This window comes from Vibrio barjaei (genome assembly GCF_001639065.2).
In the GTDB taxonomy this organism is placed as follows: domain Bacteria; phylum Pseudomonadota; class Gammaproteobacteria; order Enterobacterales; family Vibrionaceae; genus Vibrio; species Vibrio barjaei.
In genome coordinates, this window is record NZ_LQXO02000003.1 from 57,672 (window position 1) to 115,342 (window position 57,671).

General features: G+C 44.9%; 49 protein-coding genes (1 of these 49 only partly in view). 27 read left to right on the plus strand and 22 right to left on the minus strand.

Translation table 11 applies throughout. The features are described 5' to 3' along the window. Positions 1–71: 71 nt before the first annotated feature. On the minus strand, positions 72–1,484 hold the full coding sequence (gene pykF / locus AWH66_RS00310) for a pyruvate kinase PykF (protein ID WP_038225057.1): 1,413 nt from the start codon (positions 1,482–1,484) through the stop codon (positions 72–74). Positions 1,485–2,018: 534 nt separating this feature from the next. Here pykF and AWH66_RS00315 point away from each other — a divergent pair. Next, complete coding sequence (locus tag AWH66_RS00315; RefSeq protein ID WP_063606629.1) at positions 2,019–2,684, plus strand: HAD-IA family hydrolase; 666 nt, start codon at positions 2,019–2,021, stop codon at positions 2,682–2,684. 19 nt (positions 2,685–2,703) lie between these two features. On the opposite strand, the gene AWH66_RS00320 is transcribed toward AWH66_RS00315, so the two are convergent. The 3 genes from AWH66_RS00320 to rpiB all read right to left on the minus strand — a co-directional run bounded on the left by AWH66_RS00320 (position 2,704) and on the right by rpiB (position 4,722). Beyond that, positions 2,704–3,453 carry a metalloregulator ArsR/SmtB family transcription factor gene (locus AWH66_RS00320; protein WP_063606628.1) on the minus strand — a complete coding sequence of 250 codons (750 nt, stop codon included), beginning with the start codon at positions 3,451–3,453 and terminating at the stop codon, positions 2,704–2,706. 146 nt (positions 3,454–3,599) lie between these two features. Next, complete coding sequence (rpe, locus tag AWH66_RS00325; protein ID WP_006075705.1) at positions 3,600–4,277, minus strand: ribulose-phosphate 3-epimerase; 678 nt, start codon at positions 4,275–4,277, stop codon at positions 3,600–3,602. After that, positions 4,270–4,722, minus strand: a complete 453-nt coding sequence (rpiB, locus tag AWH66_RS00330; protein ID WP_063606627.1) for a ribose 5-phosphate isomerase B — start codon at positions 4,720–4,722, stop codon at positions 4,270–4,272. Before rpiB ends, rpe begins: the two co-directional genes overlap by 8 nt. A gap of 214 nt (positions 4,723–4,936) precedes the next feature. Here rpiB and AWH66_RS00335 point away from each other — a divergent pair, with 214 nt between their 5' ends. The 9 genes from AWH66_RS00335 (at position 4,937) to arsB (ending at position 13,832) form a co-directional block, all read left to right on the plus strand. After that, complete coding sequence (locus AWH66_RS00335) at positions 4,937–6,373, plus strand: sucrose-specific PTS transporter subunit IIBC (protein ID WP_240495577.1); 1,437 nt, start codon at positions 4,937–4,939, stop codon at positions 6,371–6,373. A 47-nt stretch (positions 6,374–6,420) separates the two neighbouring features. Then, positions 6,421–7,830, plus strand: a complete 1,410-nt coding sequence (locus tag AWH66_RS00340; protein WP_063606625.1) for a glycoside hydrolase family 32 protein — start codon at positions 6,421–6,423, stop codon at positions 7,828–7,830. An 83-nt stretch (positions 7,831–7,913) separates the two neighbouring features. After that, the gene (locus AWH66_RS00345; RefSeq protein WP_240495580.1) at positions 7,914–8,774 is read left to right on the plus strand and encodes an SIS domain-containing protein; all 861 of its coding nucleotides are present in this window, start codon (positions 7,914–7,916) and stop codon (positions 8,772–8,774) included. Positions 8,775–8,955: 181 nt separating this feature from the next. Then, positions 8,956–9,279: an ArsR/SmtB family transcription factor gene (locus tag AWH66_RS00350; RefSeq protein ID WP_062459922.1), complete on the plus strand. Its 324-nt coding sequence runs from the start codon at positions 8,956–8,958 to the stop codon at positions 9,277–9,279. Between the two features lie 53 nt (positions 9,280–9,332). Beyond that, complete coding sequence (locus tag AWH66_RS00355; protein WP_063606624.1) at positions 9,333–10,337, plus strand: ArsJ-associated glyceraldehyde-3-phosphate dehydrogenase; 1,005 nt, start codon at positions 9,333–9,335, stop codon at positions 10,335–10,337. A gap of 2 nt (positions 10,338–10,339) precedes the next feature. Further along, a complete protein-coding gene (locus AWH66_RS00360) occupies positions 10,340–10,834 on the plus strand; it encodes a cyclin-dependent kinase inhibitor 3 family protein (protein ID WP_063606666.1) in 495 nt (164 codons plus the stop codon). Between the two features lie 187 nt (positions 10,835–11,021). After that, positions 11,022–12,242, plus strand: a complete 1,221-nt coding sequence (gene arsJ / locus AWH66_RS00365) for an organoarsenical effux MFS transporter ArsJ (protein WP_063606623.1) — start codon at positions 11,022–11,024, stop codon at positions 12,240–12,242. Positions 12,243–12,373: 131 nt separating this feature from the next. Beyond that, positions 12,374–12,682: an ArsR/SmtB family transcription factor gene (locus tag AWH66_RS00370; RefSeq protein WP_063606665.1), complete on the plus strand. Its 309-nt coding sequence runs from the start codon at positions 12,374–12,376 to the stop codon at positions 12,680–12,682. Positions 12,683–12,782: 100 nt separating this feature from the next. Beyond that, a complete protein-coding gene (gene arsB / locus AWH66_RS00375; protein WP_240495578.1) occupies positions 12,783–13,832 on the plus strand; it encodes an ACR3 family arsenite efflux transporter in 1,050 nt (349 codons plus the stop codon). Between the two features lie 43 nt (positions 13,833–13,875). Here arsB and AWH66_RS00380 read toward each other — a convergent pair whose 3' ends face one another. From AWH66_RS00380 to AWH66_RS00390, 3 genes are all read right to left on the minus strand, one after another. Next, on the minus strand, positions 13,876–14,724 hold the full coding sequence (locus AWH66_RS00380; protein WP_063606622.1) for a GGDEF domain-containing protein: 849 nt from the start codon (positions 14,722–14,724) through the stop codon (positions 13,876–13,878). A gap of 221 nt (positions 14,725–14,945) precedes the next feature. Next, on the minus strand, positions 14,946–16,715 hold the full coding sequence (locus AWH66_RS00385; RefSeq protein ID WP_063606621.1) for a lysophospholipid acyltransferase family protein: 1,770 nt from the start codon (positions 16,713–16,715) through the stop codon (positions 14,946–14,948). 188 nt (positions 16,716–16,903) lie between these two features. Continuing rightward, positions 16,904–19,036, minus strand: a complete 2,133-nt coding sequence (locus AWH66_RS00390) for a TonB-dependent siderophore receptor (protein ID WP_063606620.1) — start codon at positions 19,034–19,036, stop codon at positions 16,904–16,906. 220 nt (positions 19,037–19,256) lie between these two features. On the opposite strand from AWH66_RS00390, the gene AWH66_RS00395 reads away from it, so the two are divergent. From AWH66_RS00395 to rpoS, 9 genes are all read left to right on the plus strand, one after another. Then, entirely contained in the window at positions 19,257–19,910 is a 654-nt protein-coding gene (locus AWH66_RS00395; RefSeq protein ID WP_063606619.1) for a PilZ domain-containing protein, read from the plus strand. Between the two features lie 116 nt (positions 19,911–20,026). Beyond that, positions 20,027–20,308 carry a cell division protein FtsB gene (ftsB, locus tag AWH66_RS00400; RefSeq protein WP_006072631.1) on the plus strand — a complete coding sequence of 94 codons (282 nt, stop codon included), beginning with the start codon at positions 20,027–20,029 and terminating at the stop codon, positions 20,306–20,308. After that, positions 20,305–21,015: a 2-C-methyl-D-erythritol 4-phosphate cytidylyltransferase gene (gene ispD, locus AWH66_RS00405; protein WP_063606618.1), complete on the plus strand. Its 711-nt coding sequence runs from the start codon at positions 20,305–20,307 to the stop codon at positions 21,013–21,015. The genes ftsB and ispD overlap by 4 nt, the downstream gene beginning before the upstream one ends. After that, entirely contained in the window at positions 21,012–21,491 is a 480-nt protein-coding gene (ispF, locus tag AWH66_RS00410) for a 2-C-methyl-D-erythritol 2,4-cyclodiphosphate synthase (RefSeq protein ID WP_006072635.1), read from the plus strand. The genes ispD and ispF overlap by 4 nt, the downstream gene beginning before the upstream one ends. 12 nt (positions 21,492–21,503) lie before the next feature. Beyond that, positions 21,504–22,481, plus strand: coding sequence for a tRNA pseudouridine(13) synthase TruD (truD, locus tag AWH66_RS00415; protein ID WP_063606617.1), 978 nt, complete (start codon positions 21,504–21,506; stop codon positions 22,479–22,481). A 4-nt stretch (positions 22,482–22,485) separates the two neighbouring features. Then, positions 22,486–23,250, plus strand: a complete 765-nt coding sequence (surE, locus tag AWH66_RS00420) for a 5'/3'-nucleotidase SurE (protein WP_063606616.1) — start codon at positions 22,486–22,488, stop codon at positions 23,248–23,250. 4 nt (positions 23,251–23,254) lie between these two features. Continuing rightward, positions 23,255–23,878 carry a protein-L-isoaspartate(D-aspartate) O-methyltransferase gene (locus AWH66_RS00425; RefSeq protein ID WP_063606615.1) on the plus strand — a complete coding sequence of 208 codons (624 nt, stop codon included), beginning with the start codon at positions 23,255–23,257 and terminating at the stop codon, positions 23,876–23,878. Then, entirely contained in the window at positions 23,879–24,835 is a 957-nt protein-coding gene (gene nlpD, locus AWH66_RS00430) for a murein hydrolase activator NlpD (RefSeq protein WP_063606614.1), read from the plus strand. Positions 24,836–24,950: 115 nt separating this feature from the next. Then, a complete protein-coding gene (rpoS, locus tag AWH66_RS00435) occupies positions 24,951–25,928 on the plus strand; it encodes an RNA polymerase sigma factor RpoS (RefSeq protein ID WP_063606613.1) in 978 nt (325 codons plus the stop codon). Between the two features lie 77 nt (positions 25,929–26,005). On the opposite strand, the gene AWH66_RS00440 is transcribed toward rpoS, so the two are convergent. From AWH66_RS00440 to AWH66_RS00450, 3 genes are all read right to left on the minus strand, one after another. Continuing rightward, the gene (locus tag AWH66_RS00440) at positions 26,006–26,617 is read right to left on the minus strand and encodes a TIGR04211 family SH3 domain-containing protein (protein ID WP_063606612.1); all 612 of its coding nucleotides are present in this window, start codon (positions 26,615–26,617) and stop codon (positions 26,006–26,008) included. A gap of 221 nt (positions 26,618–26,838) precedes the next feature. Beyond that, a complete protein-coding gene (locus AWH66_RS00445) occupies positions 26,839–28,101 on the minus strand; it encodes an inorganic phosphate transporter (protein WP_063606611.1) in 1,263 nt (420 codons plus the stop codon). A gap of 124 nt (positions 28,102–28,225) precedes the next feature. After that, on the minus strand, positions 28,226–28,906 hold the full coding sequence (locus tag AWH66_RS00450; protein WP_063606610.1) for a TIGR00153 family protein: 681 nt from the start codon (positions 28,904–28,906) through the stop codon (positions 28,226–28,228). A 205-nt stretch (positions 28,907–29,111) separates the two neighbouring features. Between AWH66_RS00450 and AWH66_RS00455 the strand changes: the two genes are divergently transcribed. Further along, the gene (locus AWH66_RS00455) at positions 29,112–30,629 is read left to right on the plus strand and encodes a CYTH and CHAD domain-containing protein (protein WP_063606609.1); all 1,518 of its coding nucleotides are present in this window, start codon (positions 29,112–29,114) and stop codon (positions 30,627–30,629) included. Between the two features lie 46 nt (positions 30,630–30,675). On the opposite strand, the gene AWH66_RS00460 is transcribed toward AWH66_RS00455, so the two are convergent. Continuing rightward, complete coding sequence (locus AWH66_RS00460; protein WP_038224029.1) at positions 30,676–31,443, minus strand: potassium channel family protein; 768 nt, start codon at positions 31,441–31,443, stop codon at positions 30,676–30,678. Between the two features lie 134 nt (positions 31,444–31,577). Here AWH66_RS00460 and AWH66_RS00465 point away from each other — a divergent pair, with 134 nt between their 5' ends. Beyond that, positions 31,578–32,834: a methyl-accepting chemotaxis protein gene (locus AWH66_RS00465; RefSeq protein WP_063606608.1), complete on the plus strand. Its 1,257-nt coding sequence runs from the start codon at positions 31,578–31,580 to the stop codon at positions 32,832–32,834. Positions 32,835–32,924: 90 nt separating this feature from the next. Here the strand turns inward: AWH66_RS00465 and panC are convergent, their stop codons facing one another. From panC to sfsA, 7 genes are all read right to left on the minus strand, one after another. Then, positions 32,925–33,812, minus strand: a complete 888-nt coding sequence (gene panC, locus AWH66_RS00470) for a pantoate--beta-alanine ligase (protein ID WP_063606607.1) — start codon at positions 33,810–33,812, stop codon at positions 32,925–32,927. Between the two features lie 8 nt (positions 33,813–33,820). Next, a complete protein-coding gene (gene panB / locus AWH66_RS00475) occupies positions 33,821–34,615 on the minus strand; it encodes a 3-methyl-2-oxobutanoate hydroxymethyltransferase (protein ID WP_063606606.1) in 795 nt (264 codons plus the stop codon). Positions 34,616–34,639: 24 nt separating this feature from the next. After that, positions 34,640–35,125, minus strand: coding sequence for a 2-amino-4-hydroxy-6-hydroxymethyldihydropteridine diphosphokinase (gene folK / locus AWH66_RS00480; protein WP_063606605.1), 486 nt, complete (start codon positions 35,123–35,125; stop codon positions 34,640–34,642). Beyond that, complete coding sequence (gene pcnB / locus AWH66_RS00485) at positions 35,125–36,474, minus strand: polynucleotide adenylyltransferase PcnB (RefSeq protein WP_063606604.1); 1,350 nt, start codon at positions 36,472–36,474, stop codon at positions 35,125–35,127. Before pcnB ends, folK begins: the two co-directional genes overlap by 1 nt. Positions 36,475–36,561: 87 nt before the next feature. Next, positions 36,562–37,449, minus strand: coding sequence for a tRNA glutamyl-Q(34) synthetase GluQRS (gene gluQRS, locus AWH66_RS00490; protein ID WP_063606603.1), 888 nt, complete (start codon positions 37,447–37,449; stop codon positions 36,562–36,564). Positions 37,450–37,515: 66 nt separating this feature from the next. Continuing rightward, positions 37,516–37,962: an RNA polymerase-binding protein DksA gene (gene dksA, locus AWH66_RS00495; RefSeq protein WP_006072667.1), complete on the minus strand. Its 447-nt coding sequence runs from the start codon at positions 37,960–37,962 to the stop codon at positions 37,516–37,518. Positions 37,963–38,093: 131 nt separating this feature from the next. Next, complete coding sequence (gene sfsA / locus AWH66_RS00500) at positions 38,094–38,807, minus strand: DNA/RNA nuclease SfsA (RefSeq protein WP_063606663.1); 714 nt, start codon at positions 38,805–38,807, stop codon at positions 38,094–38,096. 56 nt (positions 38,808–38,863) lie between these two features. Here sfsA and hrpB point away from each other — a divergent pair, with 56 nt between their 5' ends. The 4 genes from hrpB to acnB all read left to right on the plus strand — a co-directional run bounded on the left by hrpB (position 38,864) and on the right by acnB (position 49,016). After that, positions 38,864–41,329, plus strand: a complete 2,466-nt coding sequence (gene hrpB, locus AWH66_RS00505) for an ATP-dependent helicase HrpB (RefSeq protein WP_063606602.1) — start codon at positions 38,864–38,866, stop codon at positions 41,327–41,329. Beyond that, entirely contained in the window at positions 41,326–43,716 is a 2,391-nt protein-coding gene (mrcB, locus tag AWH66_RS00510) for a penicillin-binding protein 1B (protein WP_063606601.1), read from the plus strand. Before hrpB ends, mrcB begins: the two co-directional genes overlap by 4 nt. Before the next feature lie 81 nt (positions 43,717–43,797). Further along, positions 43,798–46,116, plus strand: coding sequence for a patatin-like phospholipase family protein (locus AWH66_RS00515; RefSeq protein WP_063606600.1), 2,319 nt, complete (start codon positions 43,798–43,800; stop codon positions 46,114–46,116). A 302-nt stretch (positions 46,117–46,418) separates the two neighbouring features. Beyond that, entirely contained in the window at positions 46,419–49,016 is a 2,598-nt protein-coding gene (gene acnB / locus AWH66_RS00520) for a bifunctional aconitate hydratase 2/2-methylisocitrate dehydratase (protein WP_063606599.1), read from the plus strand. 99 nt (positions 49,017–49,115) lie between these two features. Here acnB and AWH66_RS00525 read toward each other — a convergent pair whose 3' ends face one another. From AWH66_RS00525 to hemL, 4 genes are all read right to left on the minus strand, one after another. Then, positions 49,116–52,502: a response regulator gene (locus AWH66_RS00525; RefSeq protein ID WP_063606598.1), complete on the minus strand. Its 3,387-nt coding sequence runs from the start codon at positions 52,500–52,502 to the stop codon at positions 49,116–49,118. 233 nt (positions 52,503–52,735) lie between these two features. Next, on the minus strand, positions 52,736–53,758 hold the full coding sequence (gene rsmC / locus AWH66_RS00530) for a 16S rRNA (guanine(1207)-N(2))-methyltransferase RsmC (protein ID WP_063606597.1): 1,023 nt from the start codon (positions 53,756–53,758) through the stop codon (positions 52,736–52,738). Positions 53,759–53,824: 66 nt separating this feature from the next. Next, entirely contained in the window at positions 53,825–54,898 is a 1,074-nt protein-coding gene (locus AWH66_RS00535; protein ID WP_083399917.1) for an AI-2E family transporter, read from the minus strand. A gap of 339 nt (positions 54,899–55,237) precedes the next feature. Continuing rightward, positions 55,238–56,530: a glutamate-1-semialdehyde 2,1-aminomutase gene (gene hemL / locus AWH66_RS00540; RefSeq protein WP_063606595.1), complete on the minus strand. Its 1,293-nt coding sequence runs from the start codon at positions 56,528–56,530 to the stop codon at positions 55,238–55,240. 302 nt (positions 56,531–56,832) lie between these two features. On the opposite strand from hemL, the gene erpA reads away from it, so the two are divergent. Next, entirely contained in the window at positions 56,833–57,174 is a 342-nt protein-coding gene (gene erpA / locus AWH66_RS00545) for an iron-sulfur cluster insertion protein ErpA (protein ID WP_006072684.1), read from the plus strand. A 253-nt stretch (positions 57,175–57,427) separates the two neighbouring features. After that, a protein-coding gene (locus tag AWH66_RS00550; protein ID WP_063606594.1) for an efflux RND transporter periplasmic adaptor subunit crosses the window boundary here: on the plus strand, positions 57,428–57,671 show its beginning. It continues 872 nt past the right edge of the window; 244 of the gene's 1,116 nt are visible here — the first part of the coding sequence; the start codon lies at positions 57,428–57,430; the stop codon falls past the right edge of the window.

The following is a 57,671-nucleotide window of genomic DNA, read 5'->3' on the forward strand; positions in this document are numbered from 1 at the left end:
GGGCAAGATAATTATAAAAAAAAGAGAGCGTAAGCCCTCTTTTTATAGATGTTCTGAATGTACTGTAAGAATTATAGTACGTGAACAGAAGCTGTGTTAGTTGTGCCTGAAGCTACTAGAGCACCAGAAACCATCACTACGATGTCGCCTTTCTTACCAAAACCAGACTCTAGAGCGTACTCTTTACCGTTTTTGTAGAATTCATCAGTGCTGTCGATTGAATCAACAAGAACTGGGCGAACACCCTTAGTAAGAACTAGCTGTGCAGCAGTTTTAGCATTAGTTGTAAGAGCAACGATGCTTGCTGTTGGGAAGTACTTACGTACTGAACGTGCAGACTTACCGCCTTCAGTAGCAACGATGATAAGTGGAGCTGCTAGCTTCTCAGCTGTGTCTACTGCACCTTTACATACTGCTTCTGTGATACGTAGGCGTGGGCTGTCTAGACGAGAACCTAGCTCAGCTTTTAGTGCGCCGTCAGTACGGTTAGCGATTTGCGCCATGATAGTTACCGCTTCAACAGGGTATTTACCTTTAGCTGTCTCACCTGAAAGCATTACTGCATCAGTACCGTCCATGATTGCGTTCGCAACGTCACCCGCTTCAGCACGAGTTGGACGTGGGTTGTTGATCATAGAGTCAAGCATTTGAGTTGCAGTGATAACAGTCTTACGAGCACGGTTACACTTCTCAATCATCATTTTCTGAGCGAAGATTACTTCTTCAGCTGGGATTTCAACACCAAGGTCACCACGAGCAACCATGATACCGTCAGAAAGCTCTAGGATCTCGTCGAAGTTATCTACACCTTCTTGGTTTTCGATCTTAGAAATGATGTGGATGTTCTCGCCGCCGTTCGCGTTTAGAACGTCACGGATTTCTTTAACGTCAGAAGCTTTACGGATGAATGAAGCTGCAACGAAGTCAACGCCTTGCTCACAACCAAATTTTAGGTCGTTCTTATCTTTTTCAGATAGAGCTGGAAGCTGAACTGAAACGCCTGGTAGGTTAACACCTTTGTTTTCGCCTAGAGCACCGTTGTTAAGAACTTTACACTTAACTTCAGTTTCAGTAGTAGAGATAACTTCCATCTCGATTAGACCGTCGTCTACTAGGATAGTGTTACCAGCAGAAAGGTCTTGTGCAAAACCAGCGTAAGTAACAGCAACAGTGTCTTTGTTACCAACAACAGAGATATCTGTTGTGAAAGTGAATTCTTGACCAGCTACTAGATCAACGTCATTGCCGCCTTCTAGTTTGATAGTACGAATTTCTGGACCTTTAGTGTCTAGAAGAATTGCAAGTTGCTTACCAACGTTTGCCATAACTTCACGGAAGTTAGCAATACGAGTGCCGTGCTCTTCGTAGTCACCGTGAGAGAAGTTAAGACGCATAACGTTCATGCCTGCGTTTACTAGTTCAGTTAGCTTCTCTACTGATTCAGTTTTAGGGCCAATCGTACATACGATTTTGGTCTTTTTCATGGAAGATACTCTCCGGGTAAATATTATTACAATTTGAAAGTTAGTATTAGTCTCTCTAGAAGGCTAGGGATGCCCATAAATAATTCACATGAGCTATCAAATGTCTTGCCTATTTTGCTTCTTCTAGAAATGAAAGTCTTTCAACAAGTTTAGTCATTTTATGACCAACTGAAGCGCTTTCTAGGTCACTTTTTTTGAGCTAATCCACTATATTTCAGTAAGATTGCAAAAAAATAACCGTTAATTCTGTAATTTTTTTTCTTTTCGGGCACGAATTCTACCACCGAATTGATCAGATTTCACTGTGCATAACTTGTTTTAGAGCAAGGTTTCGGCGCTTAGTATTTAATTTTTGGATCAAAATAAATAATCCGGATGAATAGGCACCATTTGGTAACTTTTTTTCAAAATAGTAGTCCATACGGTACAAACGTTTCGTCCATTGAAGCCAATAAACCCTGATGATATTGTGTGCTTTTTATGGCTATTTGTTGTTCAAAGGCAACAGACTGAAATCAGGTGGTGAAACAAAATATGACATCAAACCGAATCAAATGCGTGATTTTTGATTGTGATGGGACACTGATCGATAGTGAACGCTTGTGTTTGCAAGCTATTGTAGAAGTGCTAAGTAGTATTGGCGTCGAGGTAAACTACGATGATGTCAAAGATCAGTTCCAAGGCGTGAAACTGGAAAAGATCTTCGGGGCACTGGTCGATGATAACTCCAAGCTTGCTAATGACGGTTTAACTGAGCTTATTAGCCACTATCGACTGCGTTGTAAGGAGCTGTTTGCTGAACAATTAACGGTTATCGATGGTGTCTATGAAGTATTGGATGAGCTGAAGGCGAATAATATTGCGGTATGTATCGCATCAAACGCTCCCCATGAAAAGATGGCGTTTACGTTGCCACTGACTAAACTAGACCAGCACTTTGAAGGCACAGTCTTTAGTGCTTTGGACGCCAATGCATGGAAGCCCGACCCCAAACTATTGCACTACGTGATGGACAAAATGCAAGTAAGCCCAGAAGAGTGTTTATTCATAGATGATTCTTTAGTCGGCATTCAAGCTGGCGTCGAAGCTAATGTAACCACGTTGTACTTTTCCCATGCGGAACCGCATAAAGAGCTCACAATCAACAGCGCATATTTGCATTACATTACTGAAATGCGCCAATTGCTGACGTTTGTTTGATGATTAGAAAATGGGCCGACTAATTATGCTTCTCAGGGCGGGTGGCCGATTGGTTGAGTAGCTGATTAGCCGCCACTAATGCAGCTCTCATACTGACCACAGATGCGTCTAGAATGTCGATTGCCCAAAGTGGTAGTTTGCCGGAAATGGAGTAAAACGCCCATTGACCTTTCCTTCGATCTGAAACGATCCCGCAATTTCTGAGTACTGCGAGCGCTCGAGAAATCTTAGGCTGTGATTCTTGTAACGCGTCACACAGTTCCCCAACACTTAATTCAACCTCTGTAAAGATCAATAAAGTGATCATAAGGCGAGTCTGATCGCCTAAGCACTTATGCAGTACTAGAGGATCAAAATCTAAATCGTTGGTTGGTTGATGAACGGTAACAAACAAGTCGATCCGCTTTTGCAGGTCATATAAAGACGCCTCGAAGGAGATATCAGAGAGAGACGTTGGCGCTGGAAGATCCCAATAAATACTCTCTTCAGTGTTCTCGAATACGCCGCATTCACGCTGTGCTGAAGAGCAGAGCGTAATTACATAGTCAAAATGCGTATCTTTAAACTCGTCGATGGACTTTGAATACAGATCATCGGCAGGAAAATCTGCATTGTTCAATGTCGCTATCGTTCTTGCGTCAACCTGACTAGGACTGCTCCCTGCACTATAGGCTTGATAAAGCTCAGCATAATCGCGATTTATAATCGCTTCCGCTAGTTGCGAACGTGCTGAATTGCCTCGGCAGACAAAGAGAATCTTTTTAGTCATGGTTTCCTCAAGAGATTGAGCATCACGGTGTGGTTGCAGGCAATATTATGAGAGTTATTTGCAGTTAAAGAAAGACCTTTCATCATTGAAAGGTCTTATCAAGCCATAGGTGAGTTTTATAGCAGGAGCGCTATTAAAGTAGGGGGTTAAGCTGCAGTGGCTAGCTTGCCATCTGCAATTGCTCTCAAGTTATCCATGGTTTCCGCATAACTAGTGGGCTTACCAAATAAGCCAGCAGTACCAAGGATAAAGTACTCGATTTTATCCTTAAGCAAATCGATGACCTCTGGGCTGATGGCACCATCAATAGCCAGCTTAGTATCGGTACCTTGCTTGTTGATCATGTCAATAATGCGATCAATTCGATTGAAAGCATTGGCAATGAACTTCTGCCCGGCAAATCCTGGGTTAACTGACATCACCAAAATTACGTCTGTGACATCGAGTACATCTTCAATCACACTGAGAGGTGTGCCTGGATTGATAGCCAGTCCTGATTTAATGCCTTTCGCTTGAATATTACCAAGCGTACGATGTAGGTGCGGTGGCGCCTCCGCATGAACATACATTAGGCTTGCACCGAGATCAGCAAACATATCAATGTATTGATCTGGATTAGACAACATTAGGTGTACATCGTATTCAATATCGGTTGTATTGCGGATAGCCTTAATATCTTCTGGACCTAATGCGAAGTTAGGAACAAAGTGTCCATCCATTACATCAATATGAAGCATATCTACTTTGGCTTTCTCTAACTCCGCCAACTCTTGAGGCAGTTTAGAGAAATCCACACACATCATTGAAGGACAAAACTTAGCCATGAGTGAGCTCCTTTTCGATATCTGCAATTTGGTCAATACGATTCTGGTGACGGCCACCTTCAAACTCACCTTCTAACCAACGGTCTACAATCATTTTAGCGAGCTCAATTCCTACGACGCGAGAGCCGAACGAAAGAATGTTGGTGTTGTTATGCTCGCGAGAAAGCTGAGCGGTGTATGGGTCGCTGCAAACCACTGCGCGAATACCTGGAACTTTGTTAGCAGCTAGCGAAATGCCAACACCTGTTCCGCAGATCAAAATGCCGCGCTCGGCTTGACCTGAAATTACTGAGTGTGCAACCGCTTTGCCGTATTGAGGGTAGTCAGTTCGCTCAGCAGATTGAGCACCTAAGTCGATCACTTGATGACCTTTTTGCTCTAAGTGACTAATAACGAGAGCTTTGTGTTCGAAACCTACGTGGTCACAACCGATAGAAATGATCATGTTTGTCTGTACCTTAACCGATAAATATGGATTTGATTTTACGATAAAATTCACATCTGTAAATATTTAATTTTCGCCAAAATCTCGATTGCAATATAAGTGAATGAAAAATAACAATTAAAAAGTTCACAATAAAATTCATTATCGTGTAAATTTCATGAATTAATTTATTTTGTGATAAAGATCGTCGTCTAGCACGTAAAGGGGTGATAGATTGAAAAGCAATTACTCAATAAACAAATCACAGGATGAAATGATGTCTTATTCGTTGATTGCAGAAGAGTTGGTTAACTCGCTAGGCGGTGAACAAAACATAGTATCGGTCGCGCACTGTGCAACACGTTTACGTGTGATGGTGGCAGATGAAACCAAAATCGATAAAGAGAGGATTGAAGATACAGACAAGGTAAAGGGCGCGTTCTTTAACAGTGGCCAGTACCAAATTATCTTCGGAACAGGAACGGTTAACCGTGTATTTGAGGCGGTTCAGAATCTCGATTTGTCAACGTCTTCAAAGTCAGAAATTAAACAAGCAGCAAACCAACAAGGTACAGCGCTACAACGAGCAATTCGCACATTCAGTGATGTGTTCGTCCCACTGATACCAGCCTTGGTAGCAACAGGGTTGTTTATGGGGCTTCGTGGACTTGTGACGCGACCTGAAGTGTTGGCTATCTTTGGTCTAACGCCGGATTCTATTCCTGCAAACTTTATCCTTTATACTCAAATTCTTACGGATACGGCGTTTATCTTCTTACCTGCAATGGTGGCTTGGTCGGCAAGCCGCGTATTCGGCGGGACACCATTGATAGGTTTGGTGCTTGGTCTGATGTTGGTTTCCCCTGCATTACCTAATGCGTGGGCGGTTGGCTTCGGTGAAGCGAATCCATTGATGTTCTTTGGCTTTATTCCAGTCGTTGGCTACCAAGGTTCGGTTATTCCAGCATTTATCGCAGGTTTCTTAACCGCGAAGTTGGAACGCCGTATTCGCTCAATCATGCCAGAGGCGTTTGATTTGGTCATGACCCCATTCCTAACGCTGCTTATTATGAGTGCTGTTGCGCTTCTTGCTGTAGGTCCATTGTTCCACATCGTTGAAGTGACCATGGTAGAGGCGACTAAGTACTTGCTTGACCTACCATTTGGCTTAAGTGGTCTGATTATCGGCTTCGTGTGGGATTTGATTGTTATCACTGGTGTTCACCACGTGTTTAACCTGTTAGAAATCCAGCTACTAGCGAACGAAGGCAGTAACGTTTTCAACGCACTTATTACTGGTGCCATCTCAGCTCAAGGTGCAGCGTGTCTAGCGGTTGGTATGAAGACGCAAAGTAAGAAGCTTAAAGCGCTGTGTTTCCCATCAACGGTATCTGCTTTCCTAGGTATTATTGAACCAGCAATCTTTGGTGTGAACCTTCGTTACTATCGTCCATTTGTATTCGCTCTAGTCGGTGGTGCTGCTGGTGGGTTTGTAGCACAAATTCTTGGGCTAGCGGCGAGCGGTATGGCGGTAACCGTTATACCAGGCACGTTACTTTATCTAGATGGTCAGATTCTCTCTTACTTACTCGTTCACGCGGTAAGTTGTGGTGTGGCGTTCTCGTTGACTTACACCATGGGTTTCTCTGACAAGATGCTTGAAAAGAAATAAGTGATTTAATGATAAGCCTCCCTCAATGGGGAGGCTTTGGAGTTTTTATGACAGATACTCAATATTTCCTGCAAACCATCCAATCTTTGCTCAATGCTCCCAAACAGGGAGAGCATGACCCATATCGTCCAGTGTGGCACTTCGCTCCACGTGTTGGTTTATTGAATGACCCCAACGGCTTATCGTTTTTTAATGGTGAATACCATCTGTTCTATCAGTGGAACCCACTCAAATGTGAACATGGTGCAAAGGCCTGGGGGCTAGCAACGTCCCCAGACCTTATTCATTGGCAGCATAAACCCCTAGCTTTGGCACCGACTGAAGACTATGAGACCTCGGGTTGTTACTCCGGTTCTGCTATTGAAGTCGATGGTAAGCTTGAGCTGTTTTACACCGGTAATGTCAAATACCCACAAGGTGGTCGAACTGCCTATCAGTGTCGAGCACAGCTAGATGAGCAGGGCATGGTCATTAAGCTTGGGCCGGTATTGTCATTGCCTGAAGGTTATAGCGGTCATGTTCGAGATCCTAAAGTTTGGAAACGTGGTAAGCATTATTACATGGTGCTTGGAGCAGAAGATCTGCAACAGCGTGGTGTTGTGATTTTATATCGATCTACTGACCTGCATCAGTGGGAGAAATGTGGTGACATTTACGGCACTGACATCAATGGCAAGCAAGATGCTAACTTTATGCTGGAGTGTCCAGATCTCTTCGCTCTTGATGGGCGCGATGTCATGATTACTTGTCCAAAGACTTGGATAGATATCGAGGGCAAAGCGACAGAAACATTTGATGTTGAGGTCACTTTGGGTGAGCTCGATTACCACCAAGCGATTTACAACGCTACTGGCAGCCGTTTGATGGACCACGGGTTCGATTTCTATGCGCCACAGACTTTCGAAGATAATAAGGGACGTCGTATTTTGTTTGGTTGGATGGGTAAACCGGATGAGTTTGAACCTTATCAACCAACTATTGAATATGGTTGGATTCACCAAATGACCTGCCCGCGCAGATTAACCATTCTCAACGGTGAGCTGTTACAACAACCCGTTGAAGAATTGGCGACGTTGCGCCGCAATCCACTATCAGGCACCTGCCTATCCACCTCTTTGGTTGGCTTAAGTGCCGAATTGTTGCTGCAAGATATTGACGGAGCCACTATCGCGATTGAGCTATCCGATGATTTATCACTGTTAGTCACGCCTTCGAACATCACAACTCGACGTAAGAACCTTAAAACAGGTTTATGGGAAGTTAAAGCATGGCAGGGGAAAGTCTCTTCGTTGCAGCTGATGCGTGACCACTCATGTGTTGAAGTCTTTATCAATGACGGAAAGGCAGTAATGACCAGTCGATTCTTTGGACAAGCAAATAGCAGTGAGCTGCAATGTGGTTTCCGATTTGAAAGTGATAAAGCAGTCAACTATCAGCATTGGACATTAGAGATTTAGTGATTCAAGTGCACACTCGTCGCTGACAGGTGCAGAAAATCCAGTAGTTTTAGGGTTATAATGAAGGAAATACTTTGAGAGCTGTGTTGAAAGTTGTGAACTCGAATCAGGTAATCCCCAATATACGCATGATGATGCCGTCGCTGACTAAGACGGAACAATCGATAGCGGAAAACTTTTTGCAGCCGCATTTTTTGCAAAAATCGACCTCGATCAATGAGGTTGCAGGGCGATTAAGTGTCTCTCCGGCACTGATTGTCAAAGTGTCGAAGAAGTTGGGTTTTAGCGGCTTTAAACAGCTGAAAGAGTCGTTGTATGCACAGAGCGAAACTCAGTCCTATGCGCCAAGTGAGCGTTTGTTGCCTGATGATAGCGCTGAGAAGATTGTGTCAAAGGTACTGCAAAACTCCATAAATGCCCTAACTGAGATCCTCAATTTCGTGGATGTAGGGATGGTCGATGCTGCTGCTGAGGCCCTGCTAAAGGCTCGCAATATTGAGCTTTTTGCAGTGGGTGGTTCAAGCATTATTTGTGAAGATTTTCAGCATAAGCTGCTACGTATTGGTATTAAATCATCGGTGCCTAAAGATCGTCACTTAATGCTAATGTCAGCGAGCATTATGACAGACCAAGACGTTGTGTTGGTGGTCTCTCATTCTGGCCAGACGGTTGATCTCATGGATGCTGTGCGTCAGGCAAAACAGTCTGGTGCGACCGTGATTTCTATTACCAATAACTATCACGCAGAGCTGTCATCCTTGTCGGATATCCCACTTTATGCGCCAGCATCACCTGAGCCTGTGCTTGGCAAAAACGGCACTGCGCGTTTGGTTAAATTGGCGATGATCGACAGTTTGTATGCCACCATGGCAAGCAAAATGCCATCTCTAGCGGAAGAGAGTTTGAGCAAAACCATCAGAGCAGTAGAACGATTGCATCGCTAAGCTTCTGTTAAATAAGTAGTTTGTTCTGCCATTTGAGCCCATCGACCGTAAGAAGTTGATGGGCTTTTCTATGTTTCCCAAGATATTCAACTATGAAGGTTTTATGACAGCTTAAAAAGATTCTTGACTCTTAATATATAAAAATTAATATATACGCATATCCATATATGAGTATTTAGGTATGCTTCCGCATGAGTTTTTCAAATTGATGTCTGATGAAACACGTATCCGAACCTTGCTGTGGGTATCTGCGAATGAATCGGTCTGTGTGAATAGTCTTGTTGAGGCATTGGGAGAGAGCCAACCAAAAGTCTCAAGACATTTGGCAATGTTAAGGCAAGCTGGTGTACTAAAAGATACTCGTAAAGGGCAGCATGTTTTTTACAGCTTGGCGGAAGGGCTGCCAGGCTGGTTATACAGAACCTTGAAAGGGCTTGAGCAATCGAACTGCTTGCAAAGCGCTTATCAACTAAACTTTAACGAACTTGTGCCACCTTCTAAGTAGGTATCAGGCGTTAGTTCATCACCGAATGTATTAAGTAATTAAGAGATTGAGTTATGGCTATTAAAGTAGGTATTAACGGATTTGGTCGAATTGGTCGTTTGGCTCTGCGTGCTGCTTTCGATTGGCAAGAATTAGAATTTGTGTTGATCAACGATGTCGCAGGCGATGCAACCACACTAGGTCATCTGCTTGAATTCGATTCAGTTCAAGGTACCTGGCATCATGGTGTTACAGTCGAAGGTAATGAGCTTGTTATCGATGGTAAGCGCATTAAAACCACGCAAGAGCGCGATATCGACGCGATCGATTGGTCTGACTGTGATGTGGTGATTGAAGCAACGGGTGTGCACCGCAAAACTGAATTCTTGAATAAATACTTAGATCAAGGCGTTAAGCGTGTTGTGGTTTCTGCGCCAGTGAAAGAAGCCGGTATTGCTAATATTGTCGTCGGTGTTAACGACGATATTTTCGACGCTGAAGCACATCGTATTGTTACAGCAGCATCGTGCACGACTAACTGTATTGCACCAGTTGTGAAAGTGATTCACGAAAAATTGGGTATTGAGCAGTCATCGTTTACTACGATTCATGATTTGACTAATACGCAAACTATCCTAGATGCACCACACAAAGATCTACGTCGTGCTCGCGCTTGTGGCATGAGCCTTATTCCGACAACGACAGGCAGTGCAACCGCTATCGTTGAGATTTTCCCAGAGCTGAAGGGCAAGATTAATGGCCACGCTGTTCGTGTCCCGTTAGCGAATGCATCTTTGACTGACATTATCTTTGACGTCAAACGTGACACCACTGCAGAAGAGGTGAACACGCTACTGAAAGAAGCGTCAGAGGGTGAGCTGAAGGGAATTCTTGGCTTTGAAGAACGACCATTGGTGTCCATCGATTATAAAGGTGACCAGCGTTCAACGATTGTCGATGCACAATCTACAATGGTGGTAGGCTCTCGTATGGTGAAAATCTATGCGTGGTATGACAATGAAATGGGCTATGCAACACGCACAGCAGAATTGGTTCGTAAAGTCGGTCTAGTGGGGTAATGATGATGCATCCAACATGGGAACTGAATGTAGATAATGCGGCGCTAGTGTTAACGCCTTGTCCTGGAACTAAAGATGTATCTCTGGATGATTCATTAGCGCAACTTAAAGCTCAAGGTGTGACTGTGATTGTGACGGCTCTTGATAATCACGAGATGGCGGAAGCAGGAGTTGCAGAACTTGGTGCAAAAGCAAGAGCGCTAGGGATCAAATGGTTTCAAACTGCGATTGAAGATGATCGCGCGCCAAGTGTTGAATTTGCAGATGATTGGAAAGCAATTTCGCCAGAATTACATCAAGCGGTTAAGGCGGGTGAAAAGGTTGCAATGCACTGCATGGGTGGTTCCGGACGTACTGGTCTTCTAGCGGCCAATTTGCTGCTAGAAAAAGGTTGGGATCTTGAGACGATTCGCCGTGAAGTGCAGGCATTACGTCCAGGCGCTTTTACCAAACAGCCACAAATTGATTATGTAGAGAAGTTAGCGGCGACGTTCTAATTGTCGCCCATTTAACTTTCATCACAATTACAGTGTGTCTGTAAAAGCGGGAGTCTCGTTTAGGTAGGTACTCACGTTGAGTAGACCCCTGCCTTCGCAGGGGTGACGATGCTTTACTGAGTGACTTTGTTTTACTGAGTTACTCAACTTTACACGAGTAATTAAACCCTACTCAGGCAGAAGAATTATGTTGTCTAACCTTAGCAAAAGCGTTCGCCAGTATATGCTGGTCACTTTTAACTACTGGAATTTCACTATTACTGATGGTGCGCTACGCATGTTGGTGGTGCTGTATTTCCATGATCTAGGTTATAGCACCTTAGCTATTGCTTCTCTGTTTTTGTTCTATGAGTTTTTTGGTGTGGTCACTAACTTAATTGGTGGCTGGCTTGGGGCTCGCTTGGGGCTAAATCGAACCATGAATATCGGTCTTGGGATGCAGATTTTCGCCTTGTTGATGCTGGCCGTGCCGAGTGTCTGGCTAACCATTCCTTGGGTGATGGCTGCACAAGCGCTATCTGGAATTGCCAAAGACCTGAATAAAATGAGTGCAAAGAGCGCCATTAAGACGTTAGTGCCTGATGAACAGCAAGGTGCACTCTACAAGTGGGTGGCGATTCTTACTGGCTCTAAGAATGCCCTGAAAGGGGCCGGCTTCTTTATCGGTGGTCTGCTGCTCTCTGTACTTGGTTTCCAATATGCCGTTGCTGCCATGGCAGCTGTGCTTAGTTTGGTGTTTATCGGCAGTGTACTTAGCCTAGAAAGTGATATGGGTAAAGCAAAGGCGAAGCCCAAGTTTAAGCAGATTTTCTCTAAATCAGAGAGCATCAATATTCTGTCTGCAGCACGTATGTTTCTATTTGGCGCTCGCGATGTGTGGTTTGTCGTGGCACTTCCTATTTACCTTGGTTCGGTGTTCGGTTGGGATCATACATTAGTCGGTGGGTTTCTGGCTACGTGGGTAATTGCCTATGGCTTTGTTCAAGGTATTGCCCCCAAAATTACGGGTAAATCCCAAGGGAAAGTACCCGATGGCAGTGCAGCAATGTGGTGGGCATTAGCGCTTGCAGCCGTGACTGGCATAATCGCTTATTGTGTTCAAATGCAGTGGTACCCACAGGCTGTGATTGTGTTTGGATTATTGATTTTCGGCGCTATCTTTGCAGTAAACTCCTCGCTTCATAGCTATCTGATTGTCAGCTATGCCAAAGGTGATGGAGTTTCCATGGATGTAGGCTTTTACTACATGGCTAATGCGATGGGACGTTTAATTGGCACTGTGTTGTCTGGCTGGGTATTCCAAGTTGCTGGTCTTGCAGCATGTATGTGGGTTTCTTTTGCCTTCCTTGTGCTGACGACCATCATTTCGATCCGCTTGCCTGGTGCACCGAAAGCGATCGCTCAGTAAGTCATAAAATATCCACTTTAAAGAGTTAATCGTCAAAAGACGATTGACTCCTTTTTATGTCAGGCGTATATTTATCGTCAAAATACGATAGAGGGTAGAATGTGACGAATTGTACAGTTGATAATACTGAAATGTTTATTGCATCAGATGAGCAACTGGCTCAAGAGAAAAAGCTGGCGGCACAAGCTAAGGCATTGTCCCATCCTGCTCGTATTCGTATCTTACGAATTTTGTCAGACCTAGAACGAGCTGGTGGTTGTTTAAACAGCGATCTGGTTTCTCAATTAGGTCTCGCTCAATCAACGGTATCTGAGCATTTACGTATACTTAAAGTCGCCGGTTTTATTAGTGCTGAGCCGATGCCACCGAAAGTGTGTTATCGAATCCAGAGAGACGCACTCAGTGGCTTTGCTCGACTAACACAGTCAGCCTTTGATTAGGTAAAGCTTCTACCATTCTTTGATTATTGAGTCGGCATTGCCGACTTTTATCACTATAACTTAATCGTTATTCGACGATTGACGATATTGGAGAGTTAACATGTCCGAGTTAGCTATGGAACAACCGAAAAAACTGGGCTTCCTTGATCGCTTTCTTACTTTATGGATCTTTTTAGCGATGGGAATTGGAGTAGTTCTAGGGGTTGCATTTCCAAGCCAGATTGAGAGCTTGAATGAGTCAATGACGGTTGGTAGCACTAATATCCCCCTAGCCATTGGTTTGATACTGATGATGTACCCGCCATTGGCAAAAGTGAACTACGGTTTGATGGGCAATGTGCTTCAAGACAAAAAGGCCGTGACACTCTCATTGGTTATGAACTGGTTGGTTGGCCCAATTCTTATGTTTGTGCTGGCGCTGACATTTCTGGGTGATGAGCCCAGCTTAATGACGGGTGTCATCTTAATTGGTCTAGCACGCTGTATTGCTATGGTACTGGTATGGAATGACATTGGTGGTGGCAACAAAGAATACGGCGCAGCCTTGGTCGCATTGAATAGCGTATTCCAAATTATCACGTATAGCTTCCTTGCCTGGTTGTTCATTACGGTATTGCTGCCAAAATTTGGTTTCCAAGGGCAGGTCGTGGATATCTCAATGGGCGATATCGCTGAAAGTGTGATGATTTATCTAGGCATTCCTTTCCTAGCGGGCTTTTTAAGTCGCAAGATCTTAGTCGCGAAGAAAGGAGAGCAATGGTACAACGAGACTTTTATTCCTAAGGTTTCACCGATGACATTAATCGCACTACTGGCTACCATCGTACTGATGTTCAGCCTCAAAGGTGAGATGATCGTTGAATTGCCAATGCAAGTGGTACGTGTGGCAATTCCACTTACTATTTACTTCTTCATGATGTTCTTTGTGAGTTTCTTTGTTGCTAAGAAAATGGGGGTTCCTTTTGATAAGAATGCCTCTATTGCTTACACCGCGACGGGCAATAACTTTGAACTGGCTATTGCTGTGGCAATTGCTGTATTTGGTTTGAATTCGCCGGAAGCGTTTGCAGGGGTTATTGGTCCTCTGATTGAGGTGCCAGTGCTGATCGCCTTAGTGAACTTCACGTTGAAAATGAAAAAACGCTACTAGAGCCAAAAGTAAAAGTGAAAAGCTGAGCATTGGCTCAGCTTTTTTATAATAGGACTTTAGGCTTTTTTGCGCGTTTATCGTGTTTACTTTGGTACATGGCAAGGTCGGCTTTCTTCAAAGTGATTCGTAAACTGGATTGAAATGCCGAATAGCCAATACTGTGGCAAAGCTCAGGATAGGCTTGGAAATCATCAATAAATAACCGATGCAGTTTGCCTATGGCTTGCTTTAATGTGTCTTCATTTTCATAGTGCGTTAAAACGACAAACTCATCCCCCCCATATCGAACAATCACATCTTTATCAGAGAAGCTCTGTCGTAAGCAACGCGCGAACCTAAGTAGAACCAAATCGCCTTCACTATGACCCAAGCTATCGTTAATTTGCTTAAAGTTATCGAGATCAATAACGACGCAGAATCCTTTTTTCCAGCGAATCGAACTGAGATAAGTCAGATTTCGCAGTTTGGTTAATGGATCGGTATACGCTTTCTTTTCGAAGAACTTTGCTTCTTGATGCAGTTCAGAAACATCGAAGCTGGTGGTATAGATGAAAGACTCGCCTTCAATATCGACTTTAAACTTCAGCACATTGTAGTAGAAAGTAGAATGTAAGCTTTGAAACTTAACGATTTTTGGAATGCATTGGCCGGACTCAATATAATCGATACTCGCGTCATGACACTCTTGAAGCATATTGGCTACATTTTCAGGAACCACTTGAGCTAGTGCGGTTGCCGTCATCCCTATTGGGTTGACGTCGGTATACTGGCGTAGCCAGACATTAAATTTATCATTGATGTAGACGTATTCGTGGGACGAATTTCTAATCGACAGAAACCCCGGGAAATGGCGAAATAATTCATTCGCTTGGTGATATGTCAAATCTGTCACTGCTAAATCTCACTCAAGTAAGCCCGATCTTCCTACAGCTGAAAAGCGGTCGATGTCGTTATCGTTTTTTCAGCCGTTTCTAGCATGCTCTTAGTATAAGAACTGTGATGCGTATCCTCTTGTTGATAGTTCTTGGAAAAGAATGACTTAGTTCTCATTGATGAGACGGTTTGACAGAGGGTAAAGCAGCCGAAGCTGCTTTGAAGAAGGTAACGAAAGCACTAAATGGACAAAGCATTGTGCTTAAAGAGGTACTGTTTAGCGTGTTCAGAGCCCATATAGCGAGCTAAGGATTTGTGAGGTACCGAGGTGAGATCGACAACGATCAAACCATCCAATGCGTCATTGAAATTGGGGTCGACGTTAAAACAGACCAACTTGCCGTTTAAGTTTAGGTATTGCCTTAACAAGACTGGTACGCTTTTTCCAGTGTCCAATCTTGAGATAACGCGCGATAACAGTTGAACATCTGCCAGAGCGCTCAATGATTGAGGACACCATTGTTTATGGCGACTTTGTTTAGGGGGATTAGACGCGCTTACATATCGCGCACTGTCATTATCGTAGTGATGCAAAGTCATTGTGTCGGTGAGGAGCTGGCGAGCGATGTCGCTATAGTTATTGCTAATACTCACCGGACCAAATAGATGGGTGTAGCTAGGGTGTCGGTGCACAAACTCCGCAATGCCTTTCCATAGTAGCAGTAGGGCGCTCATACTCTTTTGGTATTCTTCCGCGATAACGCTGCGTCCCATTTCAATGGATTTACCCATTGTATTTAAGAAAGAGTGCTCGAAGTTAAACAGGGTGCGAGAATATAAAGCGCGTATATCCCCTTGCTTAATGAGCTCGTCAACGAGTCCTAGACGATAAGCGCCGACCAATTTTTGGTTTTCTTTGTCCCAAACAAATAAGTGTTGATAGAGCTGATCGAACTGATCGATGTCTAAAGATTGCCCCGTTCCTTCTCCAACTTGTCGAAAGTTAATTTCCCGCATTCGTCCAATTTCTCGCATCACCGAAGGAATGTGGTCCATGGTGGTACAGTAAACCTCAAACTCACCGCTAGTAAGAAGTAAGTGCTCTTGAGGAAGGAGTTCGATGTCCTCAAGCAGTTCGCTGAGGTGAGTTTCTGATGCAATGGGTTGCTCACGTTGATAAGGAGAAAGCGAGCTATGGTTTCTTTCGGGATGTTGCTGATTGAGCAAATAGGTATTAAGGCGCAGATAACTAACAAGCTGCTGGCTGTCTAGCGAACTCACTTCTTTGAACTTGATTTTGTTACCAATTGAAATTCCGATGGCTGTGTTCTTTTTATTGAGAAGCTCGCGACCTAACATGGCCGTTCTTAGCATCGGGTGGACCTTTCCTGCCAAGTAGAAGTGTTTGGAGTTAACGCCGCCGATATGCACTGGTACAGTGGTTGCCTGATTTCTTTTGATAAGGGTACTAACGGAGCGGCTCCATTGCTTATCCTCCAGTTGAAGTGATTTTCTGTCAACCAGTTGGGACACTTCGCCCGCAGGAAACACAAGCAGAAGGCCGCCAAGCTCTAAATGTTGGTTGGCTTGTCGCAATGCTCTGGAGTTTGATCGATGTGCATTGGTTCCGTTGAACACATCGACGCCGATAAATAAAGGCTCCAGCTCTGGGACCAGTTTAAGAAATTCATTGGCAAGAATCTTCACGTCCTTGCGAATCTGCAGTAGCACTTCGGCCAAGATAACGCCTTCGACACAACCTAGGGGATGATTCGCTACGATGATGGTTGCTCCAGTTTTAGGTATCGTCTCACTGCTGCCTGCTTCTATGCGATAATCGATACCCAAGATATCCAAAGTGAAACGTAAGAAAGACTCGGTATCACAATTAGCTGGACGTTGAGCGTATAATCGGTCTAAAACTGACAGGCCAGTAGCCCACTCAGTAACGTTTTCGGCTAGGCCTAGTGGAGACCTGCGCGGCAGACGAAAAGGACTGGTAGTTTCCATGACAACCTCTGAACATAAGCCAAATTGATGTGGTTAAAATGCTATGAGGTTGATATGTCAAAATGGCGAACAACAGATGGAAGATGGATGACGTGTTGATGTCAAAATCGTGACATCGAATTAGAGGGAAATGAGACCGTGAGAAGAAAAAGCCCAGCGATGAGGTCGCTGGGCTCGATTTAGTTAGCTTAGAATGTTGCGTTCACGGACAGTTTGAAGCGGCGTTCATTTCCGAAATGAACATCGTTGATAACGCCTGTCGAGCTACCTGATTTAGTGATATATTCGCCACCACCACCTGTGCCAGCAACATACTCTTTATCAAAGAGGTTTTCGATATTGAATCGGAAATCCCATACGACATAATCGCTCTTAATTTTGTGTGATGCTCCGGCATCAAATCGCACGTAACCATCCAGTTTGACGGTGTTAGCATTATCAGCCCAGCGCTCACCTTGATAGAACATACCAAGGTTAAATGCCGTCGAGTCTGTCATCGCATAGCGAGTCCATGCAGAGCCACTCCACTCTGGAACGTTGGCTGGACGTTTATCTTGGTATTTATCATGTTTGTCGAAGTTTGCATTTAAGTACATACCGGTTGCCATCACAAACCATTTATCGGCGATTTGACCTTGTGCACCAGCTTCCACACCTTTATGACGCTGAGTTCCATTTTGTGTAGTGATACCGTTTTCTGTGATACTGATGTTTTCCTTCTCAATGTCGAAGAGGGCTCCAGTAAGCAGTAGGCGATTATCCATCAGCTCCCATTTTGTGCCTAACTCGTATTGACGACTTTTCTCAGGTTCGCGCTCTGTCACTGAGTTGTCATCGTTAACCACGTTTGAGACTGGATTGAAGCTCTCCGAGTAGTTAGCATAAATGCTACCGTTATAACTTGGATGGAAGATCAAACCTGCTTTTGGTGAAAATGATTGGCTGTCATTAGCCCCACTGATGATTTCGTCTTTTGAGTTTTTTCCATCGGCAAAGTACATGTCATATCGACCGCCTACAAGTGCTTGCCATTGGTCATTGAAGGTGATGAGGTCTTGAGCATAAAAACCGTAAAAATGGTTGTTGCTCTCATAGGTAGAGGAGGCATTGTTGTAGTCTAGACCCGGGTTTGTAGGGTTCTCACCAGGTTGCACGCTAATTGAGCTGCCTTTCACTCGCTGCTGAGCATAGTCATAGAACTGGCCGTTAGTACCGAGCAAGACTTGGTGATCAACATTGAGAGCAGTGAAGTTACCGTGAAGATCTGCGTGGAAAGCTTGAGTTTTCCAATGATCATGACGATCAAATGGGCTCATGGTGTAACTGCCATCAACGAGCGTATTAGAGTCTGGTGTCGGCATCGAATCATAGCGATGACGCTTCATGTCCTGTAAGTTGTAGCTTAGTTTGGCTTCCCATTGTGTATTGATATACAGATTAAGATCAGCACCAAAGTTTTCTACATCGTTGTTGATGAATGACCAGTGAGCGTCTCTGATGGTTTCTTTATCGCCAATTCGATTACCATTTAGGTCCAACCAAGAGCCTGAGTCGATCGGTGCATTATCTTGAGTCTTTTCGTAGTTGAAAGAGAGTAGACCCCAGTCGTAAAGATCGGCTTCAATGACGCCATAACCTAGAAAACGATCGCGCTCTCGGTTATCACCCGTTGCGTACTTTCTACTTTCAACACTGTCTTGTTTTACTAAGACAGTACGACCACGAAGTGTCCCTGATTCATTCAATTTGCCTGATGCATCCACGTGATAGCGCGTGCTACCTAGATCGTCAAAATCCGCACCTACGTTGACTTTTGGAATCGCGGTCGGCTTTTTTGACACCATATTAATCATGCCACCTGGCGCTGAGTTACCGTATAAAAGGCTGGATGGACCCTTTATGACTTCAATGCGATCTAAGGTTTCAATTGGCAACATATAGTGAGTGAATAGTGAGTGACCATTGCGCAAGTAGCCATTGGTTGATGACAATTCAAATCCACGTAAGTAGAACGTTTCTCTATTCCACTTCTGTGAGCCTGCGCTGACACTAGCATCGTTTTGCAACGCTTCTCCTAATGTGGTTGCTAGTTGTTCATCCAAGACAATCTCAGGAATCACGTTTACAGATTGCGGGGTTTCTAACATAGAGGCGTCGGTGCGCATAGCACCTGAAGCACTGTCAACTTTATAGTCATCAAAGCTCTGCGCATGTACGACGAGTGTTTCATCCACACTCGACTTGTTTTGTTCGGCAAATGCTGGAGAGGTGTTAAGTGCGAGTACCACGGCACTGCAAAGTGTGGTCACTTGGAATTTCATTCTGGGCTTTCCTTGCTCGTAAAGATCGAGACAAATTGAATAATTTATTATTGGTATATGACATCATATTAGTAGCGTGGTGAATGCTAATGCTATTTATTATCATTTGCAATATTGCCAAGTGTAACAATCTGTATCTTTTGAAATTTAAGCTGATGGATTGCATCAAACAGGTAAATAAGGTGTAATTAATTTGTTGATAAACAAAAGGATAACGTCAGTGGAATGGGGACAAAAAAAACAATATGAATGTTATCGTTACCTTAAAACAGGAATGAAACTCAGTCTTTCTGTTACAGGTGAAGAACCGCTCAAAGGGCTACCTGCATCTTTAATCGGCTTTAAATTTGATGACTATCTGGTTGTGGATGCGCAAGAATTGGAGCAAGAGACGATTTGTGCCTTGAGAGAAAAAGAGGTGATTGTCAGGGGATTGACGGATACGGGGTACGGACATGTAGTGGCGTTTACTTGCCAGTACATTGCCGATTCTAGTGTACCGAGTAAACAGATTTATCTTTCACCTCCCAACAACTTCGTCTCTAAGCCCATTAGAGAGCATTCGCGTTATAAGCTTGCAATTCCTTGCTCTCTTTCGCTTGGTAACGCGCAAACCGAAGCAACGATGGTGGATTTCTCGTTGTCTGGTTGTGGTCTTTTTATTGCTTCAGAACATGATTTTTGCAAAGGGCTAGAAGTAAAAATAGATTGTGAGTTGAATCGATTTTTACCCGCAGGAATTACCTTCGAAATTGCGAGTATTAAAAAGCATGGGGTGGGTTCGTTAATCGGAATTCAATTCAACCAGCAAGTGTTGATGTCAAATAACCTAAAAATGACACTTGCCGAATGGTCTCTTCAAGCCAGTCATTAGGGCGAGTAGGCACTTACTTTTCACCTTAGTCGCGAACAAGGCTTTCTCTTCGCTTATTTCAAGGTGTAAACTGTGCTATATAAAGAGCAGATTTTTTCGATGGAACGTGCCAGTTTATGCGTATCTTTACCCTAGTGTTGTTAGTTGTTTTTTCTTGGTTGCAATATACTCTCTGGTTTGGAAAAAACGGTATCGTCGACTTCAATCAAGTTGAATCAGAAATCCAAGTGCAACAGCAAGTGAATCAAAACCTACAGACACGTAATAATGAGATGTTTGCGGAGATTGATGATCTTCGACAAGGGCTTGATGCCATTGAAGAAAGAGCACGACATGAACTAGGAATGATTCAAGACGGAGAGACGTTCTATCGCATCATAGGTGAGGACAACCAATGATCCCTGAACACCATCCTATCATTGCTATTGTGCCAGCTGCTGGCGTGGGCAGTCGTATGCAAGCTGACGTCCCTAAGCAATACCTTAAGATTAATGATAAAACCATCTTAGAGCATACGGTTGATAAGTTGCTGTCACACCCAAGTGTCGAAAGCGTTATTGTCGCTGTTAGTGAAGATGACCCTTATTATTCTGGACTGTCATTTTTATCGGAAAAGCCAGTAGTGCGTGTTGCTGGTGGTAAGGAGCGTGCCGACTCGGTACTCGCTGCCATCGACTATGTTAAGCAGCGTATCCCTAAGGCTTGGTGTTTGGTTCATGATGCCGCTCGCCCTTGTATCACCTTGGCAGACATCAGCAAACTGATTTATGAAGTGTCCGTGCACCCGGTTGGGGGCATTTTAGCTTCGCCCGTGAAAGACACCATGAAGCGAGCCGATGACGTTAATGGTATTGACCATACTGTAGAGCGAGCGGGTCTGTGGCATGCGCTGACGCCGCAAATGTTCAAAGTAGAGCTGCTTCATAGCGCACTGACTAATGCGTTAGAAGAAGGGGTTTCGATTACCGATGAAGCATCAGCTGTTGAGTGGACTGGGCTTTCTCCATTGCTCGTCGAAGGGCGTGGAGACAACATCAAAATTACTAGGCCAGAAGATTTAGCTCTGGCTGAATTTTATTTAACGAAAGAGGAAGTACAACAATGAGAATAGGCCATGGCTTTGACGTTCATAAGTTTGGTGGCGAAGGGCCTGTAATCATTGGCGGTGTTGCTATTCCTTACGAGCAAGGATTGATTGCGCACTCTGATGGTGATGTTGCACTTCACGCTTTATGTGATGCTTTGCTTGGGGCTATCGCCGCAGGAGATATTGGCCGTCATTTCCCAGATACTGATGCCGAGTGGGAAGGAGCGGACAGCCGTGCTCTACTTCGTGATGTGTACAGCAAAGTGAAAGCTAAGGGCTACGAGCTGGTTAATGCGGATATTACCATCATGGCGCAAGCACCTAAAATGGCCCCTCACATTGACAGCATGTGCCAAGTCATTGCCCAAGACTTAGATACCGATATTGGTAACGTCAATGTGAAGGCAACGACAACTGAAAGATTAGGCTTTACAGGACGTAAAGAAGGAATTGCCACTGAAGCAGTGGTATTGATTAGCAAAATTACGTCTTAATAGGCAGCGACGATGACTGATGTTTTACAACACTTAGCCTACCTATACGGTAAGCCAACCACGACAGCCAAATTTAAAGCGACCAATGAAGATTTTGTGGTTCGCGAAGTACTTGGCTATGAGTTCACAGGAGAAGGCGAGCATTTGATGCTACGTATTCGCAAAAATGGTGAGAATACCAGCTTTGTTGCCAACGAACTGGCGAGGTTTTGCGGGGTCAAGTCCAAAGATATAGGTTGGGCAGGTCTTAAAGACAGACATGCCGTGACAGAACAGTGGTTGAGTGTGCATCTGCCGAAAAAGAATGTTCCTGACTTTGCCGACTTTCATAAGCAATATCCTAGTATTGAGATAGTAGCAACTGACTGGCATAACAAGAAGTTAAGACCTGGTGATCTAGCGGGTAACGAGTTTGATATTCGTCTTACGGATGTTTCTGATATAACGGAATTGAGCGCGAGATTACAGCAAGTCGAAGCGGGCGGTGTTCCTAATTATTTTGGTCAGCAACGATTTGGTAGAGATGGCGGAAACGTCACCGAAGCAAGACGTTGGGGACGTGAAAACGTGCGAACTCGTAACCAGAATAAGCGCAGCCTATATTTGTCGGCGGCTCGCTCTTGGATTTTCAACGAGATTGTCTCTAAGCGTATTGAAGCTCAGTGTTTCGACAGTGCAATCGCGGGTGATATTCTGGAAGGTAACGGTGTGATTACTGCTGCACTTGCTGGTGATAACACACTACCGACAGAGCAAGATGCTTTAATACTTGAGCAAAGCGTGACAGAGCAAGAGCCTGATCTCATGTTGTTGATTCGTGGTAATCGTATGCGACACGATCGCCGAGCGATCTTGCTGAAGCCTGAATCATTAAAAAGCCAACTTGAAGACGATGCCGTGACGCTTTCTTTCTTCTTAGACTCAGGTAGCTTTGCAACATCAATCTTACGAGAGCTGGCTCAAATAGAAGAAGTGGAACGACAATTCTAAACACATGGATATGAGTAAAAAACTTAGCATTTTAATCAGCAATGATGATGGGGTGCATGCCGAAGGCATTAGAGCACTAGCGAAAGAACTTAGTGATATTGCGCAAGTAACCATTGTCGCACCAGATCGAAATCGATCTGGTGCTTCCAACTCATTGACGCTAGAACAGCCTCTGCGCGTTAATCAAATTGAACCTAGCGTCTACTCTGTGCAAGGCACACCGACGGATTGTGTGCATTTTGCACTCAATGAGTTGATGAAAGATGACCTGCCTGATCTTGTGCTGTCTGGCATCAATCATGGCGCAAACCTTGGGGACGATGTTCTGTATTCCGGAACGGTTGCTGCTGCTATGGAAGGGCATTTTCTTGGGGTTCAATCCATTGCATTTAGCTTGGTAGGCAAACAAAACTTTACAGCTGCAGCGATTATCGCTCGTCAGTTTGTGGAGCGACATCTTAAGCAAAGAGTCCCAACCAATCGTTTATTGAATATCAATATTCCAGATTTTCCATTAGCGCAATTGGGTCAGGTTGAGGTGACTCGATTAGGCGCGCGCCATCATGCTGAGAGTATGATTAAACAGAAGGACCCACGTGGTCACGATATCTATTGGCTAGGTCCTCCGGGGAAAGAGCAAGATGCAGGTATAGGAACGGATTTCTATGCAATAGAGCATGGCCATATTTCCATTACTCCACTTCAGGTAGATTTGACCGCGCATGAATCAATTGGTGCAATGGAACGTTGGATAGCAGGGAGAGATTAAGGTAATGAATCCGCAAGCGGAACGACTCGTTGAGTTTATCAAAGGGCACGGCATTACCAATGGTGCAGTATTGGAGGCGATTCAATCTGTGCCCAGAGAACAGTTCGTGTCTCAAGCGATGATACATCAAGCGTACGATAACAATGCGTTGCCTATTGGCGCTGGTCAAACGATATCTCAGCCTTATATTGTCGCCAAAATGACTGAGCTTTTAGATCTATCAAGAAAAACTAAAGTACTCGAGATAGGGACGGGTTCTGGCTACCAAACTGCAGTTTTAGCTCAATTAGTTGAGCACGTCTTCTCGGTAGAAAGAATCAAATCTCTTCAATGGGATGCTAAACGTCGCCTTAAGAGACTCGATATTTACAATGTATCGACTAAACATGGTGATGGTTGGCAAGGGTGGAAAGCAAAAGGTCCTTTTGATGCGATTATTGTGACAGCGGCAGCGGCGACAGTCCCTGACGCGTTACTGTCTCAGCTCACAGAAGGTGGGCGACTTGTAATTCCTGTTGGTGATGATGAACAACAACTATTAAAAATTACTCGAAAAGGTGATAGTTTTAATACCGAAGTTATTGAATTAGTAAGGTTTGTTCCTTTGATTGCAGGTGAATTAGCGTAAATGCAAAGCCGTTTGAAGGCCGTGGGTTCCGTAATTATGTTGTCCAGTGCACTTGTTGGGTGTGCTGGGCGCTCGCCTGCACCTGTCTCAGATTTGGGAGGCAGATACGATAATGTCTCTCGAGGTAGCTATCGCGGTAGTTATTACGAAGTGCAAAAGGGTGACACCCTCTATTTCATCGCCTACAAAACGGATAAAGACGTTAAGGAATTGATTCGACTTAATAATCTTCGTTCTCCTTACACCATACACCCTGGTCAGCGCCTTAATTTGTGGCGACCTGTTTATACTCCTCCTGCGTACGCTGGTTCTGGTGCTGGGGAAGTGGTTGCGGCTTCTACAGCAACGGCTGCCGCGAGTTCTACCACCGCTAAAGCTAAGTCTTCTAGCTCGCAATCCTCCAAAGCGAAGACGGGTAGTTCATCAACGCAAAATAGTCAAAAAACAGCCACTAAGAAGGTTGATCAATCAAAAACAAAGGAGTATGGTGATTCTAAAGGTAAACAAAATGTTAATAACACAAAACCCAATACGGCAAAACAGAGCACTGCTCAAACTAAGCCGAAGCCACCACCTAGCTCTAGCGGCAAAGTAACGAGCTGGCAATGGCCAACCAAGGGGCGTGTAATAAAGAACTTTTCTGCAGGGGACCAAGGGAATAAAGGTATAGACATTGCAGGTCAAAGAGGCCAAGCAATTGTCGCCACTGCAAAAGGAACCGTAGTTTATTCGGGTAATGCACTCAGAGGTTATGGAAATTTGGTTATTGTTAAGCATAACGATAGCTACCTCAGTGCCTACGCACATAACGATCGGTTATTGGTATCAGAAGGGCAAAGTGTAAAAGCCGGACAAAAAATCGCAACAATGGGAAGCTCCGGAACCAATAGTGTAAGACTGCACTTTGAAATTCGTTACCAAGGTAAATCGGTAAATCCTAAGCGTTACTTACCGTAATTACCGTATACGTATTTACAATACGAAAGCTACTTGCAATTTGATTGACGTTATCAGAGAAGGTTAGCGACATAGTTTGTAGTCATGTTTTGCTAACTCGCCAGGGGGAGGCGCTATGAGTATCAGCAATGCAGTAACCAAAAATGAAAACTTCGACGTTGAAACGGAATCAACGGAGGTTGTCGAAAACGCACTTACCAACGATGAATCCATTTCTGACGATAAAGATATGTATGACGCATCGGCGAAAAGCCTGGATGCGACTCAGCTTTACTTAGGTGAAATTGGATTCTCTCCATTACTTACCGCGGAAGAAGAGGTCCTGTATGCACGGCGTGCCCTAAAGGGTGATGAAGCTGCTCGCAAACGTATGATCGAAAGTAACCTACGTCTGGTGGTGAAGATCTCTCGACGTTACAGCAATCGTGGACTGGCGCTGCTTGATCTTATTGAGGAAGGAAACCTTGGTTTGATTCGAGCAGTAGAAAAGTTTGACCCTGAAAGAGGCTTCCGTTTTTCTACTTACGCCACATGGTGGATTCGACAAACGATTGAACGTGCGTTAATGAACCAGACTCGCACCATTCGTCTTCCGATTCATGTAGTGAAAGAACTCAACATCTATTTGCGTACTGCTCGTGAGTTATCACAGAAGCTAGACCATGAGCCAACAGCAGAAGAGATTGCACAGAAGCTTGATAAGCCAGTCAGTGATGTGTCCAAGATGCTGCGTCTAAATGAACGTATTAGCTCGGTAGATACACCGATTGGTGGTGATGGTGAAAAAGCACTACTGGATATTATTCCTGACTCAACGCATTCAGACCCTGAAGTATCGACTCAAGATGATGATATCAAGTCCTCGCTGATTCACTGGCTTGATGAGTTAAACCCTAAGCAGAAAGAAGTATTAGCTCGACGTTTTGGTCTGCTAGGTTATGAGCCGTCAACGCTGGAAGAGGTAGGACGTGAGATTAACCTTACTCGTGAACGCGTGAGACAGATTCAAGTAGAGGGCCTACGTCGACTTCGAGATATCCTGATCAAACAAGGGTTGAATATGGAGTCACTGTTCAACTTCGATGACGATTAAACTCTTCGTCTCATGAACAAAAAAAATACCGCCTAATCAGGCGGTATTTTTGTCTGTGCGTAATAACTGCTCTTGTCTTATGCCCAGCCGTTTGGACTCTTCTTACGACGAGGAATGATGTGTGGAAGAATCAAGCCAAACAACAGACCAGCTCCAGCAACACCACCGCCATACATAAAGTAGCGCAGCAGTAGATCTTCTTTCTGTGTATCCAGTTTTGCGCGTAGCTCACGGATTTCTGTTTGTGATGAGGTTAGCTGCGAGCTGATATCTGAGTAGTTTTGTTCAAGTTCAGCAATTTGCTTGTTACGTGCCTCTAGAGAGCTCACTAGACCATCTTTTTCGCTGTTCGCTGTTTCTCGGGCGTTAGCCAGCAGTGATTTAGCTTCAGTCAGTTCTTTCTCAAGGCGCGGAAGACGCACTGCCATACTCTCTTGAGTGGTCACGTACTTGGTTTCAACCCAGCCTTTACGGCCACGGCTATCTTGAACTTGAGAGTAACCATTCTCTCTGTTAGTAGAGAGTAGTCGAACTTTGTCACCAGCATTGATGCTGCCAATGATTCGATATTGGCTACTAGGGCCAGAATGCAGGTAAGTAAATAGCTTGTCAGCAATATAGCGATCCTGAGCCAATGCAGCGGGGGCTGCCAGTAATGACACCATGATCATGCAGATCAGTTTTTTCACAGTAAGTCCCTTAAGTGTTTCAATGGGGAATGAACAAGAAAGTATCGTTCGCTTTGGTTGCGGGGACGTACTCTCAATTTGTAAATTTTTAAGAATGGGCAAATAGTATGAAGTTTCTTAACGGGGTGCAACTAAGAAGGGAGGCAAAGCCTCCCTTTATTTGAATTTGAGTCAAATATGACGTGAGCTTCACATCTCTCTGACTTTATTGCACATCGTGCTTATGCACCAAAGATAGCCTGCATTGCGTAGAAGAATACCACAGCTAATAGCGCGCCTGCTGGTAAGGTCACAATCCAAGAGGCAACGATGTTACGTACAACGCCCAAGTTTAGCGCAGCAATACCACGAGCAAAGCCAACACCCAGAACCGCACCTACAAGTGTTTGTGTGGTCGAAATAGGCAGACCTGTACCTGAAGCTAAAACAACCGTGCATGCTGTTGCTAGCTGTGCAGCAAAGCCACGGCTTGGTGTTAGTTCGGTAATACCAGTACCAACAGTTGCCATTACTTTGTGGCCCATTGTTGCAAGACCAACAACGATACCAATACCACCAAGAGGAAGAATCCACCAGGCAATAGAGCTTTTCGTAGTGATTTCGCCCATGTGCTCAACGGTAGACACTACCGCAGATAGTGGCCCAATCGCGTTAGCTACGTCGTTTGAACCGTGTGCAAATGCCATTGCACAAGCCGTGATAACCATTAGAACACTGAAGATACCTTCAACGCCGCTAAAGCCATGGTCTTCTTCACGATTAGCAAATTTACGTTGGATATAGATGTAACCACCGACCATCACGAGTGCTGAAACGCCTGCTGCCCAGAACCACGCTTCCATACCCTCTAGGTGTAGACCTACGTGCTTAAGACCTTTTTTAATCGTTACCAGTGCAATAACCATGGTGGTAATGAACATGTAGACTGGCACAAAGCGTTTTGCGTTAAATAATGGTTTTTCAGTATCAAATATCAGTCGTTGTGCACTGATAAATATTACGTAAGCAAAAAAGCCAGAAATAACAGGGGTAATAACCCAGCTACCTACGATGCCTTTCACTGAGCCCCAGTCTACCGCTTCTGTACCGACTGACACACATGCGAAACCAATGATGGCACCGATGATTGAGTGTGTCGTTGATACTGGCCAGCCCATGTAAGAAGCTAGAAGCAGCCATGTGCCAGCGGCAAGTAGAGAGGACATCATACCGTAGACAAGAATGTCAGGCTGATGGGCGAACAGTGACGTTTCAATGACACCTTTGCGAATCGTGTCAGTCACTTCACCGCCGGCAAGGTATGCGCCAGCAAATTCAAAGATCATCGCGATGATGATCGCTTGCTTAACTGTTAGAGCTTTAGAGCCAACAGAAGTACCCATTGCATTGGCAACATCATTTGCACCAATACCGATTGCCATAAGGAAACCGAATACTGCTGCAACAATAATTAGGATAGTGCCGTAGTTTGCAAGAATATCCATTGTAATACCTAGTTTTGTTTCATAACAAGCGGAGCAATTCTTTAGGCGCAGGGCAAACTCTTAAGCATTGTCTGTGCTCAACGCCTAATTCATCCTTGCTCTTTGTTACTTAGTTAACGTTCGATTAAGACCTAGACAGCATGACTTCAAGACGAGCGCCTACACGCTGTGCTTGATCTGCAATACCGCCGACCCATTCAAAAATCTTGTAGAGGAACATGACATCAATTGGATTCATGTCGTGCTCAATCGCCATCAATTGCTGACGAAGTTGGATCTGCATTGCATCAGTATCATCTTCGATGATATCTAGCTGATGAATCATTTCTGCTACAAGCGTAACTTCGCGGCCTTTAAAACCTGTCTCTAGCAGTTCATCAAGCTCGTTAATTACTTTTTGAGCTTGGTTTGCTGCATCAAGACAACGCTTCACATAAGCGATGAAGTTTTCTTGCAGTGGAGCTGGAATGACGAGTTGTCGACCATATACACGACCGGCAATGTCTTTTGACAGGTTCGCTAACTTATCTTGCTGTGTGAGTAGCTCAAGCATGTCGCTACGATCCACAGGCATGAATAAACCGCGTGGTAGTTTTAGGCGTATTTCACGCTTAAGTACGTCCGCCTCTTTCTCTAGGTGAGAAATCTGCGCACGGATCTCTGCTGCTTTCTCCCAATCACCTTGAGAACTAGTCTCAAAGAAGTTGATAAGATGAGAACAACATTCTGTTACGCACACAACGTGGCGCTGCAAAGGCTTAATAGGGGACTTTGCAAATAACCCCATAATTGTATTTACTGGCATGGTCATTCAACCTAATTAATATAACCTGAAATAAACATACACCAATTCATGGTGAAATGTTGAGCGATGGCTATAAAGGCGCGCATGGTAACCCATTAAAAGTCTGATTTAAACTGTTTTAGATCATCATTTGGGTGATATTTGTCACTTGCTGAACGCATCGATTGCTCATATCCTGTTGTGAGTGTCCCCGAAAGGTAAAACTATGGAAACCGAGATAGAACTGAAGTTTTTTGTTTCTCCTGAATTTTCAGAAACTTTACGTAACAAAATTTCTGAAACAAAAGTACTTCAGCACAGTTGTCGTGAGTTAGGAAACACTTACTTCGATACTCCTGATAACTGGTTACGCCAACATGATATTGGCTTAAGAATTCGCCGTTTTGATGATGTTTTTGTTCAAACTGTAAAAACATCTGGGCGCGTGGTTGCTGGCTTGCATCAACGTCCAGAATTTAATGCAGAACACACTTCCAACTCTCCATTGCTCACACTTCATCCAGTAGATATCTATCCTCAGGGAAAAGATATCGACGTATTGCAAGCAGAACTGACTCCTATTTTTGCGACAGACTTTACGCGCGAACAGTGGTTGATAGGTATGGCTGATGGTAGCCAAGTGGAAGTGGCCTTCGATCAGGGAGTGGTCTCTTCGGGTGATAAAACTTATCCCATTTGCGAAGTTGAACTAGAGTTAAAATCAGGTCAGACCGATGCACTATTCACATTGGCTCGCTCATTTAGTGAAGACGGTGGAATTCGTTTAGGTAACTTAAGCAAAGCGGCGAGAGGTTATCGCTTGGCGATGGATTACGAAGGTGACCCAGTCAAGACAATGGATTTAGTCGACACCGTAGAAAGCGATAGTGTAGAAACCTGCTTTATCCAGTCCCTCGAACATGCTCTGGCTCACTGGCATTATCATGAGCAAATTTACGTTGAGCATGAGTCCATAGAAGCGCTGCATGAAATTAGTCATGCACTAAGCTTTATTCGCCAGATTCTTACTGTTTACGGCGGCATTGTTCCTCGCCGTGCCAGTGCAATTGTACGACAGGAATTGAAGTGGTTAGAAGAGGAGCTAAGCTGGCTCAAGAGTTATGACCACTTCGAAACGTTACTTGAAGATAAAGGGCATGTTTTAAGAAAGCTGGATGCAAGAAAGTATTTGGTTGCTGAGCTGAAAGAGATGGAGCAAGAGCTACCTGATCGTGAAGACATGTTGAAATTGATTCACTCGGCACGCTATGCAGGTTTATTACTAGACTTAAGTCGTTGGATTTTATCGCGAGGCTGGCAGCCGTTTCTTGATGATAAGGCTCGCGATAAAATGGCGCAAAATATTAAGCCGTTTTCCATCAAACAGCTTGCGCGCACTTGGGCTGAGTTGATTGAGGCTTTCCCACCAGAGAAACTGCTCACTCGACAGGATTACATTGACCAACAATACCGATTGATGAGGAATCTCTATACCGGTGTTGGCTTTGCTAGCCTTTATAATGCGGATGAACGTAATAGTTTCCGGCTTCCTTGGGCAGATTTACTTCAGGGAATCGATGACTTATTGATGTTGGAGCCTTTGGAGCGCTTAGTCACAAAATTAGAAGGCGAAGAGCAACAGCAACTAGAGCGTTGGTTGAAGCGCCAAGAGAGTTCCATATTACATGCAATGGAGCAAACGCGACAAATCAGTATTGAAGCCCAGCCTTACTGGCAAGATTAGTGGCTAATTAACTGCTACAAAAAAGAGGCGTGGTGCCTCTTTTTTGTTATTTATTGGAGTCCAGTGAGTCCATTTTCTTTTCGATTTTCTCTAGCTTGTGTAAGATGATTTCTTGTTGGTTTAACACCTTTTGTAGCATTACTTCCTTATGTTTAGAACGCCTTTCATCCATTGAACTTGGCGAAGAAAGCAGCGAGGTAATCAAACCTGATGTCATACCAAACAAACCAACACCACAGATGATAATCACTCCAGCTAACGCTTTCCCCAAACCCGTAACAGGGTAATGATCACCATAACCCACCGTTGAAACGGTAACGAAAGCCCACCAAACGGCATCGCCGATATGCTGAATATTGGCTTCGGGATCATCTCCTTCTGCCCAAAGCATCAACCCTGCGCCTGCGGTGATCAGCAAGATCAGTAGTAATAAAATAGAAGCAATGGTGGTTTCGTGCTTATTCCGAGCCAGTTGCCTTAATAGGGCCTCACCAGAACGAATAACCAAGATAACTCGAAAGATATGAAACACTCTGGCAAAACGTAGTGGTTCGATCATAGGCACACTAGCGACAAAATCGATCCAATGGGTTTTCATAAATTGCAGACGATCTGTGGAGCGGATCAGATCTATGAAAAGCTGCAGCAGAAATAAACTACAGATTATAAAGTCTAGGCCGATAAGGACGGTACGCTCATCGCTATTGATAGGCGCAAACAACAAGGCTGAGATCACAAATAGCGCCATAAACGACAGAAAAAGTGACAATAAACTCAGAGGCTTAGTTTCAGTTTTGGTATCATTTGCTTTCATACGAGGCTCGAAATAAATAACTTGGGCTCATGCGTGCCATTTCCTTTAGCGAAGGTAACGTACAAGTAAATGACGTTGGCATCAAAGTTAGGTAAAGACACCCTAACTATATAATAAATAATGGAGAACGGATAATGACCACACTGGCATTTAAACCTTGGGAGCGTGTAATAACGGACGTGCGCTTAGTTCCTAAGATGTTGATGTTGATGATATTTAGTACGGTTCTGTTGGTTAGCAAGCAATTATGGGATGCCAGTACATTTTATGATTCATTGCTTGCTGCGACGCAAAGTGCAGAGGTCGCGCAACAGCATTATGAAGCCTACTTAGTTCAAGTGGTATGGCAAACTGCATTGATGATTGTGCTCTTTGTCGCGCTCTTGTTATTCGCCGCTAAAACGATGTTAAAACAAACCACATATCTTAGCGATGCTATCAAACGCATGGCGGACAAAGACCTGACTGTACCGGTCAACATGGATTGTAAAGATGAGTACGGTGACGTTGCTAGAGAGCTAGAACGCACTCGTGTTCAGCTGCAAGATATCATCAAGACTCAAGTGGTTACTTCTCAAGAGCTTGCGACACTCACGGAAGTGATGACGTTAAGCATGTCTGAGACCAAAGAGTCTTCTCAAGAAGAGTTTAACGAAATCGACCAGCTTGCCACGGCAATGAGTGAGATGAGTTCTACGGTTCAGACTGTTGCGGATCACGCGCAGAACGCGTCTCAGTTAACAGAACAAGCTTCAGGACAGGCATCGACAGGTCAACGTTTTGTTCAAGGCACGGTGACTAAAATGAGTGAGTTGTCGGATGATATCGCGGCCTCTGCACAAGCGGTAAACCAAGTTGAAGAACGTGTTGAGTCAATTGGCAGTGTTGTGGGCACCATTCAAGGTATTTCAGAGCAGACTAACCTTCTAGCGCTTAATGCAGCTATTGAGGCTGCTCGTGCAGGTGAGGCGGGTCGAGGCTTTGCTGTTGTAGCGGATGAAGTGCGCAATCTTGCTCAACGCACACAGCAGGCGACGGTAGAAATCCAAGAGATGATTTCTCAACTGCAATCTAGCGCCAATTCAGCAGTTGAGTTGATGGAAAAGAGCGTGGTTGAAGCGGCTGACGGTGTAGAACTCGTCACCAATGCCGGTGTAGAGCTTGATGGCATTGTGAATCAAGTCAATCAGATTAACGATATGAACTTCCAAATTGCCACAGCAGCGGGTCAGCAAAGTAGTGTGGCGGAAGAGATGAATCAAAACCTGACCAATGTTAGAGAGTTGGTTGAAGCATCGGTTGTGGTGGTTACTGAGCTGCTGGAAACGTCGGAAATGATGCAAAGTAACGCAACGGAACTTGATGGTAAGATTCAATCGTTTAGAGTTTAATGCGCAAATAATAGAAAAGGGGTCACTGATAATAGTGACCCCTTTTTGTATCCAACGAATGTGTGCTCTGTAGCAACAAAAACTACAGTGCTAGCTCTCTTCTGCTGATTCGGTTTCCGCTTGTTGCTGCTGTAATTCTAAGACTTGGTTGTCAATTAGACGCGCTTTTCCTAAGAAAGCCGACATCAAAATAACCGCGTGCGTTGAATCATTGCTAATCGGTTGCAAGCTGTGTGCGTCACGAATGAAAATTTCGTCCGGCTGAAGACCAGCTGCACGCAATTGATCACTTGCGTCTTCAACTATGGAAGCGTAATCATCACGACCACCGCGAATTGCACTGTTAATCCAACGCATGGTTTTTGCTAACACAGGTGCACGCTGACGTTCATCCATAGTCAGATAACCATTGCGTGAGCTCATTGCCAAGCCATCCATTTCACGCACTGTTGGGACACCGACAATCTCGATGTTCATAGCAAGATCGCTCACCATTTGACGGATAAGCGCCAATTGCTGGTAATCTTTTTCACCAAAGCAAGCTACGTCTGGCTGAACGATATTGAACAGCTTGGTGACGATGGTTGATACGCCTCTGAAGTGCCCGGGACGTGAAACACCTTCAAGTATGTGAGAAATGCCAGGAACCTCAACAAAGCTCTGTTTGTCCAAGCCTTGTGGGTACATAACTTCTGGTGTTGGCGTGAATAATAAGTCGACACCTTCAGCCGTCAGCTTCGCCATATCTTCGTCAAGCGTGCGTGGATAGTTGTTTAAGTCATCCGCACGGTCAAATTGCATCGGATTAACAAAAATACTCGCGACGACGACATCAGCATGTTCGCGTGCTTTGCGCATTAAAGTAAGGTGGCCTTCGTGCAAATTACCCATAGTAGGAACAAAGGCAATTCGACGCTGCTCACGCTTAAGTAGGGCAATTTGCTCTCTAAGTTCAACAATATCAGCTAAAGTTTGCATGATTCCCCCTAGGCAATCGTATGAGCGTCATCAGGGAAAGCGCCGCTTTCCACATCCGCGATGTACTTCGCGACAGCACTGCGCATATCACCAGTTTCTGCGAGGAAATTTTTCGAGAACTTAGGCATGTAGTTCGCCGAAATACCAAACATGTCATGCATCACTAAGATTTGTCCATCAGTAGTGTTACCTGCACCGATACCAATAACAGGAACATCGAGAGCTTCTGTGATACGTCTTGCGAGCTCTTGAGGAACGCACTCCAATAGAACGATTTGAGCGCCAGCTTCTTGAAGAGCCAGTGCATCACGTACCATTTTGTCTGCATTCTTCTGCTCGCGACCTTGAACTTTATAACCACCAAAAATATTGACGCTTTGTGGCGTTAAACCTAGGTGAGCACAAACTGGAACAGCACGTTCAGTCAGCATTCTTACGGTATCAACGAGCCAATCACTGCCTTCAATCTTAACCATGTTAGCGCCAGCACGCATCAGCTTTGCTGCATTCTCACAAGCTTGCTCTGGAGTGGCATAGCTCATAAAAGGCATGTCTGCCATAAGAAGACAGTTTGGGCTGCCAGCACGTACACTACGAGTATGATAAACAACGTCTTCTACTGTTACAGGAAGTGTGTCGTTACGGCCTTGAAGCACCATACCTAGTGAGTCACCCACTAATAGAACTGGCATTTCTTGGCTTTCGAATAAACCTGCAAAGCTCGCATCATACGCGGTTGACGTTGCAAATTTACGACCTTCTTGTTTCCATTTAACAAGATCATTGATGGTGATTTTTTTCATTTTTAATCCTTACTTAGGGGTTGGCTACGATTGCCAAACTCTGAGCCCATTACGTGACACATTGTCCACTAGTGTTTTGAGCTCAGTCCCGTCAGGGAGTTGTAAATTTGGTGCGATTTCCAGGAGCGGATAGAGAACAAACTCTCTCTCTTTCATTCCATAATGAGGAACGGTTAGGCGCTCGGAATCGATCACCTCATTGCCATAAAGAATAATATCGAGATCAAGAGTTCTTGGGCCCCATCTCTCATCTTTACGGACACGCCCTTGTTCCAGCTCGATCGCTTGCGTGCAATCGAGGAGCTCAAGTGGCGTTAATTCGGTAGAAATTTGCGCGACAGCATTAACGTAATCAGGCTGATTTTGTGGACCCATTGGCGTGCTGCTATAAAGCGAGGAGCAACGCGTGAGCTTACTCTTTGGTAAGTGCTTTAGTGCTTCGATCGCATCGTTAGCTTGAGCTACGGGGTCTGAAAGATTGCTGCCAATCGCTATAAAACAAGTAATCATTACTCAGCGCTCTTAGATTTCTTCGGCGTTCTTCTGCGACGAGAACCAGAACGAGAGCTCGAGCCACCAAGGTCATTGACCATGGCTTGACGCATATTACGGCCTGCTGATTGGAACGTCGCCCACCATTTTGCCAGAGCAGCTACTTCACCGCCTTCAATTTCGCCACGCATTTCGAGGAAATCAAAGCCCGCTCGGAACTTGTTAAGCTCCATCAGTCGGTAAGCTCGCTTGCCTGAACGGCGAGGCAGTCGCAATTGCAGTTGCCATATCTCGCGAATCGTTGCGGTATGACGGCGCGGGATCGCTGTCGATTTGACTTGTTCATCGAGGATGCTATTGCTGGCTTCCATGATGGCGTCATACTCAGACATGCCTTTTGACATCAGCTGAGTGGCGTATTCCATCATTGGGTACCAAAGCATGGCGGCAAACATAAACGCAGGGTTTACGCGTTTACCTTCTTCGATGCGCTCATCGGTAGCATCCAACACCAAGTCTAAGACTTGTTCGGTGCGAGAAGAATACTCTTCCGTAAAGTGCGGCGCTATGATTGGGAACAATTGTTGGAATAAATTGTATTCTCTTAATAGGTGATAGGTTTCTAGTCCATACCCAGACTGTAATAGCTTTAATGACTCTTCATATAAGCGAGCAGATGGGATATCACGCAATAGTGGTGCAAGTTCTTCAATCGGCGCTGCTGTGTCTTCTTCAATGTCAAAATCTAATTTGGCAGCAAAGCGTATAGCGCGCAGCATACGCACAGGATCTTCACGGTAGCGAACTTCAGGTTCACCGATAAGCCGAATTAAACGGTCTTCTAGATCTTCCATTCCACCTGCATAGTCGTGAATGGAGTAGTCGCCGATGTTGTAATACATCGCATTGATTGAGAAATCACGACGTTCTGCATCTTCATCAATAGAACCATAGACATTGTCGCGCAGTAGCATGCCTTCTTTGCTCTGTTGAGAGACGTTTTTCTCTTGTTCTTGATGGTGTCCACGGAAGGTAGCGACTTCAATAATATCGCGACCAAACATTATGTGTGCAAGGCGAAAACGTCGACCAATGAGACGACAATTCCTAAATAGTTTTTTGATCTGCTCTGGCGTTGCGTTAGTGGCTATATCAAAATCTTTAGGTTGTTCTCCAAGCAGCAGATCGCGCACGCCGCCGCCAACGAGATACGCGTCATATCCTGCACCATTAAGGCGATATAAGACTTTTAACGCATTTTCGCTGATCTGCTTGCGCGAGATGTTGTGTTCGTCTCGGCTATAAGCCTGCAATGAAAGCTCGTGATAGACCGGTTGAACTTTTTGAGAATTTTCTTTTTTATTCATAATATTAACGCAATTTAGGTTCGCGAAATGACGCGGTTTTGGCGTACATTTCGTGCCTGACGCATGAAATTTGCCGCTTATGATAGCTTAGAGAGCCCCGTTTGAGAATGGCGGTTTGATTTTGAGCTTATTTGGCAGTTGTAAAAGCTGCCAGTTTTCCACGCCCCACTGGATGATAGTCTCTATGTTTTCTGTTTCAATATGGCTATCAATGTTGAAACCAAGAAAACGCATTGCATTGAGTAATGTGGGTCTTGGATTATCTAAATCAATAGCGGTGGCATGATTTTGTTTGGATAACTTATTGCCATTATCATCTATTGCCAGCGGAAGGTGCAGGTAGCTCACTGGTTCCACCTCTAATGTCTTATATAAGCTGATTTGACGACCTGTCGGCTCAATAAGGTCAGCACCACGAACGACTTCAGTGATGTTCTGATAAATATCATCGAGCACCACTGCAAGGTTGTAGGCAAACAATCCGTCACGACGTTTAATAATAAAGTCTTCTTCAGCTAAAGCTTTAGGGATATTCAGTTGGCCATATCGTTGGTCGACAAAGGATTCAACCGGGTGGTGCATTTTGAGGCGGACTGCGCACTGATTGCTTGCACTCAGTGCTTTATCACGACACGTACCCTGGTAGTAGCCACCCAGTGCTTTTATTTGCTTTCTGGTGCACTCACACAAATAAGCTTGCCCTTGATGAAGCCAATGGTCGATTTGCGCCTGATAAGCGTCCAACCGAGAGCTTTGGTAAAGAACACCTCCATCCCAATGCAATTGATAGGCTTCCAGTGTTTTTAAGATAAGCGAAGCTGCCCCAGCCACTTCACGTGGAGGATCAATGTCTTCTATTCGAACCAACCACTGACCTGAATGGCTTTTGGCTTGGAAATAACTTCCCAGAGCGGCAACTAAGGAACCAAAATGGAGTGGACCTGAGGGGGAGGGGGCAAATCGACCTATGTACATAGTATTTGTTTCGTATGAAGTAGTGGATCAAAAAAGGGAGCGTTTGCTCCCTTTTCTTATCGCTTATTAACCTTGCATTTGTCTTTCTTTGATTTCTGCAAGAGTCTTACAGTCGATACATAAATCGGCAGTAGGACGAGCTTCTAAACGACGGATACCAATTTCGATACCACAAGATTCACAGAAGCCAAACTCGTCTTCTTCAATCTTGTTTAGTGTCTTCTCAATCTTTTTGATTAAGCGACGTTCGCGGTCACGGTTGCGAAGTTCGAGACTAAACTCTTCTTCTTGTGAAGCGCGGTCAACGGGATCAGGAAAGTTAGCTGCTTCGTCTTGCATGTGGTGCACAGTTCGATCAACTTCTTCCCTAAGTTGGTTGCGCCAAGCGCTCAAAATTTTTGTAAAGTGATCCATCTGAGCTTGTGACATGTATTCTTCACCAGCTTTCTCTTGATATGGTTCAACACCTGCAATGGCTAGGATGCCTAGCGCTTTTTTCTTAGTTTCTGGCATGCAGCATCTCCTACTTACACCTAGTCAACTGTGCGTACAGTTAATTTTAAGGCGGGTATCTATAGCAAAAAGAAATGCCGGTGGCAAATGAAGTTTGTTAAAGTTCTTATCAATGTGAAGTGAAATCACTTTTAGCTGAAATCGACCTTCGATAAGAGCGTAATTTCATTATCAAAAAACGCTGCCTTGTAACAAATTACCTCTACCCCTGCTTCCTCTGCTTGCTTGAGTAATTGTGAATATTTCGCATCTATATGGTGTGCCGCCGACACTTTTTCAATCCCTGAATGCAAAACAGCGAAAAATAATACAGCTCGATGGCCGGTTTGAACCATTTCTGTGAGCTCTCGCAAATGCTTTTGTCCTCTTGTGGTTTGTGCATCTGGAAAGTAGCCCTGACCTATGGTGCTTGCATCATCAAGCAGTGTGACACTTTTTACTTCAATGTAGCAATCTGCGCGATCACTATCTTGTAATAAAATGTCGATTCTGCTGTTTTCTTGACCATACTTCACCTCGGTTCTTAAAGATTGATAGCCATTAAGCTCCTCAACAATGCCATTTTCTATTGCTTCAACAACTAAAGTATTAGCCCTAACCGTATTAACGCAAATTTTATGGCCTGAGACGGTTTCTGTTAGCTCCCAGCTATTAGGGTATTTTCGCTTTGCATTGTCAGAGGTGGAGTACCAAACGGTAGAACCAGGTTCGGCACAACCAGTCATCGCGCCGGTGTTTGCGCAGTGGATGGTTATCTGTTCCTTGTTGCTTAAATGGATATCAGCAAGAAAGCGTTTGTATCGTTTTATTAGCTTTCCTTGCTTTAAAGGAGGATCAAAGTGCATTTCGAGGTCATTTTTTATTAGAATGAGTAGCCACATTACAACATAAGGTCAAAGCGTTGTCACAGCTCCCTATAGAACAAGTGTTGCCTTCGATATTTGAAGCGATTTCCTCATCGAATCAGATCATACTCAAGGCGGCGACTGGCGCCGGTAAGTCGACGTACTTTCCTGAAAAGCTTGTTGAAAGTGGATTGATTGAAGGCAAAATTATCATGCTCGAACCGCGGCGCATTGCGGCGAGGAATATTGCCATGTACGTAGCGTCGCAGCGTAATGAAACGGTTGGTCAAACTGTAGGCTACCGAGTACGTGGCGAGAGCAAGGTAAGCAAGGATACAAAGTTAGAAGTTGTGACAGAAGGTATCTTAACTCGTATGCTGCAAGACGACCCTGAGTTGACGGGCGTTGGAGCAATTATCTTTGATGAGTTTCATGAGCGAAGCCTGCATGCCGATACCGCACTAGCTTTTACCCTTGAGAGTCAAGAGGCGCTGCGAGATGACTTGAAGCTGATTGTGATGTCTGCAACGCTGGAAGCCAATGACCTTCAACGTGTATTACCGACGGCAACCTTTATAGAATCCAGTGGACGCTCTTTCCCTGTAGAAACCCATTATGCGCCAATGAACCGTAATGATAATCTGCCAATGTTTATGGTAAAGCAAATAGAGAACCTGATGTTACGTGAGTCAGGTTCTTTGCTGGCTTTTTTACCTGGCGTTGGCGCCATCAAAAGAGTTGAAGAGCTTTTGCTTCAAGCTGGTATCGAAGCAGAAGTCTGTCCTTTATATGGGCAGTTGGATTTTAAAGTGCAGCAAAAGGCTATCCAGCCAGCTAAACTCGGGACACGAAAAGTCGTTCTTGCGACCAATATCGCTGAAACTTCGCTTACCATTGAAGGCATTCGTCTCGTCGTGGATTCGGGATTAGAAAACCAATCTTGGTTTGATTTAAAGACTGGTGTTTCGAGACTTGAGCAAACCCGCATTGCACAGTCCTCCGCGATTCAAAGGGCAGGGCGTGCAGGTCGAATGGAGCCTGGACTTTGTATACGTTTATATAGTGAAACTCAGTTCAACTCACAGCCTGAGCAAAGTACGCCAGAAATTTTGCGAAGTGACTTATCAGCCTTGCAATTAGAGCTGATCAAGTGGGGCTGCTCTGATGCAATGGAGCTGGCTTGGATAGACCCTCCCAAGTCCACGCATTTACAGCAAGCCCAGTCGCTTCTCAGCAAGCTGCAGCTTATCGATGAGATGGGCAAGCACACCGCGCTTGGACATCAAGCTCATGAGTTGGGTGTTGAGCCTCGCCTTGCTAGCATGTTGCTACAGGCTAAGCAGTTAGGGTCTGAGACGCTCAATGTGGCGATAGCCATATGCTGCCTGATTGAAGAGCCTGAACGCAATGAGCTGGATCTTACCCGTTCATTAATGCGCTGGCAGCAAGGCATTCACTCTCGCCGTGGTTCTCTTTCCCAAAGAGCTTCTGTATTGGCGCAACGTCTATCGCATCGCTTTGCATTAGAGGAGATGAATGAATCTTTACTCGGATTTGTCGCAGTGCTCGCATTCCCAGATAGAATAGCGGCAAGTCGCAGTGCTGCATCGGGACACTATTTGTTAGCAAATGGACATGGAGCAAGTGTCGATAATCAGCAACCATTAGTGAAGTCACCTTATCTGGCCGTTGTTGATTTAATGAAAACCGGTCAGGGAAGTAGTCAGATTTTTAAGGCGTTGCCGCTGGATATTGAGCTGCTTTCGACAACAGCACCGCAATTAATTGATGAGCTCTCTGTGGTGGATTGGGATGATCAGAAAGGTCGCTTAGTTGCCAGTGAACAACGAAAAATTGGCGCGATTGTTTTGCATTGCAAAGAGATCCCCGTTCCAGAAAAAGCGGATGTTGAAGCGGCACTGCTTGGCTATGTTAAGCGTAAAGGCTTTGCTGCGTTAGACTGGAACTCTGACGCACAAGCGCTTTGTACGCGCGTCATATGCGCTTCGGACTGGCTCCCAGATGAAGCTTGGCCGGATATGTCTGAGCATGTATTGCTCGACGAGCTTGATACGTGGTTATTACCATTCATGACTGGCATTAAAAATGCTAAACAACTTAAGAAGTTGGATGTAATGGCCGCATTACAAGCCCGTTTAGGTTGGGATAAACAACAACGGCTCAATGAGTGGCTCCCGACACACTTGGTAGTTGCCTCTGGTGGGAGAAAGAAAATACATTACCAAGTTGGTGAAGCTCCGACGTTGTCGGTGAAGCTGCAAGAAATGTTTGGCGAAAAGTCATCACCTACTATTGCGTTAGGAAAACAAGCCATTGTGTTAGAACTGTTATCTCCAGCTCAACGTCCGTTGCAGATAACCAGAGACTTAGCGGCATTTTGGCAAGGTGCCTACAAAGAAGTACAGAAAGAGATGAAGGGGCGTTACCCGAAACATCCTTGGCCTGATGACCCAATGAATCATCAGGCAACGAGTAAAACTAAAAGACAATTGAATTCATGACAGTAACGAAAAAGTTGGCACCTAGTGGTAAAAAGCCAGCACCAAGAAAGACCACCACAAAATCGGCTCCTAAATCAAAAGCGAAAAGCAGTAAACCTAAGCGTAAGCCAAGTCGGAAAAAAGCGAAACAAGGGTGGGGAAAGCGTCTGCTCTCAATCGGTTGGAAACTGGCTCTGGTTGGCGTGGTCGCCCTTGGCGCGGTGTTTTACTATCTCGATCAAGTGGTCAAAGAGCGTTTTGAAGGCAATTTATTCGAGTTGCCAACAGTGGTTTATGCTCGTGTGCTCAATCTGTCTGTCGGCGACAACATTACGATAGCTCAGCTACGTAATGAACTGGATGTATTGAACTATCGTAAGGTATCTCAACCGCGCCACCCAGGTGAGTACTCCTCGTCTTCCACCAAGATAGAACTGATTCGCCGTCCCTTCGAATTTGCCGACGGTCCAGAACCCGATCGTCATGTGATGTTGTATTTTAGCGATGGGTCATTGTCTCGAATTCAGTCGTTGGAAAAGAAGGGGGATCTTGGCTTTCTAAGAATTGAACCTAAGATGCTTGGGATGCTCGAAAAAAAAGCCGATGAACAACGTTTGTTTTTGAGGCGTGATCAATTTCCAGAAATTATGATCGACGCGTTACTAGCAACGGAAGATCGTGATTTTTATCAACATGATGGTATCTCCCCTACTGCCATAGCACGTGCGTTTTTCGCGAATATTCGCGCCGGCCGCACGGTACAAGGGGGCAGTACGTTAACGCAACAGTTGGCTAAAAACCTGTTCCTAACCAGTGATAGAACCTTATGGCGTAAAGTAAGAGAAGTGTTTATCGCACTCATTCTTGACTATCGTTACAGCAAAGACCAAATCTTGGAAGCGTATTTGAATGAAGTTTACCTTGGTCAAAGCCGTGGTGAGGCTATTCATGGCTTTGGGCTAGCGTCTCGTTTGTATTTTGGTCAGCCATTGCAAGAGTTGAGAATTGACCAGCTTGCATTATTGGTAGGTATGGTAAAAGGGCCATCTTACTACAATCCCATTCGTCATCCAGAGCGAGCTAAGCAGCGCAGAGACTTAGTGCTGCGTTTAATGATGGATCAGAACATGCTGACCGGACGCGAGTTTGAAATGGCAGCCTCTCGTGATCTCGACTTGCAGAACAATCCCCAAATTGCGAGCCGCCAACCAGCGTATTTTCAGCAGCTTAACCGAGAGCTGAATAGCAAGCTTGGCGATAAGCTACGTGGTGGCAAAGGTATTCGAATCTACACGTCTTTGGATCCTGTTTCACAGGACAAGTTAGAAAAGGCCATTGCCAAGCGTGTACCTCAGTTAGAAAAAACGTCCGGTAAAGGGCTTGAAGCCGCAGCCGTTGCGGTGGACAGAAATACCGGCGAGATCCGTGCTATGGTGGGCGGTAAGCGTACAGGCTACAGTGGCTTCAATCGAGCGTTGAATGCGAGTAGGCCAATCGGCTCGTTAGTCAAGCCTGCGGTCTATCTTACTGCGTTGGAACAGCCTCAGAACTATGATTTGGCATCGACACTTGAAGACTCACCGCTCACGCTAAAAGGCAGTCAAGGCAACGTTTGGCAGCCAAGAAACTACGACCGTAAGTTCAGAGGTGATGTGCCTCTCTATCAAGCGCTTGCTAAATCCCTTAACGTGCCGACGGTACGTCTAGGAATGTCTCTCGGTATCAAGCCGGTTTCCGAGACATTAGTGCGCTTAGGTGTGGATGCGAATGAGATCAGGCCTGTTCCATCTATGTTCCTTGGTTCTCTGTCGTTGACGCCATATCAAGTGGCACAGATGTTTCAAACCATCGCTAACTCTGGACGACAAGCTGAGCTCTCGGCTTTACGTTCAGTCGTTACCGTGGACGGAGAGGTGCTCTATCGATCTCTACCCAAAGCGCAGCAGAAGGTCCCTCAGCAAGCAGCATGGCTTACCACCTTTGCTATGAAAAAAGGGGTAGCTGAAGGGACGGGACGTTATCTGAATAGTCAGTTTGCGTGGGCTGCACTGGCCGGAAAAACTGGTACCAGTAATGACACTCGTGATAGTTGGTTTGTTGGTGTCGATGGACGAGAAGTGACGACGATTTGGGTTGGGCGTGATGATAATAAGTCGACTAAGCTAACAGGCTCAAGCGGTGCATTACGAGTGTATTCAGACTATTTGAAAGCTCGAATTCCAGAGAAGCTGACATTGCCTTGGCCTAAAAACATCAGCATGATTGGCTTCTCTAAACAGCGTAGCGGTGCACTGGAACTAGATTGCGGAAGCCAATTGGAATTACCAGTCTGGGATGAAGGTGGAAAACTGAAAGCGTCCTGTGACAACCAACCCAAACAGTGGATAAAAAACCTGTTTGACTGGTGATTTCAACTACGTTTAATTATGAAGAGAATTTGCTAATTACCTGATATATTGGATTAACCATAATAAAAAGCGCTTTTAGGGATGAATGTGAAACGCCTGATTCAGTGGCTAGTAGCCGTCGCTCTCCTGTCCAGCAGTGGATGGGTGTTAGCAACCGAAAATACCGATAACAACGCAAAGGAACTTGACCGTCCTAAAATAGGATTGGTTCTGGCAGGCGGAGGCGCGAAAGGGGCTGCGCACATTGGTGTTCTAAAAGCGTTAGAAGAGATGCAGATTCCTGTTGATATCATCACGGGCACCAGCATGGGGGCCTATGTGGGCGGCCTCTATGCGACCGGAATGAGTGCTGATGAGATTGAAAGCTTCATCTATACCGTGGATTGGAACAATGGATATCGTGATCGTGTTAGCCGCAGCCAACGCCGAGTTCGCGATAAGGAGTCGGAAGACCGCTATCAAATTCGCACCGATATCGGTTTACATTTTGGCTCGATAGAAGCCCCAAAAGGGGTGGTACAAGGCCAGAATATGTTACGCATTCTGCGCAAAACTACGGGCAACCTTCCTGAGTTCAAATCATTTGATGACTTGGCCATTCCTTATCGTTCGGTGGCGACGGATATATTAAAACTTGAGCCTGTTGTACTGGATAAAGGTTATCTAGTGGACGCAATGATGGCGAGTATGTCGGTGCCGGGCGCGCTACCACCTTATGAGCTGGATGGCTATTTGTTGGTTGATGGTGGGGTGACCAATAACATGCCTGTCGAGCTGGCGAAGCAAATGGGTGCGGACATTATCATTGCGGTTGATATCAGTAGTGACTACAAAACCCGAGAGGATTTCAGTAGCTTCTTGACTGTTGGCGAGCAGCTATCTAATTATTTGGTACGCCGCAGTACAGAAGAACAAATGCAAGCTCTGGATGACAAAGACATCCTAATGCATCCAGACGTGGGACAGATCGCCACCACCGATTTTTCAGCGATGCCGAAAGCGTATAACTTGGGTTATCAAGAGGCTTATCGTAATGAGAAACAGCTTAAAGCGCTCACCGTAAACAGTGCTAGGTTCCAGCATTATATCGATGCTAAACAGTTAGCACGTAAAAAGCTGGTGTACGGTGATGAGAACGTCGTTGATAAGATAGTGATCAATAACCAAAGTCACTACAGCGATGAATTGATCAAAAGCCGTTTGGGGCTGAAAGCAGGTGAAATCCTAGAAACCGATGAGATAGAAAAGCATATTGAGGAGCTCTATGCTCTCGATCGTTTTGAATTGATCACATACCGCTACGATGATAAAGGTGATGAAACAGATCTTGTTGTCGATGTAAAAGAGAAATCTTGGGGTCCAAATTATATGGACTTTCGTTTCTACCTTGAAGAAGACTTCAATGCGAACAGCTTCTATTCGATCGGTGTCACCACTAACTTTACCGATTTGAACGATCGCGGTGCAGAGCTGAGAGTGAATGCGGACTTTGGTACTGATAAGCGAGTGGAAGGAGAGGTCTACTCGCCTTTCATGTTCAATCAAAACTTTTTCTTGTTAGGTGGTCTTCGCTACAACAGCGACAAGCGAAATGTGCTCTGCCAATTAAATTCTAACGGGGATGGTTGCGTGGAGCCAGCTCTTGAGGGTAATGCTGATTTTATTCCAGTATCGTATCGTGAGTGGGAAGGGGAGTTTGCGGTTGGTTATCAACCAACGTTATGGCAGGAAGTGAAAATTGGTGCACGGTATACGACTGGTGAATCGTATGTCTCACCTTTACCTTCTGCTGGTACGTTTGATTTTGATCGTCGAGGTGTTTTTGCCAGCTACAAACTGGATACGTTAGATGATTATAGTTTGCCGACTAAAGGCTGGTTGGTGAATTTAGAGTATTTGCTGTCGAGAGACAGTGGTGACCAAAACATCCAAACTGAACCCTCAGAATTTTCTGATAACGCCTACGAAATTAGCATTGCTACTAAATATGCAAAAACCTTTAATCGTAATACCTTAGTAGGCTCGTTCGATTACGAAATGATCGAGACGGAAAACGACTCATTGCCAGTGAGCCCAAGAGAGCTTGGTGGCTTTTTGAATATGTCGGGTATTCCTCGTAACAGTTTGATTGGCCAGAACAAGCTCTATGGCAGTCTAGTGTATCGCTATCGATGGTTCGATAACGACTTTGGCATGTTCCAATCCCCAGTTTACTTAGGAGCAAGTGCTGAGTATGGCGGTGTCTGGGATGGCGACCGTTCGTTGTCTAATGCGCCACTGTATCTGGCAGGGTCGGTATTTGCTGGCATAGACTCTCCCGTCGGGCCTATTATGCTGTCTTATGGTCAAGTAGAAACTGGGTTGCGCTCGTTCTATTTAATTATTGGAGCCGCTTACTAAACGTCATTATCACTCCAGATTATGTTGAATATAAATACTCTAAATGAAGGGTAGTATTGCAGCGACCTGCTGCAACTTTAGTCGCAAAATGCTTGTTTTTACTCAAACTTGCAATGTTGGTCAAAATGATAAGATTTTAATCTAACGTTAAATTTGCTATCCTTCGCCCCACAGTTTGGCCTCTCTGGCACTGCTGATTCAGTTACTTGATGACGAGATAAGGCGAGGGAGAGCCAAGTTTCCAAGGATGTCCACTCCTAATTCTAATTATTAAGGATGGACCGCAATGAGAGGAAAAAGTCGTGCTTGAAGCCTACCGTAAACACGTCGAAGAGCGTGCTGCCGAAGGAGTTGTCCCAAGACCCCTAGACGCCGAACAAGTTGCTGGACTTGTTGAGCTGTTAAAGAACCCACCTCAGGGTGAAGAAGAGTTTATTCTAGACCTCCTCGAGAACCGTATTCCACCTGGTGTTGATGAAGCTGCTTATGTTAAAGCAGGTTTTCTGACGGCTGTAACTAAGGGCGAAGTAGAATCGCCACTAGTTAGCCGTGAAAAAGCAGCTGAACTCCTCGGTACCATGCAAGGTGGTTATAACATCGAATCACTGATTGCCTTGCTTGACGATGCTGCGCTAGCGCCAATTGCCGTTAAAGCACTGTCTCATACGCTGCTGATGTTTGATGCTTTCTATGATGTAGAAGAGAAAGCAAAAGCAGGTAATGCTTACGCGAAACAAGTCCTAACGTCTTGGGCTGAAGCGGAATGGTTCCTGTCTAAGCCTGAGCTACAAGAAAAGATTACGTTGACAGTATTTAAGGTGACGGGTGAAACCAACACTGATGACCTGTCTCCTGCACCTGATGCATGGTCTCGTCCAGATATTCCAGTACACGCTTTAGCAATGCTTAAAAACGCACGCGATGGTATCGAACCGGATCAACCAGGTTCAATCGGTCCAATCAAACAAATTGAAGCACTTAAAGGCAAAGGTCATCAACTTGTTTATGTTGGTGACGTAGTAGGTACAGGTTCTTCTCGTAAATCGGCAACCAACTCAGTGTTGTGGTTTATGGGTGATGACATTCCAAACGTACCAAATAAGCGTGCTGGTGGTTATGTATTGGGTGGCAAGATCGCGCCAATCTTCTTCAACACTATGGAAGATGCCGGGGCACTGCCAATCGAAGTGGATGTAACTAAGCTGAACATGGGTGACGTGATTGACGTGTATCCATACCAAGGCAAAGTATGTAATCACGAGTCAGGCGAAACCCTAGCAGAGTTTGCACTAAAAACAGACGTACTGATTGATGAAGTTCGTGCAGGTGGTCGTATTCCACTGATCATTGGTCGTGGTCTAACCGACCGTGCTCGCCAATCTCTAGGCCTTGAACCATCAGAAGTCTTCCGCCGTCCAGTAGCCGTTGAAGAGTCAGATGCTGGCTATACACTGGCTCAGAAGATGGTTGGTAAAGCGTGTGGCGTTGAAGGTGTTCGTCCGGGTACATATTGTGAACCTAAAATGACGACGGTTGGTTCGCAAGATACGACAGGCCCAATGACACGTGATGAGCTAAAAGATTTAGCATGTCTAGGCTTCTCGGCAGACCTAGTGATGCAGTCATTCTGTCACACCTCAGCATATCCAAAACCTGTAGATGTGAACACTCATCATACATTGCCTGACTTCATCATGAACCGTGCAGGTGTTTCACTGCGTCCAGGTGATGGTGTTATCCACTCTTGGTTAAACCGTATGCTTCTGCCTGATACTGTTGGTACAGGCGGTGACTCACATACCCGTTTCCCTCTAGGTATTTCTTTCCCAGCAGGTTCTGGTCTGGTCGCGTTTGCTGCGGCAACCGGTGTTATGCCTCTTGATATGCCAGAATCTATCCTTGTACGCTTTAAAGGTGAAATGCAGCCAGGTATCACACTTCGTGACCTTGTTCATGCGATTCCTTACTATGCGATTCAGCAAGGTTTGTTGACGGTTGAGAAAGCCGGTAAGATCAACGAATTCTCTGGTCGTATCCTAGAGATTGAAGGCGTTGAACACCTAACGGTTGAGCAAGCATTCGAACTTTCTGACGCTTCGGCTGAACGTAGTGCTGCGGGTTGTACCGTTAAACTGTCTCAAGAGTCTATCGAAGAGTACCTGAACTCAAACATCACTATGCTTAAGTGGATGATTTCAGAAGGCTATGGTGACCGTCGTACTATCGAGCGTCGTATTGTTGCAATGCAAGAGTGGCTGGCTAACCCAGAACTGATGCAAGCGGATAGTGATGCAGAATATGCACATGTTATCGAGATTGACCTTGCAGACGTGACGCAGCCAATCCTTTGTGCACCAAATGACCCAGATGATGCTCGTCTACTTTCTGAGGTGCAAGGAACAGAAATCAACGAAGTATTCATTGGCTCTTGTATGACTAACATCGGTCACTTCCGCGCAGCTGGTAAGTTACTCGATAAGTACAATGGTCAGCTTGATACTCGCCTATGGATTGCTCCACCAACGAAGATGGACCGTGACCAGCTAACAGAAGAAGGCTACTACGGTATCTTTGGTCGTGCTGGAGTTCGTATCGAAACACCGGGATGTTCTTTGTGTATGGGTAACCAAGCGCGTGTTGCTGACGAAGCGACGGTAATGTCTACGTCGACTCGTAACTTCCCGAACCGTCTTGGTACTGGTGCTAATGTATATCTTGCGTCAGCTGAACTTTCTTCAGTCGGAGCAATCCTAGGTAAGATTCCAACGAAAGAAGAATACCTAGAGTACATGAAGCAGATTGACCCAACTGCAGCAGATACTTACCGCTATCTAAACTTCCACCGTATGGGGCAGTACACAGAGAAAGCAGACACAGTCATCTTTCAAGAGCCTGCTTAATGGTGAATTATAGAGCTCGATAAGAGCTCTATGCTGAGTAGCAAAACGGCCACTTTGAGTGGCCGTTTTTTATGCGCTGAGTTAGTGATTTTATCTAGGCTAATTGGTCAGCAACTTTTGCAGCTTGTCGCGCAGAGCAATAATATGGTCACGCTCTGGACCTTGGCGGTGACAATGGTCGAGTATGTATTCTACTGAGCTGAGTACTGTACGCCAACGAGGTGTTTTGGGTAACGTCTCTAAGCGCAAATACTTATCCAATGTGCGGGTTTGCAAGGTGCTGCGGTCTAAGTAAACACGCCACAAGCCACTTTGTTCAGCAAAGGCAAACTTGGTTTGCCCAGTAACACTTTCCCAATACTCCAGCGCATTGGTCATGGTATCTACCAATAACTCGCGCATCATTTCTGGACGAGACTTCTCTTCATCGACGGCTTTATCTGCCAATTGAGTAAATTCTCCGCCCAGCTCTTTGAGTTCCAGTAGTTTCGCCTTATCACCTTCAATCGCATATCGAGACAGCGCATCAATAGCGGTTTCTAGGTTCTTCACGCGCGTTTGATCGAGTGACTGCCCTTGTTCGAATATGTAGATGCTCTTTAATCCCGAACCCTCAGGCAAGGTGAGGATATCGGTGTTTATGTGTTGGCGTACATCATCGACAAAAATATCGATATCCCCGCAATAGTGCTCCTGAGACAAGTGAATAAATTTAGGCGCAATGAGTTCTTCAACATTGGAGCGCTTGAGCTGCTCAACACTGCGTTTAAACATACGTCCAGCACTTTGGTTAGCAAACTGTACCTTCAAGTCTTCTCTGATGCAGAGAATCGCTTCTGGCGCACTATTGAGCTGTTCGATCAAACGCCCTTGTGTTTCTAACAAGCTTGCTTCAACCAACGCACGCTGTTTAATTTCATACTTGAGAAGTTGATTTTCGGCGCGTCTTTCTTCGGCTTTGCTTGCTTGAAGGTGAGCGGCGATGCGTGCTGCGAGCTCCGGCTTACTGAACGGTTTTGCAAGGTAGTCATTGGCACCGAGCTCAAAACCACGAACTCTGTCTTCCGATTGATTCAAAGCGGTGAGCATAATGATAGGCAGCGCGGCATGATCGTATTGTTCACGAATGGTTTCGCACACTTCAAAGCCGCTCATTCCCGGCATCATAATATCGAGAAGCAGTAAGTCTGGTTTTTCATGCTCAATGATATCCAGTGTTTCTAAGCCATCTTTGGCCAGTTTCACTTGATAACCTTCTAGCCTTAAAAAGCTCTCAAGGATACGCAAGTTCACTGGCTCATCATCGGCGACGAGCAGCACTGGTCCATCTGGATTCTCAGGAAGGACTTCCTCTTCTTCTGGATTGATCTCAGTCGGCTCGGCGATATGGAAGTGACTATTCTGTCCTAATTGAGACATGTGCTCTATTTCTTCCTGTGTCGCTAAAGGAAGGGTGAAGCTGAACGTGGTGCCAACATGAGGCTGACTACTGACATAAAGAGAACCGCCCATCAACTCAATAAGCTGTCGACTTATCGATAAGCCAAGCCCAGCACCTTGGCGGTAATGACCCGAATCATGACCTGCTTGAACTAACGGCTCGAAAATATGTTCAAGCTGCTGAGCAGGAATCCCTTGGCCGGTATCCACAACTTGTACGCGAATATGATCATCCATGGCGGTGGCCGATAAGACGATCTTGCCTTCATTGGTATATTTGATGGCATTACCAACAAGGTTATAAAGTACCTGTTCTAAGCGCTGTGGGTCGGCTGAGACATAAGGCAATGGTTCGAGGACTTGGTTGATAATTCGAATCTTCTTGTCACCGAGCAAGTGATGTGACAGCTCCAAGACCAGCTGTGTTGCACTGGTTAAGCTAATAGAGGAACGTTCAATATCTAAGTTGCCGTAACGCATTTTGTGATAATCGAGAAGATCGTCTACCAGTCCAGCAAGGCGCTGGCCACTGTTAACAATGATATCAAGCTGATATTTATGGTTGGCGCCGATTGGCCCATTGGCACCAGAGATCATTGCTTCTGCAATCCCTATCATGCCGTGAAGTGGGGTGCGAAGTTCGTGAGAGGTGGTTGCAAGGAATTCATCTTTCAGCTTGTTTGCTAGCTGTAGTTCTTCATTTTGCTTTTTAATCGTGACTAAATTCTGTTCTAGCTCTTGGTTCTGACTCTTAATGAGCTCGATTTTCTCTTTTATTGAGCGTCTCATACGTTCGAAACTCAGAGCCAATCGGCCAATTTCATCTTTACGGTCTGCGCTAATAATCGAAGGTTCTAAGTCTCCACCAGAGGCTCTTTCAGCCGCCCAGGTAAGCTTAAGCAGTGGCGAAGTAATAAAGTTAGAAAGGTAGTGTGAAGCAATGACAACCAGCACAATCGCGGTCAGCATAGCGATAACAAACAGTTTTTCTAGTTGCTTAACGCTAGCAAAGGCGATGGCTTCTGGTGTTTCGGCAACCAGGGCCCAATTGGTTTCATTGAGTTGAATAGGAGTGAATGCCGCAAAGTAGTCTTCGCCTTTGGCATTGGTGTAGCTACCCACCATGGTGAGACCAGATAAGGCTTGTGAGATAACTTCGTTGCTGTTGTTTATGGTGTCTTGTTCAAGCCCAAGTATCTTAGCGGCATGGTCACTACCGACCAGTAGCAGCTTAATATCATCTGGTTTGCCGTCAGTGATGAGCTTAGTGATCCCCTTGATGGGAAGCCTGAACATGGCATAACTGTGAAGATAACCTTGCTGAATAATCGGTGCACCAAGCCAAGCGTACTGTTGGTCATCTTGCAGGGCAAAATCGGAAATAACCACCGGGGTGTATTCTTCGTTTTCTTTGCGCTTGTGAGTGACTTCTGATTTCAGGCGGTCAAAGGTTTCGCCGAGGATCTGAGTTGAAAACTCGCCCGTTTCTAAATTTGTTCCGTAATAACGATTTTTATAGACGGAGTAGGTGACGTTGCCTGCAAGGTCGACCAGTATAATGTCGTCAAAGTCTGAACGTTTAAGGTGCTCCATAAACGCCCTATGATAGCGCTTGTGTAGAAGGCGGTAGCGCTCACTTCCTACATAACTACTAGAGTCTGGAAGGATTGCGGTTTTTACTTGATTACCTGAACCTTGAATATAGCGTTCTTGCGCATGTTCTCTTGCCTGTTCTATATCGTCACCAAGGCGCTGGAACGCATTCACCAGTCCATAGAATCGTCCTCCACTGGCATAAGCGAGCTCTGAACGTACGAATCCCATTACTTCAGACTCTTGAGCTTGAAAGTAGTTGAGCAACTGCTGTTTTTTAGTATCTCTTATCGATACCAGATGAGAGGTACTTTGATCTTTTAGATCCTGACTGTGTGCGTTGAGAAAGAATAGAGCGATGACCGTCAAGGGCGTAATGCTGAGCACCAAAAAAGCCATCATCAAGGTGTTTTGCAGTCGCTTGAATTTCTGTTTTCGATACAACTTGAACATATTTATCGCTTAGCTCTCGGTATGACGAATTAAGAAAGAGTTAACCTTAGCAATCTAATTACTTTTTTTTCTTTGACAAGTAAGTTGGCGATAAACCGTGTTGAGTAACACAAAAATAACGTATGCAATCGGCTTTGCTGTGTAAGAAAGGGCCTAATGAAGCGAGTTATTCAAATAAATTCAATTGGTTGGTGAAAGGCTTGAGAACACCAACCAATTGGATTCATGACGACTTATTTTGTTGCGTGATAGATAGCAAACTTACGGTTTTTATCGACAGTGTGGCAGTGACCAAATTGCTGCTCAATAATAGGAGGGTATTTGAGGAAACTATTGGCGACAATCATTAACTGCCCGTTGCTATTCATATAGTTAGGTGCGTCAGACAATAAAGTTTCCGTTGCTGAATAACTGGTATCTAAGCCAGCGTGAAACGGTGGGTTACTGATAATAAAGTCGAGTCCTGAGGGGACATCTGAGTAGACGTCTGACGCAAATACCTGACCTTTTAGGTTATTTGCTAGTAGAGTTTGCTTGCTTGATTCAATGGCAAAGGCGTTGATATCACACATATTGAGTTCAATATTGTTATATTTCAGCCCCATGTAAGCGCCAATAACACCGGCACCACAGCCAAAGTCGAGCACTTTACCTTTAAGTTCAGGTAGGTTGCTCAGGAGTAACTGACTGCCACTATCAAATTCACCGTGACTAAAGACGCCAGGCAGGCTTTTAACCGTAATGGGTAATCCATTGAGCTCTACTTGGTAGCTTTTAAACCAGTTTTCAAGCTCAAATGACTCGGGGGCTGATTGACACATGCCCCAGTAAAACGAGCAACGTCGAGCTGAGTCATATTTGTTCATTGGTCCGTAAGGCTTGAACATTTTTTCGATGCTCTTTACACCAGAGCGATTTTCACCGACAACAGCAATCTCAGTGTCGTTGCCAAGTTTTGCTAGTGCCATTTCCAGTAGCATTTGCGCTTCGGCTTTCGCTTTTGGCCAGTAGAGTAAAATCATATCGGCATCAATGTCGCTCGATAATGAAGCGCCAAACAACGTCGTGATTTTACTTGAAGAACTTAACAGGCGGTAGGTAATGTAATTACTGGTAAATACCGTCACCTTGTCGCAGTGTTTACTGAGCTCGATAGGGAACTGATCTTCTATTTCGCCGATGACCAATACACGCTTTTGTGCGAAGTATTCGAGTTGCCTTTCCGCGATTTGACTAGGTGCGATGTAGGTTGCCATGACGAGTTATCTCTGGAAGTAAAAAGGGAGGGGATTCTCTCACAAAGCCCTCCCTGAAAAAAGTGTCTAGCTGTTATCTTGTCCGTCTAAGAAGTCTTTAAATTCTTCTTCGTACATATTGAACAGAACCATAGTGATGGCAAAGATAAGAGGGCCGTAAATCAATCCAATTAAGCCAAATAGATGAATCCCCCCTAAGAGAGAGAAGAATATCATCAGTGTATTCATACCCGCACTGCCCTGCATTAGCAGCGGGCGCAGCACGTTATCAATAGAGCCTACGACGGCGATGCTCCAGATGGCTAAGAACAGGCCCCATGTGGTATCACCAGTAATGAGTAGGTAAGCAGTAGCTGGTATCCATATAAGTGCGGTACCTACAACAGGAATAAAAGACGCGAAGCCCATCATTGTGCCCCAAAACAGCCCCGGGAATCCTGCCATCCACATACCAAATCCACCTGCGGCGCCTTGAGCAATTGCGGTCAAGAATGACCCCATGACCGCTGATTTCGACACTTTTTCAATCTCATTCAATAGGCGGTCTTCTTGGCTGCGCGAGAAAGGCAGAATATGGCGAATTGCAGCAATGAGTTTGTCGTGGTCACGCAAAAGGAAAAACAGAACAAACAACATCAAGAAGAAGTTCATTAGGAAGTTTGTTGCGTCACCAAGAATCTTTGCACTAGTCGCAACTAAATTCGAACCTAATGAAGTCGCAAACTCAGCTGCTTTCTGAGCAATATCTTGTGCGTTAATTGCGTCAAAAGGGAGGTAGTCATTGATAAAAGACAACCCTTTCTTTACCCAAGGGTGGGCGATAACCTCTTGAATACCACCGCCAGTGACCCATTGATACATGTTTTGAGAGAACACGGAACCTTGTTGAACGATAGCACTAAACACCAAAAGCAGAGGCATAACGATAATAAACGTCAATACAATACATGAGAGCAAGGCGACGACGTTCTTGTGTTTTGGCATTTTGCTCTCAATCCACTCATGAATCGGGAACATCAACAGAGAAAGGATGAACGCCATAACAATGGAATTCATATAGGGTTCGACTAATAAATAACAAGCAAACGCTGCAAACAGAAGGGCAAGGATAAGTACCCAGTGGCTAGCAGTCACATTCATTTTATTTTTCACAACGTTTCCTCAGACCTTCTTAAAGAAGGGGTAATGACTTTATGACAAACACCTACAGACGAGGCATTTTTACTTAGTTATAGTGGTCATATAATGGACGCAAAATGTTGATCGATCAATGTTAATTACTTTTCATTTACTGGCTTTACGGAGGGAATATGGGGTGTTGTAGCGACGACAAAAAGTGTCAATCGAATAAGCGTCAAAAACGTGCTATTCCTTGGTTTTCTCTGACCATTGCAGTGCTCATTATTCTGGCATTGTTTAATTGGCAGGCATAAAAAAGGGCTGATTAATCAGCCCATAAGGTATTTTTACAATGCTTGCTTATGCTTCGCTAGCAATGATGGCGAAACAGCGATCAGCTGCTTCTAATGTTGCATCGATTTCTTTAGAGCCGTGTGCCAACGAGGTGAAGCTTGCTTCAAATGCTGATGGTGCTAGGTAAACACCGTGGTCTAGCATTAAGTGGAAGAAGCGTTTGAAACGTTCAACATCACACTTAGCTACTTCTTCATAGCAAGTGATAGTTTCTTGCTCAGTAAAGAAGAAACCGAACATGCCACCTACTTGGTTCACGACTAGTGGTACGCCGTGTTTGTCAGCAAGTTGTTTAAAGCCATCAGCAAGTTGTTTGGTCTTATTCGCTAGGCGTTTTTCATTACCTTCTTCGGAAAGTAGCGTCAAACAAGCGTAACCTGCCGCCATTGCAATTGGGTTGCCTGATAGTGTACCTGCTTGATAAACAGGACCTGTTGGTGCGATGTATTGCATCACTTCTTTACGACCGCCGAAAGCACCAACTGGCATACCGCCGCCGATGATTTTACCTAGCGTGGTTAAGTCTGGTTTGATGTTGTAATGTGCCTGTGCACCACCTTGAGCAACACGGAAACCTGTCATTACTTCATCAAAAATAAGTAGAGCACCTTCCTCATCGCAAATCTGACGTAGACCTTCATGGAAACCCTCTACTGGCGGAATACAGTTCATATTGCCCGCAACAGGTTCAACGATAATACAAGCGATTTCGCCTTTGTTTGCTTCAAACAGAGCTTTAACGGAATCTAGGTCGTTGAAACGTGCAGTCAGTGTGTATTTAGCGAAGTCAGCAGGTACACCTGGAGAGCTTGGTTGTCCAAGAGTCAGTGCGCCTGAACCTGCTTTAACCAATAGGCTATCGGCATGACCGTGGTAGCAACCTTCGAACTTAAGAATTTTGTCACGACCAGTGTAGCCACGCGCTAGACGAATAGCACTCATGGTAGCTTCTGTACCAGAACTTACCATGCGCAGTTGTTCCATTGATGGAACCAACTTGCGAACTAATTCCGCCATGTTGATTTCCATTTCAGTTGGTGCACCGAAACTTAATCCACGTTGCGCTGCATTAATCACTGCATCACGAATTGCGGCGTGGTTATGGCCTAGAATCATAGGACCCCATGAACCTACGTAATCGATGTACGCTTTACCATCAGCATCAAAAATCAATGGACCATCGGCACGTTCGATAAAAATAGGTGAACCTCCTACGCCGTTGAAGGCACGAACCGGAGAATTAACACCGCCTGGGATGGTCTGTTGCGCTTTTTCATACAGCTCAGCTGATTTGGTCATGGAAAGTTCCTCTTTGCTTGTTCGGACCAAGTTGAGCAGCATTGTACATCTCCGCACAGATTCTAGTAGTGTTTTGAGCACATTTTCGTAAATTAGCGTTTGAATCTGCTGTAAAGCTAATTTGCTTTTGCGTAATACTTGAACGAAGCAGTCAGGTATTAGATAATCTGGTGCAATAACTTTAAAATTATATGCAAGGTCTGGTGAGCAGCTGGGCCGTCCTTTTTCATCGCAGGGGATATCTGCCCATCATTAGGTTGTGGTAGGGTGTTATTTGCGATTGAGTAGCAAGAGAGGTTCCCGTGAGTGATGTAGCTATTCCTTTAGATTTTTCAGATGCCGCGGCAACGCGTGTACAGACCCTAATTGCAGAAGAAGAAAACCCACAGCTTAAGCTTCGTGTTTATATCACGGGTGGCGGTTGTAGTGGCTTCCAATATGGTTTTACGTTTGATGAGAACGTGAACGAAGGTGACACGACAATTGAGAAATGTGGTGTAACTCTGGTGGTTGATCCAATGAGCCTGCAATATTTAGTTGGTGGTGTGGTTGATTATACTGAGGGACTAGAAGGTTCTCGTTTCTTTGTGAATAACCCAAATGCGACAACAACCTGTGGCTGTGGCGCATCGTTTAGCGTATAGCAGATAAAAAGGCGAACCATGTGTTCGCCTTTTTTGAGCCAGCTTTCAACACTGTGAAAAATCCCCCATTAAGAGCAGATTAGGAGAGAAGTTTAGTTGTCTATTTCTCTAGGCTGAGTAAAGTATTCCAGTCATCGCATTAAACATAGGATGTCGTTTAATGTTTGATTGCTAATAATTTTTTAGAACCAGTTGCCTTAGAGCAGCGTATCTAACCAGTTAGCGTCAAAAACACAATTATAAGGAAATGATTATGCCAATCAGTCAATCTGGCAGTTTTTTTTCAAAACGTCCTTGGCTTATTTCTCTGCTCTGTATCTTCATACTTAGTGTGTGGCTAGGTTTAGGCGTGTTAAAAGCTGAAGAAAATCAATCTACCGCACCTTCCGATGACCCTGCGCCTCTAGCCCGCGTTGTCTATCAAACTTTCAAGGCTCAACAAGTCGAGAAGAAAATCGATCTCTACGGCCGAACAGCACCAGATCGTACCGCGAAAT

Coding starts and splice junctions, on each gene's coding strand:
- pykF (WP_038225057.1), bottom strand. CDS start 1,484: ATGAAAAAGACCAAAATCGTATGTACGATTGGCCCTAAAACTGAATCA.
- AWH66_RS00315 (WP_063606629.1), top strand. CDS start 2,019: ATGACATCAAACCGAATCAAATGCGTGATTTTTGATTGTGATGGGACA.
- AWH66_RS00320 (WP_063606628.1), bottom strand. CDS start 3,453: ATGACTAAAAAGATTCTCTTTGTCTGCCGAGGCAATTCAGCACGTTCG.
- rpe (WP_006075705.1), bottom strand. CDS start 4,277: ATGGCTAAGTTTTGTCCTTCAATGATGTGTGTGGATTTCTCTAAACTG.
- rpiB (WP_063606627.1), bottom strand. CDS start 4,722: ATGATCATTTCTATCGGTTGTGACCACGTAGGTTTCGAACACAAAGCT.
- AWH66_RS00340 (WP_063606625.1), top strand. CDS start 6,421: ATGACAGATACTCAATATTTCCTGCAAACCATCCAATCTTTGCTCAAT.
- AWH66_RS00350 (WP_062459922.1), top strand. CDS start 8,956: ATGCTTCCGCATGAGTTTTTCAAATTGATGTCTGATGAAACACGTATC.
- AWH66_RS00355 (WP_063606624.1), top strand. CDS start 9,333: ATGGCTATTAAAGTAGGTATTAACGGATTTGGTCGAATTGGTCGTTTG.
- AWH66_RS00360 (WP_063606666.1), top strand. CDS start 10,340: ATGATGCATCCAACATGGGAACTGAATGTAGATAATGCGGCGCTAGTG.
- arsJ (WP_063606623.1), top strand. CDS start 11,022: ATGTTGTCTAACCTTAGCAAAAGCGTTCGCCAGTATATGCTGGTCACT.
- AWH66_RS00370 (WP_063606665.1), top strand. CDS start 12,374: ATGTTTATTGCATCAGATGAGCAACTGGCTCAAGAGAAAAAGCTGGCG.
- arsB (WP_240495578.1), top strand. CDS start 12,783: ATGTCCGAGTTAGCTATGGAACAACCGAAAAAACTGGGCTTCCTTGAT.
- AWH66_RS00385 (WP_063606621.1), bottom strand. CDS start 16,715: ATGGAAACTACCAGTCCTTTTCGTCTGCCGCGCAGGTCTCCACTAGGC.
- AWH66_RS00390 (WP_063606620.1), bottom strand. CDS start 19,036: ATGAAATTCCAAGTGACCACACTTTGCAGTGCCGTGGTACTCGCACTT.
- ftsB (WP_006072631.1), top strand. CDS start 20,027: ATGCGTATCTTTACCCTAGTGTTGTTAGTTGTTTTTTCTTGGTTGCAA.
- ispD (WP_063606618.1), top strand. CDS start 20,305: ATGATCCCTGAACACCATCCTATCATTGCTATTGTGCCAGCTGCTGGC.
- ispF (WP_006072635.1), top strand. CDS start 21,012: ATGAGAATAGGCCATGGCTTTGACGTTCATAAGTTTGGTGGCGAAGGG.
- truD (WP_063606617.1), top strand. CDS start 21,504: ATGACTGATGTTTTACAACACTTAGCCTACCTATACGGTAAGCCAACC.
- surE (WP_063606616.1), top strand. CDS start 22,486: ATGGATATGAGTAAAAAACTTAGCATTTTAATCAGCAATGATGATGGG.
- AWH66_RS00425 (WP_063606615.1), top strand. CDS start 23,255: ATGAATCCGCAAGCGGAACGACTCGTTGAGTTTATCAAAGGGCACGGC.
- nlpD (WP_063606614.1), top strand. CDS start 23,879: ATGCAAAGCCGTTTGAAGGCCGTGGGTTCCGTAATTATGTTGTCCAGT.
- rpoS (WP_063606613.1), top strand. CDS start 24,951: ATGAGTATCAGCAATGCAGTAACCAAAAATGAAAACTTCGACGTTGAA.
- AWH66_RS00445 (WP_063606611.1), bottom strand. CDS start 28,101: ATGGATATTCTTGCAAACTACGGCACTATCCTAATTATTGTTGCAGCA.
- AWH66_RS00450 (WP_063606610.1), bottom strand. CDS start 28,906: ATGCCAGTAAATACAATTATGGGGTTATTTGCAAAGTCCCCTATTAAG.
- AWH66_RS00455 (WP_063606609.1), top strand. CDS start 29,112: ATGGAAACCGAGATAGAACTGAAGTTTTTTGTTTCTCCTGAATTTTCA.
- AWH66_RS00460 (WP_038224029.1), bottom strand. CDS start 31,443: ATGAAAGCAAATGATACCAAAACTGAAACTAAGCCTCTGAGTTTATTG.
- AWH66_RS00465 (WP_063606608.1), top strand. CDS start 31,578: ATGACCACACTGGCATTTAAACCTTGGGAGCGTGTAATAACGGACGTG.
- panC (WP_063606607.1), bottom strand. CDS start 33,812: ATGCAAACTTTAGCTGATATTGTTGAACTTAGAGAGCAAATTGCCCTA.
- panB (WP_063606606.1), bottom strand. CDS start 34,615: ATGAAAAAAATCACCATCAATGATCTTGTTAAATGGAAACAAGAAGGT.
- folK (WP_063606605.1), bottom strand. CDS start 35,125: ATGATTACTTGTTTTATAGCGATTGGCAGCAATCTTTCAGACCCCGTA.
- pcnB (WP_063606604.1), bottom strand. CDS start 36,474: ATGAATAAAAAAGAAAATTCTCAAAAAGTTCAACCGGTCTATCACGAG.
- gluQRS (WP_063606603.1), bottom strand. CDS start 37,449: ATGTACATAGGTCGATTTGCCCCCTCCCCCTCAGGTCCACTCCATTTT.
- dksA (WP_006072667.1), bottom strand. CDS start 37,962: ATGCCAGAAACTAAGAAAAAAGCGCTAGGCATCCTAGCCATTGCAGGT.
- sfsA (WP_063606663.1), bottom strand. CDS start 38,807: ATGCACTTTGATCCTCCTTTAAAGCAAGGAAAGCTAATAAAACGATAC.
- mrcB (WP_063606601.1), top strand. CDS start 41,326: ATGACAGTAACGAAAAAGTTGGCACCTAGTGGTAAAAAGCCAGCACCA.
- AWH66_RS00515 (WP_063606600.1), top strand. CDS start 43,798: ATGAATGTGAAACGCCTGATTCAGTGGCTAGTAGCCGTCGCTCTCCTG.
- AWH66_RS00525 (WP_063606598.1), bottom strand. CDS start 52,502: ATGTTCAAGTTGTATCGAAAACAGAAATTCAAGCGACTGCAAAACACC.
- rsmC (WP_063606597.1), bottom strand. CDS start 53,758: ATGGCAACCTACATCGCACCTAGTCAAATCGCGGAAAGGCAACTCGAA.
- AWH66_RS00535 (WP_083399917.1), bottom strand. CDS start 54,898: ATGAATGTGACTGCTAGCCACTGGGTACTTATCCTTGCCCTTCTGTTT.
- hemL (WP_063606595.1), bottom strand. CDS start 56,530: ATGACCAAATCAGCTGAGCTGTATGAAAAAGCGCAACAGACCATCCCA.